This window comes from Exiguobacterium sp. s59, from assembly GCF_018617475.1.
Taxonomy (GTDB): domain Bacteria; phylum Bacillota; class Bacilli; order Exiguobacteriales; family Exiguobacteriaceae; genus Exiguobacterium; species Exiguobacterium aestuarii.
In genome coordinates, this window is record NZ_JACSKG010000005.1 from 229,178 (window position 1) to 286,848 (window position 57,671).

General features: G+C 48.0%; 57 protein-coding genes (2 of these 57 running past the window's edge). 27 read left to right on the forward strand and 30 right to left on the reverse strand.

What is annotated here, in order from left to right; genetic code table 11:
• Together KNO91_RS11615 and guaC are read left to right on the forward strand one after the other, a co-directional pair.
• On the forward strand, positions 1-335 hold the end of the coding sequence (locus KNO91_RS11615) for a PAS domain S-box protein (protein ID WP_214818060.1). Its footprint begins 1,726 nt before the window's first position; the window shows 335 of its 2,061 coding nt (coding positions 1,727-2,061); the start codon falls outside the window, past its left edge; the stop codon is at positions 333-335.
• Between the two features lie 200 nt (positions 336-535).
• Complete coding sequence (gene guaC / locus KNO91_RS11620; protein WP_214795910.1) at positions 536-1,519, forward strand: GMP reductase; 984 nt, start codon at positions 536-538, stop codon at positions 1,517-1,519.
• Positions 1,520-1,560: 41 nt separating this feature from the next.
• On the opposite strand, the gene KNO91_RS11625 is transcribed toward guaC, so the two are convergent.
• Positions 1,561-1,998, reverse strand: a complete 438-nt coding sequence (locus tag KNO91_RS11625) for a MerR family transcriptional regulator (RefSeq protein ID WP_214818062.1) — start codon at positions 1,996-1,998, stop codon at positions 1,561-1,563.
• Between the two features lie 81 nt (positions 1,999-2,079).
• Between KNO91_RS11625 and KNO91_RS11630 the strand changes: the two genes are divergently transcribed.
• The gene (locus KNO91_RS11630; RefSeq protein ID WP_214818065.1) at positions 2,080-2,829 is read left to right on the forward strand and encodes an SDR family NAD(P)-dependent oxidoreductase; all 750 of its coding nucleotides are present in this window, start codon (positions 2,080-2,082) and stop codon (positions 2,827-2,829) included.
• Positions 2,830-2,911: 82 nt separating this feature from the next.
• Here the strand turns inward: KNO91_RS11630 and KNO91_RS11635 are convergent, their stop codons facing one another.
• The 4 genes from KNO91_RS11635 to KNO91_RS11650 form a co-directional block, all read right to left on the reverse strand.
• Positions 2,912-3,769, reverse strand: coding sequence for an MBL fold metallo-hydrolase (locus KNO91_RS11635; RefSeq protein ID WP_214818068.1), 858 nt, complete (start codon positions 3,767-3,769; stop codon positions 2,912-2,914).
• On the reverse strand, positions 3,757-4,512 hold the full coding sequence (locus KNO91_RS11640; protein ID WP_214818071.1) for a P-loop NTPase family protein: 756 nt from the start codon (positions 4,510-4,512) through the stop codon (positions 3,757-3,759). Before KNO91_RS11640 ends, KNO91_RS11635 begins: the two co-directional genes overlap by 13 nt.
• A gap of 2 nt (positions 4,513-4,514) precedes the next feature.
• Entirely contained in the window at positions 4,515-7,685 is a 3,171-nt protein-coding gene (locus KNO91_RS11645) for an EAL domain-containing protein (protein WP_214818073.1), read from the reverse strand.
• Between the two features lie 139 nt (positions 7,686-7,824).
• A complete protein-coding gene (locus tag KNO91_RS11650; protein WP_214795894.1) occupies positions 7,825-8,817 on the reverse strand; it encodes an LLM class flavin-dependent oxidoreductase in 993 nt (330 codons plus the stop codon).
• A 260-nt stretch (positions 8,818-9,077) separates the two neighbouring features.
• Between KNO91_RS11650 and KNO91_RS11655 the strand changes: the two genes are divergently transcribed.
• Positions 9,078-10,451: a YjiH family protein gene (locus KNO91_RS11655; protein ID WP_214795892.1), complete on the forward strand. Its 1,374-nt coding sequence runs from the start codon at positions 9,078-9,080 to the stop codon at positions 10,449-10,451.
• Positions 10,452-10,524: 73 nt separating this feature from the next.
• Positions 10,525-11,175, forward strand: a complete 651-nt coding sequence (locus KNO91_RS11660) for a C39 family peptidase (RefSeq protein ID WP_214818075.1) — start codon at positions 10,525-10,527, stop codon at positions 11,173-11,175.
• Here KNO91_RS11660 and KNO91_RS11665 read toward each other — a convergent pair.
• On the reverse strand, positions 11,123-11,965 hold the full coding sequence (locus tag KNO91_RS11665) for a hypothetical protein (protein WP_214818077.1): 843 nt from the start codon (positions 11,963-11,965) through the stop codon (positions 11,123-11,125). The two genes, KNO91_RS11660 and KNO91_RS11665, sit on opposite strands and share 53 nt — an antisense overlap.
• Before the next feature lie 92 nt (positions 11,966-12,057).
• Between KNO91_RS11665 and rluF the strand changes: the two genes are divergently transcribed.
• Positions 12,058-12,768 (forward strand): 23S rRNA pseudouridine(2604) synthase RluF, encoded by a 711-nt coding sequence (gene rluF, locus KNO91_RS11670; protein ID WP_015880301.1) that lies wholly within the window; start codon positions 12,058-12,060, stop codon positions 12,766-12,768.
• A 28-nt stretch (positions 12,769-12,796) separates the two neighbouring features.
• Here rluF and KNO91_RS11675 read toward each other — a convergent pair whose 3' ends face one another.
• On the reverse strand, positions 12,797-13,234 hold the full coding sequence (locus tag KNO91_RS11675; RefSeq protein ID WP_214818079.1) for a hypothetical protein: 438 nt from the start codon (positions 13,232-13,234) through the stop codon (positions 12,797-12,799).
• Positions 13,235-13,294: 60 nt separating this feature from the next.
• Positions 13,295-14,044, reverse strand: a complete 750-nt coding sequence (locus tag KNO91_RS11680) for an SDR family NAD(P)-dependent oxidoreductase (protein ID WP_214818081.1) — start codon at positions 14,042-14,044, stop codon at positions 13,295-13,297.
• A 117-nt stretch (positions 14,045-14,161) separates the two neighbouring features.
• On the opposite strand from KNO91_RS11680, the gene KNO91_RS11685 reads away from it, so the two are divergent.
• Positions 14,162-14,794: a TetR/AcrR family transcriptional regulator gene (locus KNO91_RS11685; protein WP_251126642.1), complete on the forward strand. Its 633-nt coding sequence runs from the start codon at positions 14,162-14,164 to the stop codon at positions 14,792-14,794.
• A gap of 302 nt (positions 14,795-15,096) precedes the next feature.
• Complete coding sequence (htpG, locus tag KNO91_RS11690; protein WP_214818086.1) at positions 15,097-16,965, forward strand: molecular chaperone HtpG; 1,869 nt, start codon at positions 15,097-15,099, stop codon at positions 16,963-16,965.
• 62 nt (positions 16,966-17,027) lie between these two features.
• On the opposite strand, the gene dcm is transcribed toward htpG, so the two are convergent.
• Positions 17,028-18,362 carry a DNA (cytosine-5-)-methyltransferase gene (dcm, locus tag KNO91_RS11695; protein WP_214818089.1) on the reverse strand — a complete coding sequence of 445 codons (1,335 nt, stop codon included), beginning with the start codon at positions 18,360-18,362 and terminating at the stop codon, positions 17,028-17,030.
• Positions 18,363-18,521: 159 nt separating this feature from the next.
• Between dcm and KNO91_RS11700 the strand changes: the two genes are divergently transcribed.
• From KNO91_RS11700 to ahpF, 5 genes are all read left to right on the forward strand, one after another.
• A complete protein-coding gene (locus tag KNO91_RS11700) occupies positions 18,522-19,892 on the forward strand; it encodes a Sau3AI family type II restriction endonuclease (RefSeq protein ID WP_214818092.1) in 1,371 nt (456 codons plus the stop codon).
• Positions 19,893-19,947: 55 nt separating this feature from the next.
• Positions 19,948-20,382: a very short patch repair endonuclease gene (locus tag KNO91_RS11705; protein WP_214818095.1), complete on the forward strand. Its 435-nt coding sequence runs from the start codon at positions 19,948-19,950 to the stop codon at positions 20,380-20,382.
• Complete coding sequence (locus tag KNO91_RS11710; protein WP_214818097.1) at positions 20,382-21,197, forward strand: BglII/BstYI family type II restriction endonuclease; 816 nt, start codon at positions 20,382-20,384, stop codon at positions 21,195-21,197. The genes KNO91_RS11705 and KNO91_RS11710 overlap by 1 nt, the downstream gene beginning before the upstream one ends.
• 311 nt (positions 21,198-21,508) lie before the next feature.
• Positions 21,509-22,072 (forward strand): alkyl hydroperoxide reductase subunit C, encoded by a 564-nt coding sequence (gene ahpC, locus KNO91_RS11715; protein WP_015880295.1) that lies wholly within the window; start codon positions 21,509-21,511, stop codon positions 22,070-22,072.
• 11 nt (positions 22,073-22,083) lie between these two features.
• Positions 22,084-23,607, forward strand: coding sequence for an alkyl hydroperoxide reductase subunit F (gene ahpF / locus KNO91_RS11720; protein ID WP_214818098.1), 1,524 nt, complete (start codon positions 22,084-22,086; stop codon positions 23,605-23,607).
• 38 nt (positions 23,608-23,645) lie between these two features.
• On the opposite strand, the gene KNO91_RS11725 is transcribed toward ahpF, so the two are convergent.
• Entirely contained in the window at positions 23,646-24,047 is a 402-nt protein-coding gene (locus KNO91_RS11725; RefSeq protein WP_214818099.1) for a hypothetical protein, read from the reverse strand.
• 138 nt (positions 24,048-24,185) lie between these two features.
• On the opposite strand from KNO91_RS11725, the gene KNO91_RS11730 reads away from it, so the two are divergent.
• The 3 genes from KNO91_RS11730 to KNO91_RS11740 all read left to right on the forward strand — a co-directional run bounded on the left by KNO91_RS11730 (position 24,186) and on the right by KNO91_RS11740 (position 26,397).
• The gene (locus tag KNO91_RS11730; RefSeq protein ID WP_214790047.1) at positions 24,186-24,533 is read left to right on the forward strand and encodes a PadR family transcriptional regulator; all 348 of its coding nucleotides are present in this window, start codon (positions 24,186-24,188) and stop codon (positions 24,531-24,533) included.
• Complete coding sequence (locus KNO91_RS11735) at positions 24,520-25,482, forward strand: HAAS signaling domain-containing protein (protein WP_214818100.1); 963 nt, start codon at positions 24,520-24,522, stop codon at positions 25,480-25,482. Before KNO91_RS11730 ends, KNO91_RS11735 begins: the two co-directional genes overlap by 14 nt.
• 78 nt (positions 25,483-25,560) lie before the next feature.
• Positions 25,561-26,397, forward strand: coding sequence for an aldo/keto reductase (locus KNO91_RS11740; RefSeq protein ID WP_214818101.1), 837 nt, complete (start codon positions 25,561-25,563; stop codon positions 26,395-26,397).
• A 31-nt stretch (positions 26,398-26,428) separates the two neighbouring features.
• Here KNO91_RS11740 and KNO91_RS11745 read toward each other — a convergent pair whose 3' ends face one another.
• From KNO91_RS11745 to KNO91_RS11760, 4 genes are all read right to left on the reverse strand, one after another.
• Positions 26,429-27,244, reverse strand: coding sequence for a MetQ/NlpA family ABC transporter substrate-binding protein (locus tag KNO91_RS11745; RefSeq protein WP_214818102.1), 816 nt, complete (start codon positions 27,242-27,244; stop codon positions 26,429-26,431).
• A gap of 20 nt (positions 27,245-27,264) precedes the next feature.
• Positions 27,265-27,927: a methionine ABC transporter permease gene (locus tag KNO91_RS11750; protein ID WP_214818103.1), complete on the reverse strand. Its 663-nt coding sequence runs from the start codon at positions 27,925-27,927 to the stop codon at positions 27,265-27,267.
• Positions 27,920-28,666 (reverse strand): methionine ABC transporter ATP-binding protein, encoded by a 747-nt coding sequence (locus tag KNO91_RS11755; protein ID WP_214818105.1) that lies wholly within the window; start codon positions 28,664-28,666, stop codon positions 27,920-27,922. Before KNO91_RS11755 ends, KNO91_RS11750 begins: the two co-directional genes overlap by 8 nt.
• A gap of 109 nt (positions 28,667-28,775) precedes the next feature.
• The gene (locus tag KNO91_RS11760) at positions 28,776-29,516 is read right to left on the reverse strand and encodes a hypothetical protein (protein ID WP_214818108.1); all 741 of its coding nucleotides are present in this window, start codon (positions 29,514-29,516) and stop codon (positions 28,776-28,778) included.
• 194 nt (positions 29,517-29,710) lie between these two features.
• On the opposite strand from KNO91_RS11760, the gene adhP reads away from it, so the two are divergent.
• From adhP to KNO91_RS11780, 4 genes are all read left to right on the forward strand, one after another.
• Positions 29,711-30,742, forward strand: coding sequence for an alcohol dehydrogenase AdhP (adhP, locus tag KNO91_RS11765; protein WP_214818111.1), 1,032 nt, complete (start codon positions 29,711-29,713; stop codon positions 30,740-30,742).
• Positions 30,743-30,854: 112 nt separating this feature from the next.
• Positions 30,855-31,280 carry a MarR family winged helix-turn-helix transcriptional regulator gene (locus KNO91_RS11770; protein ID WP_214818113.1) on the forward strand — a complete coding sequence of 142 codons (426 nt, stop codon included), beginning with the start codon at positions 30,855-30,857 and terminating at the stop codon, positions 31,278-31,280.
• 108 nt (positions 31,281-31,388) lie between these two features.
• Positions 31,389-31,916 carry a CarD family transcriptional regulator gene (locus KNO91_RS11775; protein ID WP_260569981.1) on the forward strand — a complete coding sequence of 176 codons (528 nt, stop codon included), beginning with the start codon at positions 31,389-31,391 and terminating at the stop codon, positions 31,914-31,916.
• 113 nt (positions 31,917-32,029) lie between these two features.
• Positions 32,030-32,944, forward strand: coding sequence for a methyl-accepting chemotaxis protein (locus tag KNO91_RS11780; protein WP_214818115.1), 915 nt, complete (start codon positions 32,030-32,032; stop codon positions 32,942-32,944).
• A gap of 71 nt (positions 32,945-33,015) precedes the next feature.
• Here the strand turns inward: KNO91_RS11780 and KNO91_RS11785 are convergent, their stop codons facing one another.
• Positions 33,016-34,515 (reverse strand): malate:quinone oxidoreductase, encoded by a 1,500-nt coding sequence (locus KNO91_RS11785; RefSeq protein ID WP_214818117.1) that lies wholly within the window; start codon positions 34,513-34,515, stop codon positions 33,016-33,018.
• A gap of 207 nt (positions 34,516-34,722) precedes the next feature.
• Between KNO91_RS11785 and KNO91_RS11790 the strand changes: the two genes are divergently transcribed.
• Positions 34,723-35,265, forward strand: a complete 543-nt coding sequence (locus tag KNO91_RS11790; RefSeq protein WP_214818120.1) for a histidine phosphatase family protein — start codon at positions 34,723-34,725, stop codon at positions 35,263-35,265.
• A 26-nt stretch (positions 35,266-35,291) separates the two neighbouring features.
• Here the strand turns inward: KNO91_RS11790 and KNO91_RS11795 are convergent, their stop codons facing one another.
• The 4 genes from KNO91_RS11795 to KNO91_RS11810 all read right to left on the reverse strand — a co-directional run bounded on the left by KNO91_RS11795 (position 35,292) and on the right by KNO91_RS11810 (position 38,178).
• Entirely contained in the window at positions 35,292-36,155 is an 864-nt protein-coding gene (locus tag KNO91_RS11795; protein ID WP_214818122.1) for a DegV family protein, read from the reverse strand.
• 115 nt (positions 36,156-36,270) lie between these two features.
• Positions 36,271-36,753: a methylated-DNA--[protein]-cysteine S-methyltransferase gene (locus KNO91_RS11800; RefSeq protein WP_214818124.1), complete on the reverse strand. Its 483-nt coding sequence runs from the start codon at positions 36,751-36,753 to the stop codon at positions 36,271-36,273.
• A complete protein-coding gene (locus tag KNO91_RS11805; protein WP_214818126.1) occupies positions 36,740-37,633 on the reverse strand; it encodes a DNA-3-methyladenine glycosylase family protein in 894 nt (297 codons plus the stop codon). Before KNO91_RS11805 ends, KNO91_RS11800 begins: the two co-directional genes overlap by 14 nt.
• Entirely contained in the window at positions 37,630-38,178 is a 549-nt protein-coding gene (locus tag KNO91_RS11810) for a bifunctional transcriptional activator/DNA repair enzyme AdaA (RefSeq protein WP_214818128.1), read from the reverse strand. The genes KNO91_RS11805 and KNO91_RS11810 overlap by 4 nt, the downstream gene beginning before the upstream one ends.
• A 171-nt stretch (positions 38,179-38,349) precedes the next feature.
• Between KNO91_RS11810 and mprF the strand changes: the two genes are divergently transcribed.
• Positions 38,350-40,842 carry a bifunctional lysylphosphatidylglycerol flippase/synthetase MprF gene (gene mprF, locus KNO91_RS11815; RefSeq protein WP_214818129.1) on the forward strand — a complete coding sequence of 831 codons (2,493 nt, stop codon included), beginning with the start codon at positions 38,350-38,352 and terminating at the stop codon, positions 40,840-40,842.
• Between the two features lie 47 nt (positions 40,843-40,889).
• Here mprF and KNO91_RS11820 read toward each other — a convergent pair whose 3' ends face one another.
• The 7 genes from KNO91_RS11820 to KNO91_RS11850 all read right to left on the reverse strand — a co-directional run bounded on the left by KNO91_RS11820 (position 40,890) and on the right by KNO91_RS11850 (position 50,703).
• Complete coding sequence (locus KNO91_RS11820) at positions 40,890-43,280, reverse strand: carbohydrate binding domain-containing protein (RefSeq protein WP_214818130.1); 2,391 nt, start codon at positions 43,278-43,280, stop codon at positions 40,890-40,892.
• A gap of 182 nt (positions 43,281-43,462) precedes the next feature.
• Complete coding sequence (locus KNO91_RS11825; RefSeq protein ID WP_214795840.1) at positions 43,463-44,005, reverse strand: NUDIX hydrolase; 543 nt, start codon at positions 44,003-44,005, stop codon at positions 43,463-43,465.
• Positions 44,006-44,018: 13 nt separating this feature from the next.
• On the reverse strand, positions 44,019-44,513 hold the full coding sequence (locus KNO91_RS11830) for an LURP-one-related/scramblase family protein (protein ID WP_214795838.1): 495 nt from the start codon (positions 44,511-44,513) through the stop codon (positions 44,019-44,021).
• Positions 44,514-44,574: 61 nt separating this feature from the next.
• On the reverse strand, positions 44,575-45,240 hold the full coding sequence (locus KNO91_RS11835) for an HAD family hydrolase (RefSeq protein WP_214818132.1): 666 nt from the start codon (positions 45,238-45,240) through the stop codon (positions 44,575-44,577).
• A gap of 108 nt (positions 45,241-45,348) precedes the next feature.
• Positions 45,349-46,719: an alkaline phosphatase gene (locus KNO91_RS11840; protein ID WP_214818133.1), complete on the reverse strand. Its 1,371-nt coding sequence runs from the start codon at positions 46,717-46,719 to the stop codon at positions 45,349-45,351.
• 136 nt (positions 46,720-46,855) lie between these two features.
• Complete coding sequence (locus KNO91_RS11845; RefSeq protein WP_214818134.1) at positions 46,856-49,630, reverse strand: glycoside hydrolase family 3 C-terminal domain-containing protein; 2,775 nt, start codon at positions 49,628-49,630, stop codon at positions 46,856-46,858.
• Positions 49,627-50,703: an alpha/beta hydrolase gene (locus KNO91_RS11850; RefSeq protein WP_214818135.1), complete on the reverse strand. Its 1,077-nt coding sequence runs from the start codon at positions 50,701-50,703 to the stop codon at positions 49,627-49,629. Before KNO91_RS11850 ends, KNO91_RS11845 begins: the two co-directional genes overlap by 4 nt.
• Positions 50,704-50,822: 119 nt before the next feature.
• Here KNO91_RS11850 and KNO91_RS11855 point away from each other — a divergent pair, with 119 nt between their 5' ends.
• Complete coding sequence (locus tag KNO91_RS11855) at positions 50,823-51,194, forward strand: hypothetical protein (RefSeq protein ID WP_214818137.1); 372 nt, start codon at positions 50,823-50,825, stop codon at positions 51,192-51,194.
• Positions 51,195-51,303: 109 nt separating this feature from the next.
• The gene (locus KNO91_RS11860) at positions 51,304-52,749 is read left to right on the forward strand and encodes a DEAD/DEAH box helicase (protein ID WP_214795822.1); all 1,446 of its coding nucleotides are present in this window, start codon (positions 51,304-51,306) and stop codon (positions 52,747-52,749) included.
• A 54-nt stretch (positions 52,750-52,803) separates the two neighbouring features.
• On the opposite strand, the gene KNO91_RS11865 is transcribed toward KNO91_RS11860, so the two are convergent.
• From KNO91_RS11865 to KNO91_RS11875, 3 genes are all read right to left on the reverse strand, one after another.
• Positions 52,804-53,886 carry a prenyltransferase/squalene oxidase repeat-containing protein gene (locus KNO91_RS11865; protein WP_214795820.1) on the reverse strand — a complete coding sequence of 361 codons (1,083 nt, stop codon included), beginning with the start codon at positions 53,884-53,886 and terminating at the stop codon, positions 52,804-52,806.
• A 181-nt stretch (positions 53,887-54,067) separates the two neighbouring features.
• On the reverse strand, positions 54,068-54,496 hold the full coding sequence (locus tag KNO91_RS11870; protein ID WP_214818139.1) for a hypothetical protein: 429 nt from the start codon (positions 54,494-54,496) through the stop codon (positions 54,068-54,070).
• 14 nt (positions 54,497-54,510) lie between these two features.
• Positions 54,511-55,704: a DUF4317 domain-containing protein gene (locus KNO91_RS11875; RefSeq protein ID WP_214795816.1), complete on the reverse strand. Its 1,194-nt coding sequence runs from the start codon at positions 55,702-55,704 to the stop codon at positions 54,511-54,513.
• A gap of 281 nt (positions 55,705-55,985) precedes the next feature.
• On the opposite strand from KNO91_RS11875, the gene KNO91_RS11880 reads away from it, so the two are divergent.
• Both KNO91_RS11880 and KNO91_RS11885 read left to right on the forward strand, forming a co-directional pair.
• Positions 55,986-56,618, forward strand: coding sequence for an HNH endonuclease family protein (locus tag KNO91_RS11880; RefSeq protein WP_214818141.1), 633 nt, complete (start codon positions 55,986-55,988; stop codon positions 56,616-56,618).
• A gap of 20 nt (positions 56,619-56,638) precedes the next feature.
• A complete protein-coding gene (locus tag KNO91_RS11885; protein WP_214795813.1) occupies positions 56,639-56,881 on the forward strand; it encodes a hypothetical protein in 243 nt (80 codons plus the stop codon).
• A gap of 19 nt (positions 56,882-56,900) precedes the next feature.
• Here KNO91_RS11885 and KNO91_RS11890 read toward each other — a convergent pair whose 3' ends face one another.
• Positions 56,901-57,395, reverse strand: a complete 495-nt coding sequence (locus KNO91_RS11890) for a peptide-methionine (S)-S-oxide reductase (protein WP_214796183.1) — start codon at positions 57,393-57,395, stop codon at positions 56,901-56,903.
• A 172-nt stretch (positions 57,396-57,567) separates the two neighbouring features.
• Between KNO91_RS11890 and KNO91_RS11895 the strand changes: the two genes are divergently transcribed.
• On the forward strand, positions 57,568-57,671 hold the 5' portion of the coding sequence (locus KNO91_RS11895) for a hypothetical protein (RefSeq protein WP_214818144.1). 55 nt of this gene lie beyond the right edge of the window; the window shows 104 of its 159 coding nt (coding positions 1-104); it begins with the start codon at positions 57,568-57,570; its stop codon lies off the right edge, out of view.

The following is a 57,671-nucleotide window of genomic DNA, read 5'->3' on the forward strand; positions in this document are numbered from 1 at the left end:
TCGGTGACGAACTCTTGCGACAATTAGCGCGTCGTTTGACGTCGGTTCTTCGAAAACAAGATATGATCGCGCGACTCGGCGGTGATGAGTTTGCTGTTCTTATTCGCTACAACGACGCATCTGCTCTCCATCGCGTCGCAGAAAAAATCATCAAGGCGCTACAACGCCCTTGGGAAATCGATCATCATACGTTCATCACCACTTCGAGTGTCGGGGGTGCCCGATATGTCAAAGGATTATCCACTAAACAATTGTTAAAACGCGCCGATCTCGCCCTATATGAGGCGAAAGCTGGCGGAAGAAATCAATATGCCCTTTCCAAGGATCACCTTTGAGTGATCCTTTTTTCACGTGAAACATCAGTAAATCACAGATAAAACCGAACATTAAACATATCGAAAGATAAATTTATTCATTTTTAGATGTTTATTATCCATTTTACCTTTGACTTCGAGAGCTATTCGCGTTATATTACCGAATGGGCGAAGTTTTTTATTGTTAAAGACATTAATGTTCGTAAATAGGGGTGTGACATATGGATAAAGTGTTTGATTATGAAGATATTCAATTAATTCCTGCAAAATGTATTGTCGATAGTCGTTCGGAATGTGATCCGACCATCGAGCTCGGTGGCTTCACGTTTCGCTTACCAGTCGTTCCTGCTAACATGCAAACAATCATTGATGAAAAAGTAGCACTCATGTTGGCCGAAAAAGGATACTTTTACATTATGCATCGCTTCAATCCTGAGACGCGTCTCGCGTTTATCCAAGACATGCATGAGAAGGGGCTTTATGCCTCCATCAGCGTTGGGGTGAAGGATGAGGAGTATGCGTTTATCGAGATGCTTCAATCGACTGGCCATACGCCAGAATTCATCACAATCGATATCGCACATGGACACTCGAATGCAGTCATTCGAATGATTCAACATATTAAGCACCACCTTCCGGGTTCATTCGTCATCGCGGGGAACGTTGGGACGCCAGAGGCTGTTCGCGAATTAGAACATGCCGGTGCGGATGCTACGAAAGTCGGAATCGGGCCAGGGAAAGTATGTATTACGAAAATCAAAACGGGGTTCGGCACGGGCGGCTGGCAATTGGCTGCACTTCGTTGGTGTGCCAAGGCGGCAACAAAACCAATCATTGCGGATGGGGGAATCCGTACACATGGCGACATCGCCAAATCGATTCGTTTCGGCGCTTCGATGGTCATGATTGGATCCTTGTTCGCTGGTCATGACGAATCTCCAGGGGAAACGTTTGAGCAAGACGGCAAACAATTAAAAGAGTATTTCGGTTCGGCTTCTGAGTTCCAAAAAGGGGAGCGAAAAAACGTCGAGGGGAAAAAGATGTTTGTCGAACACAAGGGGGCACTACAAGACACATTGACCGAGATGGAGCAAGACCTCCAGTCGGCGATTTCTTACGCGGGTGGCGACAGTCTCGAAGCATTGCGCACGGTAGACTATGTCATGGTGAAAAACTCAATCTTCAATGGGGATAAAGTATATTAAGAATGGCAATCGTACAACCTGAGTCTGGTATTCAACCAAACTCAGGTTTTTTTGTCGCTTTTGGATATGCTGTTGGTTATCGTATGGATCGAAGAAGATTCAAGACTGTCTTGATTGGGAACCGTAGGATAGAGGCGGCGATACGTATCGACTTTTTCTGAAATCATCCGCTCTGTTTCCTGGAGAGCCTCTAATTGCGCCACCACATTCGCATGATGGGCTTCAAGCAATGCAAGGCGCTCCTGTGTCGTATCTTGTTCTTCCTGAGCAAGAAACAATGAAACGTACGATCGAATCTGATCAATCGGCATATGCGTCTCACGCAATCGAAGTACGAACCGAAACCATGTCACATCCTGGTCGTCGTATCGTCGGTGACCATTTTTTCGTTTCGGAAACAGAAGTCCTTCTTTTTCGTAATAGCGAATGGTATGGGCACTCGTCGCGGTCAGTCGACTGAATTCAGAAATTGTATACATGTAACTCACCTTTCTGCTTGACTTAGAGTTCACTCTAAGAATTAGACTTTCACTATACCAAATTGCAAAGGAGCATGCTACATGAAATACACCGTGATTACAGGAGCTAGTTCAGGAATTGGATATGAGACTGCCAAATTACTCGCAGGAAAAGGAAAATCACTCGTTCTTGTCGCACGCCGGACGTCAGAACTTGAAAAACTTCGAGATGAGGTCAAAAATCTTTCTCCACAGAGCGATGTCATCCTCAAGTCGGTCGATCTCACCGACAACCAAAATGTTCACGATTTATACTCTGACCTTAGAGGTCTTGAAATCGAAACGTGGATCAACAATGCAGGGTTTGGTGATTTTGACCTCGTCCAAGACATCGACCTCGGAAAAATTGAAAAGATGCTTCGCTTAAACATCGAAGCGTTGACACTCCTATCTAGTTTATATGTCCGTGATCATCATGATGTCGAAGGGACGACACTCGTCAATATCTCATCTGCTGGTGGATACCGCATCGTCCCAACCGCCGTCACATACTGCGCAACTAAGTTTTATGTCAGTGCGTACACGGAAGGTCTTGCACAGGAACTACAAAGCGGTGGCGCGAAACTACGTGCGAAAGTTCTCGCTCCGGCTGCGACAGAGACGGAATTCGCTGATCGTTCTCGTGGCGAATCCGGATTCGACTACAGTAAAAACGTCAAGAAATACCATACGGCTGCTGAAATGGCAGGCTTCTTACATCAGTTGATTGAAAGTGACGAAATCGTCGGCATCGTCGATGGGGAGACGTATGAATTCAAATTACGTGGTCCATTGTTCAATTATGCCGGGTGAAATGAGTAAGAATGAATCAATACAAAGTCCCTCTTCTCAATTTGAAAAGAGGGACTTTGTTTATAGCCAAAATTGAGTTGCTTCATGTCTTCTTTGTCCCATTCACGAAAAACGTAATCAGCTCCTGCTCTTCCTCATTCACCTCACGATTGACAAGTGTAGCATATGAACGAGTGATTTCCTCAGTATTTCCCGGGAAATCATTTGAAATCGTGGCGATTCTTCTCAATGCAAGGCAATCTTCTGCGAACGCTTCACGACTCACCATCTCACCGTGTGACCAAACAATGAACTGTGCATCGAATGTTTCCAATATGTCTAACAATCGAAGTGTCGCTTCAGGCGTCATCCGCCATGTCGGAGCATACAAGTTCGCATAGAGCGCATCTCCTAAAAATAAAACACGTTCTTCTACGATATAGAGGACGATTGAATCTTTCGAATGGTCACCACCGACATACTTCAATACGACGTGAACCCCACCGAGGTCGAGCGTCAGCGATTCCTGAAATGTCAGTGTCGGCAAAACGATTTGAATGTCTCGCGAATCACCGTATTCTTCGCGGATTGCCTCCGCGCAAAACTCGATTTCAATCCCTTCAGCAACTCGTTCATTCAACGATGCGTCATCCCAAGCGTACGGAATGAGTTTTTTCATCTCATGCTTCGTTGCCTCACTCGCAATCGAGACAACCCCTTCTAGGGCAGGTAGACCGAAGATATGGTCCCAATGCCAATGTGTCAATGCGACCATCGATGGCGCACAGAGACCACGCTCTTGAAGCTGTATTAAAAAGGTTGAGGCATGCGCCACGGAGTTTCCTGCGTCAATGAGTAACGTATGGGTGTCACCAATAACGGCACCAAGAATCGGACGGTCCGTATGCGCAACCGGCGTCATATACCAAAAACGTTCCGAATGTTTGATTAAAGTTTGCATGAACGGCTCGACTCCTCTTCTATCAATTTGGTTAGTTCTTCAAATGAAGAACGCTCATCATTTTGGATTCGGACATGACGAAGTGGTAGCCGATCAAGTAAATCGAGCTCGTGTCGCTGCCTCTCTTCCAATACCGTAACCGTTCCCGATACATCGGTAAGGTTACGTTTCAACGCATAGACCCCAGTCGTATAATATTCGACGAATCCATGTTGCCATGCAATCGGTCGGTCGTCATAGATGATTGGAAATATGCGTACGACGTCGTTCAACTCTAAATAAACAACTGTCGGTTCAATAGGTTTTAAAATAGATGCAATCGCTTGAACGTACGCGTCAATCGCCTCTAAAGAAACGTCCTGTGCGACCATCCCGATTGTAAACGGATTTTGAAGCAACGCACATTCAAAGACGACGTCACTTTCTTCCTGCTCGAAACGCTTCACATAACGACGCCATCGTTCGCACATGATTCGAGTATGGAGCGGGAACGGCAACTCATAGACATCCGTCCCGATGCGCTCCTCCCCTTCCTCATAACAGACGAGCCATCCACCTTCGATTTCCTCGAGAATCGTACCGTGTGAAGGTCGTTCATTCACCCAATACACATCATGTACTTCAACAGGGTGAGCGGCGTCCACTTCCGAATAAAAGACACCTTGTTTCATCGCGCATAACTTTTCGGCAAATGTGGACTTTCCACTTCCCGGTAACCCTTCGATCAACCATAATCTCCCCATGCTCAAAACTCCTCATCATCTGAATATCCATCGTATTGAAACCACTGGTCTCCGCCATTGTTCTTCGCAATGTACATGGCCGCATCGGCTTGTTGGAGGATCGAGTCGATGGTGGATGCAGGTTGTACCGTAGCCACGCCCACACTCACGGTGAGACGAACTTCCTCACCATTTGAAGCGACTATTCCCCGGGAAATAGTGTCATTTATCTCGTTTAACCCGATCGGACTCTCCTCTTGCACGACAACGAATTCATCAGCTGAAAATCGATACACCTGACCTCCGAACGTTTCAACGAATTCATTTAACCGTTGCGCGATTTCGATTAACATTTCATCCCCAATGAGATAGCCAAATTGATCATTGATCCGCTTGAAATCATCTACGTCGATGAACAGTAAAGCGACTACTTTTGAGCGCTGCATCTGTTTATATAAATCGGTCATGAGTGTGTAACGATTGCACAATTTCGTCAGTTGGTCTTGTGTTGCAATTTGAATCATCTCACGCTGTTTCCGTTCTTTTCGAATTCCGTTCTCTAGCCACCTCGCGAGTAACCGGATCGTGTCCGTCAATTCTTGAAGGGTTTCTTCGTCGAGTTGATCGTTTAAATTCCCTTGCTCCGCCAATAAGACGATCCATCCGAACACTTGATGTTTATGTGTCAGTGGAAAACTGACGAGCGTTGTGAATTCGATGCCATCTACGATCAATTCACCCTCTTGAAGGGTTTGTGAACCGACAGTTGTCAGTTGATGGAGCGAACGAAGTTCTTCTTCCCCCCATGTCAGACGTGACACCCCATTCTCCACTAAGAGACGATGCGAGGATTCGATCGAGAAAATCACCGCATGCGAATAGCCGACCCATTCTAATAAGATTTCTTGGACACGTGCCAGTTGGTCTTGGAACGGCATTCGAAGTGCGGTCGCTTCATATAATGACTCCACGACTTGTTGGCGTTTGATTTGTCGCCGTGACACTTCTGTATGCTCAATCTCTGTCATGACCCAGTGCGTGAACGACTCGAGTGCATGTAGGTTTTCTTCCGTGAACGTTCTCGCCTGAGTATCGACCACGCAAAGTGTACCGATGACATGACCTTGCTTTGTCCGGAGCGGCACCCCGGCATAGAATCCGACTTGTTCGAGCCATGGACTGTCACTCTCAAACTCTTCAGCCGCCACATCCTCGATTACCATCGAACGTTCCGATGTGACGACCCGATTACATAACGTCCGCTCCCGCTTGAGATGAGAAGACCCGAGTTCGATGCCGACACAAGATTTGAACCATTGCTGGTCAGTTGTCATGATGGAAATGAAGGCGACCGGCATCTGCAACGTTTGGGCGACCAAACGAGAAATTCGATCAAACCGTTCTTCTTGGGGCGTGTTCAAAATCTCCAATCGTAAGATGGCCTTTAGCCGTTTCATTTCCCGTTCGTCGAGTGCAGGATGCAGTAAGTGTGACGGTTGTTCAATTTTCGATAAGACCGTTTGGTGAGAATATAAAATTTCAAGCGCCTCACCTAGGTCTTCGAGCGCCATCGGACGGCTAAAGAAATAGCCTTGAATCTCATCACAACCGAGTTGACGCAAAATCCGATACTGTTCTTCCGTCTCAACACCTTCAGCTGTCACTTCGAGGTCTAACTTTTTGGCGAGTGACACAATCAGTTTGACGATTTCATACTCTTTCAGTCCATTTTCCTGGTCGAGTTGCGCAACAAATGACCGGTCAATCTTAATCCCGTCGATCTCGAATAGCTTCAAGTAATTTAAAGAAGAATAACTCACCCCAAAATCATCAATCACCAATCGGAATCCTTGTTGCTTCAACGATTCGACCGTTTTGATGGCAGCGACCGGTTCATGCATGAGCGTGTGTTCCGTCACTTCAAATTCGAATTGCTCTGGTTGTAAGTCGTAAGACGCAACGATTGTCACTAACTCATTCATATGATGCTCATGAAACAAGTTCGGAGACACATTCACAGCGACACGACGCCCTTCAAACTGTTCGGGATGAGTTGATACATCCTGGCACACTCGCTTCATCACAAACTGTGTCACGTCCTCAATGAGGAGTGACTGTTCCGCCACACGAATGAACGTTTCAGGTGAAACGAATCCGAGTACAGGACTATTCCAACGAATGAGCGCCTCAAAATGAATCGATCCGTCCATCGACACTTTTGGTTGATACACCATATACAGTTCATCTTGTTTGATCGCCTTCACCAGTTCCGTCTCAATCATGATTTCATCGATGTAACGCTGCACATACTCATCGTGCTCATACAAACGAATCGTTTGATTGCCAGTCTGACGCGCCTCGAGTAAAGCGGTCGAAGCGTTCATGATCACGCGATCGGCGTCAGACGTTCCCGAACCGATACCGATACAACTCGATAACGGAAACTCCGCATCAGCCACTCGGTAAGAATGACCCGCAATCACATCGAGTAGATGTTCGGCATACATATAAGCCATCTTAATCGGAACATGTGGCAAGACCGCTACAAAATCTTCCCCGTCCACCCGACCAATGATGGAGCCTTTAGGAAGCGTATTTGCCAGTTGACGCGTGATGTCTTTTATCAATTCGTTCGATCGTTCCACCCCTTGGAGAGACATCATCATCTTGAAACGATTGATGTGTAGACGCATCACACTTGTCTCTTCCGTGCTCTGTTGCTCGAACAATTGATCGAGATCCAATTTGACTTTCATCAAATTCGGCATACCCGTCAAATAGTCCATATGCTCGATGCTTCGTAACAATTTGATCTCCGCTTCTTCTGATAAATCCGTCGTCAAACTGAGCACATAGCGTACGACACCCGATTCATCTTCGATTGGTACGAGCATGGAGGAAGCGAACCGGGCTGTATTGGAGTCGATGTTCATTTTTGACATGAAATAGACCGGGTCCCCCGTCTCGACGACCGCGTCATAATGTTCGATTAATTCATTCGCCACTTCTGAGCGGTACATCTCATGTAAATAACGACCTTCCACATCATTCGGAAGTGAGGAGGCCAGTTTGCCCTGTTCACTCACTTGCACATATCGATATCCCACATCTGTCACTTCCATGAGGAATACCATCCGATATAAACGTGTGAACAGTTCGAATAAATAATGCGGATCCCCTTTCATCCGTTTCATCGTATACCTCCACCTGATCCTTTTTCTTATAGTGTAGTTGGTTTCGCTGCTTCTATGGAGAAAACCTTTGAAAAAAGGGGAAAACGTTTTTCGTTCCAATTCAAAACACCTCCTCAATTCCGAGAAGGTGTTCATCGAATCAAAGCAATTCGTTCGCCAACAGGCGATAAACGTTCAAACGATCCTCTTGTTTATGCTGAATGCTACAAATCATCGCCTCATCGAAGCCATATCGCTCCGACTCATCGCGTAACTGTTCCGCGATTTGTTTCGGCGTCCCCACAAGGTGAATGGCCCGATTGTTGGCGATATGGATCTTGTCGACTTCTGTGAGCGGATACTCATGCGCCGCTTCCGGACTCAACAGCTGTCTCAACTGCCCACGCATCAAGAAGAGACGCGACAAGTCAGATGGTCGAGCCAAATATTCCGCCTCTTCTTCCGTCTCTGCCGTCGTCACTAAATACGTGACACTGATATCCGGCTTCTCCATAAAGTCAGACGGTGTAAAGTGGTGACGATACGTGTCGAGCGTGTCGGCACTCAGTTCGCCATTGAAAAATTGAGCAAACGAATAACCGAGACCCATGCGCCCGGCTTGAACCGCACTGTTCCCGCTCGATCCGAGTAACCACGCTTCCGGCAACGTGACGCCTGTCGGTGCAGCCGGTGTATTCTTGTACCACCGTTCTTCTGGCGTCTCGTCTTTAATCAGCTGAAGCGTTGTATCGAGCTTCTCATAAAGTCCATCCATCATCGGTTTTTGACCTTGTGACATCGCATAGATGGCATTCGCGTCACCACCTGGCGCACGTCCGACACCGAAATCGATGCGTCCTGGTGCAAGGGCACTGAGCGTCTTGAATACTTCCGCCATCTTCAGTGGCGAATAGTGCATCATCATGATGCCACCGGAACCGAGACGAATCTTGCTCGTCTTCGCTGCTAGATAGGCCGCGATGACTTCTGGAGCCGAACTCGCGAACGACATGCCACCATGGTGCTCGGCCATCCACATGCGGTAATATCCTAACTCTTCTGCGACTTGCGCGAGCTCGACCGCACTCTCTAGCGCATGCTCGCCTGTATGACCGGACGTGACCGGTGCCTGATCTAACACACTCAATCTCATGATGTATTCTCCTATCTCTATAATGAAGTTTCTAAATATCTTGAATTTGTTGGACTCGCCGTCATCATACTAAATGCCTCTATGGAATACGAATGATTTGCCTAGTGTACTACAACTATTTTTCTGAAAATTTACGCATTATGTTGATAGCACCTGGTCATATTTTTTATACTGATAAAGAAATACGTTTTAATATGGGCTGGATGTGTAATGGGGATACATAGACAGCACAAACACTTCGGGGAAATGGGGAATGCATCATGAATGGTTCATCAACACCAGACAAAAAGAATAATGCTTTTTCGGGTCGGGACTTTTTTAAGTTTTTGGTCCCATCGCTCATCGGGATTATGTTTTTCATCGTTCCAATCTCATCCGAGGAAGGCTTTACGATTCCAGTCGCCTTCTTATCCAATCTATTGATTGAATGGATTGGCGAGTTCGTTCCGACACTTGCCGTCATCATGATGGGGATTTCAATCGCTGGATCTTTGTTATTGTTTACGGCACGTCCTGCTTTTATGGTCGAACGACCGTCCATCAACGCACTCTTTAGCGTGACACCGTTTTGGTTTATCATGCGTATCATCGGTTTTATCGCCGGCGTCATGACGCTACTCACTCTCGGACCAGAGATGATCACCTCGGAATTTACGGGTGGTTTGCTCCTCTTTGATTTGATTCCAATCTTGTTCGCGACGTTCTTCTTTGCCGGTATGTTATTACCTTTATTGCTGAACTTCGGACTTCTCGAGTTCGTCGGGACATTCTTGATGAAAATCATGCGCCCGCTCTTCCGCCTGCCGGGGCGCGCCTCGCTCGACTCGCTCGCTTCATGGGTCGGAGATGCGACGATCGGGATCCTACTGACGACAAAACAGTATGAGGAAGGCTATTACACGAAACGGGAAGCGTCAATCATCGCGACGACATTCTCCGTCGTCTCGATCACTTTCACCATCGTCGTCTTACAGTATGTCGAGCTCGATCAATACTTCTTACCGTACTACGGGGCGATTGTTTTATCAGGACTAGTTGCAGCGCTCATCATGCCACGGATTTATCCATTATCTAAAAAGGCAGACACGGCTTATGAGAAGACAGAACTTAAACCGGAAGAAGAGGTGCCGGCGAACGTGTCACTCAGCAAGTGGGCATTGACGCAAGCGCTACAAAAATCAAGTTCGAGTAAGAGCTTCCTAGAAACACTGAAAGACGGCTTCAAGAACGTCCTTGATATGTGGATCGGTGTCCTTCCTGTCGTCATGGCGGTCGGAACGATTGCGGTCGTCATCGCAGAATACACGCCGTTCTTCACCATCATCGGAAAGCCGTTCGAACCGATTCTGATGCTCTTGCAAGTCCCTGAGGCATCGGAAGCTGCTCAGACAATGGTCGTCGGTTTTGCCGATATGTTCTTGCCGGCCGTACTCGGTAGCGGCATCGAGAGCGAGTTGACGCGTTTCGTCATCGCTACATTATCGGTTACCCAACTCATCTATATGTCAGAAGTCGGGGGCTTGTTGCTCGGTTCAAAACTGCCGATCTCATTCCTCGATCTCGTCTTGATTTTCTTGTTACGTACATTCATCACGCTTCCGATTATCGTCGGCATCGCGCATCTTGTGTTTTAACGAAAACGACGCCCTTTCTCTTTTATGAGATGGGGCGTTCTTTGTATACTAAAAGAAAAGGAGGTGGACCTAGATGGAGCACCCATTCGCAGGTCAACTCGAGGTCGCGAACAACGGCTATGCCGGCATCATCGACCCGGAACTTTATGTGAACGATCGTTATCACGGACGCTGGACATTAACGCGCTCTGTACAGATTGAAGGCGTGCCCGTCTTGCTCCAACGACAGTTCGAGAACGGAAAGAACAATTGTACGTTGACGTCCATCACCGCCATCTTCCGTTTCTATCGAGACCATGGTTATACGAATATCCCAGATGATGTGACGCAGATTCAAGAGGATGTGCGCGAGATTGCCTTCATGCATCATTTCAAAGACGAGAAAGGGACACCTCCGACTCAAATCGCCACCATCATCACGAAACTGTGGAAGCGATACGGATACGTTGGTCGAGGCAGTTCCCGCTATCTATGGAAATGGTCGACGTTCGAGCGTGAGCTGAAAGCAGGTCGCCCGTTTGTATTGAACATGGCGAACGGCTTTTATAAAAATCATTCCGTCACGGGAGTCGGCTACTTGCAGTTTGAAAAACGGGGGTTCCCGGACGTCATCTTGTTAGCCGTGCTCGATAATCGTTCGAAGGACGTGCGCTACATCGACTTCAACGAATTCAACTTTTGGGGAAGCATCGCACGCGTCCATCCGCCAGCCACTCGTCCATAATCGTGTCAATCGCTTCTCCGATTTTTAAAAGGTGCTCACGCTTCGCGTACGACCCGTAATGTAGCCCGTTTGAATCACGGCCATTGCCGAGCCCGACGAACACTTCTGACGGCTTCATGTGGAGGCCGATCATCGGGATACCCGATTCATGACGTCCAATTTCATAAGTGACGGCAGGATACGTCGAGAGTCGTCCTGTCGTAGAGAAGCCGGTGAAGGCACGACAGTTATCCCGTCCGAGCACAATCAATCGGGTCGGTTTAATATATGTAATCGTGCGTTCCAATAACTCAATCGAAGTCGGATGCTCCATCCAGTCGCGCCCAGTCTTCATCTTCCCCATCTGTTCATATGTGGCGAACTTGAAAAAATCGACGTGGATGACAGCGGCCGGATGATCATAAAACGACCGTCCCATCCCGTTGAGGAGCGCCTCAAGTTTGGCACCATCCGGTTTCCCGAACCAGCTCGTCGTCGCGCGACCTGACTCGAAATAGACCGATGCCCGTTCAATCGTTTGTTGCAACGCTTCTTCATTTCCAAGGTAATCTTCAAACGAAAGTGTATCCCGCCAATAGAACTTTTGGTGTTGCCCCGTTCTCGGTGTCCCGTCACGATGTAAAAACTCGCCGCGAGACGGATTCGTCCCGATGGTCAGCCATTGATCCGGACCAGGTCGACCGTACCAAAGGACAGGTGATGCCTCTTGAATCAATTCTTTCCCGAACGTTGTGTCGCACAGTGCTTGTTGAAATCGGATTGCGTCTTGTAACAATCGTACTGCCTCCATGTCATCCCTCCTCTCCCGTTCGTTTCCCGCTTTCAGCGGTTTGTAAAATGCGTTATAGTGAGAGGACGAAGCCAAACAAAGGACGTGTATACATGCGCATCAATAAATTTATCAGTGAATCAGGCAAGGCGTCCCGTCGCCAAGCCGACCGTCTCGTCGAAGAGGGACGCGTCACCATCAACGGGAAAAAAGCAAAAATCGGCGACCAGGTCAAACCGGGGGATGAAGTCCTCGTCAACGGTTCGGTCGCTCGGGTCGCACGAAACAACGTCTACATCGCCGTCCATAAGCCGGTCGGGATCACGAGTACGACAGAGAAGAAAGTAAAAGGGAACTTGGTCGACATGGTCAACCACCCGCTCCGCATCTTCAACATCGGTCGTCTCGATAAAGACTCGGAAGGTCTCATCTTGATGACGAACGACGGTGATATCGTCAACGAGATTCTCCGTGCAGAAGGCGAGCACGAGAAAGAATACATCGTCTCGGTCGATAAGCCGATCACACCAGAGTTCGTCGAGCAGATGGAAGCTGGCGTCAAAATCCTTGGACAGAAGACGCTACCGTGTAAAGTCCGTCCGCTCTCGAAGTTCGACTTCAACATCACGCTAACGCAAGGACTCAACCGTCAAATCCGCCGCATGTGTGAGGCGCTCGGATACGAAGTGTTCCGCCTCCAACGCGTGCGTGTCATGAACATCACGCTCGGGAAACTCCCGCCTGGGCAGTGGCGCGACCTTTCGAAAAAAGAGCGGGAGCAGCTGTTCCGCGAATTGAATTACGAACCGAAAGAATGGTACTAAAAAGCAGCCTGAGTCGTCTCAGGCTGCTTTATTCTGGTCGAAGTGATAAGACATGGTCGGTCTCACGACGAATGAAACGTTTGAGTTGAGCGCTCAAGTCATCGAGCTGTCCCATTGTCGTCTTCATTCTACATTTCATATGAACATGGTCAAATGAGTCAAACTGCCATTCATCATGAATGAAAGTATCGATTTGGATGGTCCCAATCCGGTCAATCAACGTGAAAGTTAGATTGACTTGCAAATCATCCGAATCCTCTTCTTCATCGAGCAGTCTCCATGTGATTGGTTCTTTGCCCCACGCTTGATTGAATTGATCGATCTTTTGATGAAGATCCTCAAGACTCGCATCATCTAAATAAATCAACTGATTACTGGTGCAGGCAGAAGACCGAAGTTGAAGCTGAACTTGATAAAACAGCTCCGTTTCATCCATCCATACTCGTTCCATCTCAAACTGAATCATGACTTCACCTCTTTTTCTTAATATAACACGAGGTATCATCACGTCAGGATGCTCTCTCGATTATTTTGCCGTCACGCCACCATCTACCGGAAGTTCGATCCCGCTGATATGATTCGCTTCGTCTGACGCAAGGAACAGGACGGCTGCCGCCACCTCATCCGCTTGTCCGAGATTCGGCAAAGCGATTTGATTCAAGAAATGTTGTTTATAGTCCGGATGTTCCATATGTGGCGCACTCATCGGTGTCACGATGTACCCTGGATGCACCGAGTTGACCCGAATGTTTTGCTTCCCGTAATCGACGGCCGCTGCTTTCGTGAGTGAACGGACCGCTCCTTTTGAGGCCGTGTATGCCCCGGCACCTGCCATACCGGTCAATGCAGAGATGGAGGAGATGTTGACGATGGATCCGCCCCCATTCTCTGTCATGAGCGGAATCGCATACTGTGTCCCTAACATGACCCCATCGATGTTGATGCGATATGTGCGTGCCCAGTCCTCTTCTGTTTGTTCCAAGAAAGGTTTTGCAAGTGCGATTCCAGCGTTATTGACGAGAATATCTAATTTGCCACACGTCGCTTCCACTTCCGCGAATACATCCTCCCAGCCCGATCGTGATGTCACGTCATGTTTCACCGCGATGGCTTCCCCACCTTGTGCACGAATCGACTCGACTACATTGTTTACTCCTTGTTCATTGATGTCTGTCGCGACGACCGTCGCCCCTTCTTTGGCAAATAGACGTGCCGTTGACTCTCCCATACCGCTTCCTGCCCCTGTGATGACCGCTACTTTCCCCTGTAAACGCATTGTCCCAGCTCCATTCATTAAATTATGATAGTCTAACTATCATAATCATAATTGGATGTGACATTAATCTCAACGAAACTGCTCGAAGACGATATACTAAGGACAGACAATGAGGTGATGGAATTGAGTAAACGACAACAAAACAAAGAAGAACGAGTTCAACTGATTATCCAAGAGGCAGAACGCTTATTTATAGAGAATGGCTTTGAGAAGGTTCAGATGCAGGACATCGCGGACGCGGCAGGGATTGGGGTGGCGACACTGTTTCGCTACTTCCCGAAGAAGGATCAATTGATCGTCGCGGCAGCCGTCAAGAATCTACAGCCGACACTCGAGAAATTTGAACAGTTCATGCATGGGGAAGGCAACGCATATGAGCGGCTCGAGGCCATCTTGAATCACTTTTTCGAGATGCAGTTGGAGCGGACGAACCACGCCCGTTTCCGAGAGGCGTTCGAGAGCTATGCATCGTTCGTCGCCTCACCGCTTCCTGGGATCGAGACATACATCGACGTTCAACGACAGATCATGCGGACACTCGAACCGTTGATTGAAGATGGGAAACGAGACGGTTCATTCCGCTCGGATATCGATGTGAAGGTGACCGTCGTCACGATTATCAATACGTTCGGGACGTTCGGCAACAACATCCTATTGAAGTCTCACATCAGTTATTTAGAAGACGATATCGAACCGGCCGTACAATTACGTGCTTTAAAAGAGATGTTCCTCGCATCCATTCGGGCATAAGAAAAGCCTCCCTTCGTTTGAAGGGAGGCTAGTTGTATACATAAAAAATGAGCACCTCTCACTAGAGGTGCTCTCGAAAGTCTACCGCGACGGACCACGCTCCACAACGTGCTCCTCAAGGGAATGTCCGCCGTCTTACATAGACCAGCTCATCGCATGTACTCAACTATATGCGAAACCTACGTCCTCGTCAATCTTTTCTTCAATCTCGGTTGACATCTTCCTAAAAATTAGGATAATCAATAGTGTTAGCACTCCTATATAAAGAGTGCCAAAATATAGACATCAAAAGGAGAACGATCATGACAAAGAAACAGTTTCAAACGGAATCGAAACGAATTTTAGAGTTGATGGTCCACTCAATTTATACACATAAGGACATCTTCCTGCGTGAGCTCATCTCGAACGCGAGTGATGCCATCGACAAGATGTATTATCGTGCCCTCTCAGACGAAAGCATCGAGTTCAACAAAGACGATTACTTCATCAAAATTGAACTCGACAAAGAAGCACGGACGATCACGATTCGCGATACAGGGATTGGGATGACAGAAGAAGAACTCGAAACAAACCTCGGAATCATCGCCAAGAGCGGTTCACTCGCCATGAAACAGGCAACGAAGATGGAAGAAGACCATAGCCTCATCGGACAATTCGGGGTCGGATTCTATTCCGCGTTCATGGTCGCTGACCGTGTGACCGTGCGGACTCGCTCGATTGACAGTGATCAAGGATACGTATGGGAGTCAGAAGGCACAGACGGCTATTCGATCGAGCCGACAGACAAAGCGGACATCGGTACAGAAATCACGCTCCACTTGAAGGCAGACACGGAAGATGATGCGTACTCGTCATTCCTTGAAGAGTATGAGATTCGCTCGCTCATCAAGAAACACTCGGACTTCATCCGTTACCCAATCAAACTCGATGTGACGAAACATCGTCAAAAAGAGGACTCGGAAGAGTATGAGGACTACAAGGAAGAAGAGACCGTCAACAGCATGGTGCCGATTTGGCGGAAGCGGAAGAGCGAACTCAAAGACGAGGATTATAAGGCGTTCTATCACGAGAAGCGCTACGGCTTTGATGAGCCGCTCAAGCACCTTCACTTGAACGTCGACGGGACGATTCGCTATCAATCAATTCTCTATATTCCGTCAACGGTTCCGTTCGACTATTACACGAAAGAATTTGAGAAAGGTCTAGAGCTCTACTCGAACGGCGTCTTGATCATGGAGAAGTCACCGGACCTCTTGCCGGATTACTTCGGCTTCGTCAAAGGGATGGTCGACTCAGAAGACCTCTCCCTCAACATTTCCCGTGAAATGTTGCAGCAGGACCGCCAACTTCGCGTGATCGCCAAAAACGTGAAGTCGAAAATCAAAGGCATGCTCGAGAAGATGCTCCAAAACGAACGTGAGGACTACGAGAAGTTCTACGAGTCGTTCGGTCGTCAATTGAAGTTTGGTGTGTATGACCAGTTCGGCGCAGCAAAAGATGAATTGAAAGACTTGATTCTCTTCCATTCTTCTCATGAGAAGAAACTCGTCTCGCTTAAAGAGTACGTCGAGCGGATGAAAGAAGACCAGAAGTACATCTATTACGCGACAGGTGAATCGATTCATCGCATCGACCTCTTGCCACAAGCGGAGCGTTTGAAAGAAGAAGGATACGAGATCCTCTACTTCACAGAAGAGATCGACGAGTTTGCGATCAAGATGCTTCAGTCGTATGACGACAAAGAATTCAAGTCGATTGCGAGTGGCGACCTCGGTCTCGATGACGCGGAAGCGAAATCGCTCAACGAAGACAACCAAGACTTGTTCACCTTCATGAAAGAAGAGCTCGGGGACCGGGTCAAAGAAGTGCGTGCCTCGACACGCCTCAAGTCGCACCCTGTCTGTCTGACGGTCGCAGGCGACGTCTCGATTGAGATGGAGAAGATTCTGAACGCGATGCCAAACGGCGGCGGCATGAAAGCGGAGAAAGTGCTCGAAGTGAATGCTGACCACGCCATCTTCCAGACACTCCAACGTGTATATAAAGAAGATGAAGCGAAAGCGAAACAATATACAGACCTCTTGTATCAACAAGCCCTCCTCATTGAAGGGTTACCGATTGAAGATCCGGTAGCGTATTCGAATGCGGTGTGTGCGTTGATGGCGGAGTGACCCTAAATAGAAAATGCCCTCATTTGAATGAAGATGTCATTCTGAATGAGGGCATTTTTAAATTATTTAAAGTTATTGTACGTCCCTAACAACTGCATCTGTTTCACTTCGTGCAACAAGTTCTTCTCGTCCTCTTGCTCGTGAATCTCCGCAATTCGATGGCCCATCCGCTCAATCAAACCGACGACGAGCGCATTCCCCATCGTGAAGTATCGCTTGCGATCTGTCATAGTCGCGGTCCATCCGTATGGGAAGCCATTTAATCCTTCGCATTCTTCTGGACGCAAATAGCGCAATTTTTTTGTATGCGGATCTTCGATGACATGGCTTGAACGGTTGCACGTCCCTTCGCTTGTCAACATCGTTCTACCTGGAAGGTCTAGCGAATCCGGATAGGACATGCCTCCTTCAGCATAGACATAGACGTGACCGCTCGCAGAAGTACGTTCAATTTTTTTCGGCCCTTTCATGTAAGCCAATTCCTCTTTTTCCGTACGCCCAGATTTTTTAACCTTCTCTGTATCCAGGTAATAGTGTTCCGGGGCAGGACCAAACTGCTCATAGACCTCTTGAACGACTTCTCCGAGCGTCTTAGCCTTCTCGCGAATCGGGAGCGTCTCAAGCGTCGTCACTTGCCCCCCCGTCATGACACCCGCATTTCGATAAGTCGCAGAGAATGCGTCCGAGATTTCAACGATGTCTTCCGGCAACTCGAACGTCGAACCTGGATGCTTCTCGCTTGTCATCTCCATAACCGGGAAAGTCGGTGCAAAGAATCCATCTTTCAACAACCACTGCTCAGGATTTGCTTTCCCCGCTCGGGTTGAATGCTTTAAATCCGCTCGCGTCGCAAAAATAAAGATACGACGGCGGCGTTGGGCAAACCCATAGTCTGCCGCATTGATGACCCGCCACTCGACCGTATATCCTTGATCGGCAAACGCACGAAGCATGACGCTGAAGTCACGCCCTCTTTGTTTCGCAGGTGACTTCATGAGGCGATCGACGTTCTCGAGTAAGACGTAAGGCGGCTTTTCCTGCTCGATGATGTTCATGATTTCCCAGAACAAGACACCCTTCTTCCCTTGAATCCCTTGCTCGTTCTTTAAGCTACGCGACACACTGTAGTCTTGGCACGGGAAGCCCCCTACGAGCAAATGGTGCGGTCCTGCTTCCATCCATGACAGCGCGATATCCTCATTTACGTGTTGGCCACGTCCTTTAAAACGTTCAGCATAGCAATCAAAGGCCGGTTGTACCTTCGTCGCCGGCTCCCACTGATTGCCCCAAACCACATCGAATTTGTCAAATGTAGGCTCGGCATTCACATCTTTGATTCCTTCAAGCGCGATGCGGAAACCTCCTACACCGGCAAATAACTCAACTACTTTAATCAATGGGAACACCCTTTCGTATTTTCTATCTTAAATTTACGCTATTTTAGGTCCTATCACAACCGAACTAGCTCGATGAAATTAGTTTAACAGAAAAGGTGAATGGGATCAACAACTACGTTATACTCATCTTACATATGTAAATTTATAGGAGGTATTCGATTGCGTTACGAAACGATTCAAGAACTAATGGATAAGGCAAGAGAGGCTGAGGGAAAGACATTCGGCGAGATTGACACGACCGGACGGATTAAAAATGTACGTTCCAAGGGATCACTCGGTCACATTATTGAAGAGAGTCACTTCGGATACCCAATCAATTCAGATGCCCGACCAGATTTTGAGGATCTTGGTATCGAGTTAAAGGTCACCCCTTTCAAGAAAAATAAGAATGGTACATATTCTTCGAAGGAACGACTCGTCTTGAATATGATTGATTACCATAGCGAGCATCGATACTCGTTCGAAACTTCAAGCTTTTTATCGAAAGCCACAAGTATGCTCATCATGCTCTATCAATATGAGCCCGAGATCCCAATAGATGACTATCGTATCTATAAGGCATTCTTAAACGAATTCTCGGAGGAAGATTTAGCCGTGATGCGACAAGACTGGGAAACAATCGTTACCAAAATCAAGAATGGAGAGGCTCATCTCATTTCGGAGGCAGATACGATGTATCTGTCCGCCTGTACAAAAGGGGCGAACGGTTCGATTGTGCGTACTCAACCCTTCTCAGATGAACCCGCCAAACCGCGTGCTTTCTCTTTGAAAGCATCCTATATGTCTGGATTGGTTCGTAAATATTTAACACCGGAACTACTAGAATCCATCGCGAACCAAGGTGAGTTAAACGAAATGTCTATCGAGGAACTTCTCGAAAACCGACTCTCACCACACTATGGTAAGACACTGATTGATTTATGTGAAGAAACGAAAGTTCTATACAACCCTAGAAACAAGGCGATGATTCCTCACGTCATGGCCAAACTGTTAGGAGTGCAAAAGACAGACCTTTCCGGTATCGAAGAATTTGCGAAGGCAAACATCAAGTTCAAAACGGTCGCACGCGAACCTGACGGAAAGATTCGCGAACATATGTCGTTCGGCAAGGTCGATTTTGAAAACCTATGCCAAAGCGACTGGGAAGACTCAGACCTATATGACACATTCGCAGAACAGAAATATCTTTTCTTAGAATTTCAATATGACGAAGAATACGTCCCTAAGAAAAAGCGAATCCCTCGCTTTGTAGGCATTCGACTCTGGAACATGCCACTCGAGACAATCGATGGCGAACTATATGAGATGTGGTCCGAGGCTCGAAAGATCGTCAGAGAAGGGGTTGAGCTGATACCTATGAAAAATAGAGTAAAGAATAACCTGCCCGGGCCGAAATTCAACCGAGTCGCACATGTACGTTCAAAAGGTGCGGATGGAGATGACAAAGTCCGCCTCCCCGATGGACAATGGATCACAAAGCAGGCGTTTTGGTTAGATCGAAACTACATTCAGCAGATTCTAGACGCTTAACATGAGTATCTCTCCCTCTACAGTGGAATCTTCCTAGTAGAGGGAGGTGAGGGGTATGGCCAGAAACGTACCGAAAGCATCGAGTCCAGCCGTGTTCAAGACGATGAGCGGAAACCGCGGGAAAGATACGAAGATGGAAGTCAAAGTCAGAAAAGCGCTGTGGGCGGCCGGATATCGGTACCGCAAGAACAATCGCAAACTTTACGGGACGCCCGACATCTCGTTTCCTGGATTACGCGTCGTCGTATTTCTGGACTCTTGCTATTGGCACGGCTGTCCCCTCCACTTCAAACTACCGAAGACAAATGTCGATTTTTGGCGTCAAAAGATTGGACGTAACATCGAGCGTGATGCCGACGTCACAAAACATTATGTAGAGGAAGGGTGGATCATCCTTCGATTTTGGGAACATCAAGTAAACAGGGACTTTGAACATGTAATTTTTACAATTACTCATTTTATAGAAATGGCTAAGGTTAGGAGAAAGTAATGAGTGAACTAAATAATGCACCTCAACGCAATTGGATAAAAGACAAAAATAATGATGTAAAGTGGATAAATCAAAAAGAATTTACACTTTTTATTTCTGAGAGTTTTCATTATAGAAATTCAAAAAACTTTTTAAAAGTTTTCCCGAAATATGAAAACGATATTCACAATTTATTTCAAACTCCCTTTGTAGATTTAAAGCCTACTCACGGATCTGAAAAAGGAAAATTCTATCGGAAAATATCTACTATCGATATTAACAAATCATTGAGAGCGCGATTAAAAAGAATTTCTGAGATTCATCTCGAAGTCAGCTTCATGAATCATTACTTTCAAGACAATGATAATAAAACTAAAGGATTTGATTTTGCATATTATGACGAAAAACATAATGCCGGTCTTCTTTACGAATATTGTTTTGGAGAACGTTCAGTCACAAATGGAGAAGAACTATGGTCAGAGTTTTTGAATCAACAAGAAAAATATAGTTACCTCTCTTCCCACGTATTAGAAAATAGTAATTTAGGATACTACAACCAAGGCGAGAATCTCTCACCAACAGTAATCGGAGAAATTCAATTTGCTAATTGGGCGTTAGCGTATTACGACCTATTTAAAGTATTACATCTTGATAATTTAACAGGTATAGATTTACTGATTTATATTACGCCCACAGGTAACTTAGAAAAATCATTAAGCAGTAATATCGTTACTTTTAAAAATATGAAATCAATAATCGAATCCTATTCAAGTGTTTTGAAAGTCCCTATTTGGTTAATAGGTATCGACATCGCAGAAGAATCATTCAATTTTTAATTTGATATAGATTCAAATGATAATACCTTGTTTTTTTCGAGAATATCATTTAATTATTTGCAAAAAGTCATCATTCCTATGATGACTTTTATTTTTTAGAATAAGGTAAATTAAAATAATAATAACTAATTATGTAATCGTTTTCTTTTCTTTAATTAAGCCAAATTCGGATAATCCATTGATATTCCTAATCCTTCAACAGCATGCAAACGCCTTGACAATTCTAGCTCGTTATATGAAGTTAGTATTACATTATAATTATTCTAGTCGAGATAGAAACGCTAGAGTAAAAAACAAGGAGGACATAACCCATGTCATTAATCGGCAAAGAAGTACTACCATTCAAAGCACAAGCATTCCAAACAGGTGAATTCCTCGAAGTTACAGAGAACGACCTCAAAGGCAAATGGAGCGTTGTTTGCTTCTACCCAGCTGACTTCACATTCGTCTGCCCAACTGAACTCGAAGACCTTCAAAACGAGTACGCTACACTTAAAAACCTCGGTGTAGAAGTATACTCTGTCTCAACAGACACACACTTCACACATAAAGCTTGGCACGAAACATCTGAGAAAATCGGAAAAATCGAGTACATCATGATCGGTGACCCATCACACGTCATCTCACGCAACTTCGACGTCTTGAACGAAGAAGATGGCCTCGCAGACCGTGGTACGTTCATCATCGACCCAGACGGTGTCATCCAAACTGTCGAAATCAACGCTGGCGGCATCGGCCGTGACGCGAGCACGCTCGTCAATAAAGTCAAAGCAGCACAATACGTACGCAACAATCCAGGCGAAGTCTGCCCAGCGAAATGGGAAGAGGGTTCTGAAACACTCCGCCCAAGCCTTGACCTCGTCGGTAAATTGTAAGGAGCGATTGCATGTTAGAAGCAGCGATTAAACAACAGCTCGACCAATATCTCCAGCTCATGGAGGGCGATGTCGTCCTCCGTGTGAGCGCTGGGGAAGACAAAGTCTCAAACGAGATGCTCGAGCTCGTCAACGAACTCGCCAGCATGTCATCACGTATCTCGGTCGAACGCGCGACACTCGAGCGTACACCGAGCTTCAGCGTGAATCGTCCAGCTGAAGAGACAGGAATCGTCTTCGCGGGGATTCCACTCGGACATGAGTTCACATCACTCGTCCTCGCCCTCCTCCAAGTGAGCGGGCGCGCACCGAAAGTCGATGCGGACACGATCAAACAGATTCAAAACATCGAAGGTACGTATCACTTCGAGTCATACATCAGCCTCAGCTGCCACAACTGCCCTGACGTCGTGCAAGCGCTAAACGTCATGAGCGTCCTCAACCCGAACATCACCCACACGATGATCGACGGAGCCGCGTTCAAGGATGAAGTGGAAGCGAAAGAGATCATGGCTGTCCCGACTGTCTTCTTAAACGGAGAATCGTTCGGTAACGGTCGGATGTCACTCGAAGAGATTTTGGCGAAACTTGGTACAGGTCCTGACGCCTCTGCGTTCTCGGACAAAGACCCGTACGACGTCCTCGTCGTCGGTGGCGGTCCAGCTGGTGCGAGTGCGGCCGTATACGCGGCTCGTAAAGGAATCCGTACCGGAATCATCGCGGAGCGCTTCGGTGGCCAAGTGATGGACACGATGGGGATCGAAAACTTCATCGGTACCGCTTATACAGAAGGTCCAAAACTCGTCGCAAGCCTAGAAGAGCACGTCAAAGAGTACGGCATCGACGTCATGAACCTCCAACGCGCGAAGCGTCTTGAGAAAAATGACCTCGTCGAGATCGAACTCGAGAACGGCGCTGTCTTGAAGAGTAAGAGTGTCATCCTCTCGACCGGTGCACGCTGGCGTAACGTCAACGTCCCAGGTGAGGCGGAGTTCAAAAATAAAGGGGTCGCTTACTGCCCGCACTGTGACGGTCCTCTCTTCGAAGGGAAACGTGTCGCGGTCATCGGCGGCGGTAACTCTGGAATCGAAGCGGCCATCGACCTCGCTGGTATCGTCAAACACGTGACGGTCCTCGAGTTCGCTTCTGAGCTCAAGGCCGACCAAGTGCTTCAAGACCGACTTCACAGCCTCCCGAACGTGACTGTCATCACGAACGCTCAGACGACAGAAATCACGGGTACGGACAAAGTGAACGGGATCTCGTATGTGTCTCGTGAGACAAACGAGTCACATCATGTCGAACTTGAAGGCGTCTTCGTCCAAATCGGTCTCGTCCCGAACACGGACTGGCTCGACTCGGTCGAACGCAACAACTTCGGGGAAATCGTCGTCGACCGTCATGGCGCGACGAACGTCCCAGGTGTGTTCGCTGCAGGAGACTGCACGAACAGCGCCTACAAACAAATCATCATCTCGATGGGTTCTGGTGCGACAGCCGCACTCGGCGCCTTCGACTACATGATTCGCAACTAACACAAAGACTCGCACTCATCATAGAGAGCGAGTCTTTTTTACAGTTCAAATGTTTTCCCCGAGTCCGGGATGAATAAGATCGATTCCCCTCTCCTCGTATCAAACCGATAGCCTACTCGAGGCGTGAATGGGTTCCATTCTGCCCCGGTCGTCGGAACGCTCTCCATGTACGCCACGTCATTGTACGTTTTGCTCAACACCTCTTCTGCCTCGGCTAACGAGTAGCTCGGAATCGAAAGCAAAATCGCCGCCCCTACACTCATCACTCCGACCGACGCCGCCCAAAGAGTCGATGTCGGCTTTCGAAACTGTGCCAAGATCAAGATTGTGATCATCCATCCGATCGGCACTCCAAATGTCGCCGCATTCCCATACCACTGCTCATTGATGATCAACAAACTGACCATCACCACACCGCCAACCATCCACCACCACTTCATGAATATCACCTCTTCTTTATTATCCTAAAATCAGGAAATGACTCAACTTCTTTTTCATATGATTGACTACATTGATGTATGATAACTTATAGTGTATGATATACAGTATAAAGAAGAACGAATGAAGGAGGCGAAGAAATGTCCGATGTAAAAGCCTCGTTAGTGACAGAATTGCGGCGCGGCACGTTGACGATTGCAGTGCTCAGTCAGTTGAAGACGCCACAGTATGGCTACTCGCTCGTCCAGGCGTTACTTGATGCCGAGATCAACATCGATCAGAGTACGCTCTATCCGCTCTTGCGTCGACTTGAAAAGCAAGGACTCGTCACGAGTTCCTGGGATACGACGGAGAGTCGACCACGCAAGTACTATGTGCTCAGTAGGGACGGAATGGATATTTTGAATGAGTTGTATGTGGAATGGATGAACATGTCGAAGACGTTAACCCGTTTAATCGAAGGAGGAAATGATCATGAATCTTCGTGATGTGTATATCGATGAAGTCACCTCTCGAATACCAGAGTCGATGCGTCAAGACGTCGCACTGGAATTGGAGTCGACCATCGATGACATGACCGGAAATGACCCGTCTGAAACGGCTTTATTTGAAGCGTTGCGCCAGCTCGGCGACCCTCATGTTCTCGCTGCTCGCTATGCGAACCGACCGCTCTATCTCATCGGCCCCGCCCTCTTCACACAGTATGTGAACATCATCAAGATCGTTTTACCGATTGCCGTCACGGTCATCACGATTCTCTCGATTATCGGTTATTTGACCAACCCAATTGATGATACGTCTTGGAGTCAATTCTTGATTCAAGCATTCCTTCAAATCGTAGCCGCCATCTTCAACGTCGTTGTCCAGACGCTATTTTGGATCACCCTCACATTCTTCATCATCGAACGCGCCGTACCTGAGGGCGAAGTCCCCTTCTCTAGTTGGAAACCTGAGCAACTCAAGAAAGTGAAACCCCGTTCGACCTCAATCTCTTTTGGTTCGATCCTGTTTGATGTTGTCGCCACCGTTTTGATGGTCGTATTATACGTCAACGCCGAAAAGTTGATTCGTGTCGTCACGGATAGTGGATCCTATCCGCTACTCAATGCGTCGGTATTGGATCAATTCTTCCCGTTTGTCATCGCCTTGGCCGCCTTTGGCATCGCCATTGCCATTTACAAATGGATCGTTCGACATTGGACAAAGCCGCTCGCCTTGTGGAACGCGCTCTTCAATATCGTATGGATTGTCGTCACGGCGCTCATTTTACTGCAACCTGATTTAATTTCTTCTAATGCCCTCTCGTTGATTGCTGAGCAAATCAACGTCGACCTCGAAACAATCAGTCGTTGGGGCGTCTGGGGTGTCTTACTCACCATCATCATCGTGTGTATCCTCGATTTGGCAGAAGGTTTGATCAAAGCGTTTCGACGTTGACCTCACATTCAAACGTTTCATTTCCGATGAAAGTGGAATAGCGGAGAAGAGAACGGATTTTGAATGGGGAGGCATTTGATGGGTATTCCAACAATCAAGTTACATGACGGTTATGAGATTCCGGCCATCGGACTCGGGACGGTTTATTTGAAAGGTGAAGCAGGGGTCGACGCCATCACATGCGCCATCCGGAACGGATATCGACTCATCGATTCGGCGATTCGCTACGATAATGAAGGCGCGGTCGGTGAAGCGGTTCGCCAATCCGGCATCCCGCGTGAGCAGCTTTTCTTAACATCGAAACTGCGCGCGCAATATTATGACTACGACCAGGCGCTCGAGATGATTCGAGAGTCTCTGTATCGAGCAAACCTCGATTATTGGGATTTGTTCCTCTTGCATTGGCCAAACCCGAAACAAGACAAGTACGTCGAGGCATGGCGTGCCTTGATTCAAGCGAAGAAAAACGGATGGATCCGCTCTATCGGGGTATCGAACTTCATGCCGGAGCACCTTGACCGCTTGATTGAAGAAACGGGAGAAAAACCGGTCATTAACCAAATCGAGTTACACCCGTACTTCTCGCAAGTCGAACAGCGGAAAGCCGATAAAGAACGCGGCATCATCACAGAAGCGTGGAGCCCGCTCAGTCGCGCCCGCACGGTCATCCATGACGAGAAGATCACAGAGCTCGCGAAACAAAAAGGAAAGAGCGTGTCTCAAGTCATCTTGCGTTGGCACGTGCAACTTGGTGTCATCCCGCTCGCCCGCTCGTCTAGCGAGTTGCACCAAAAAGAGAATCTCGACGTCTTCAACTTCGAATTGTCCGAGGAAGAGATGGAGACACTCAATTCGTTGACGAAACCGGATGGTCGCATCGATGACCAGGACCCGCGAGAATACGAAGAATACTAAAAAAGATTGAGCCGACGAGGCTCAATCTTTTTTATTCAAACGCTGGAATCGCTGTTTCTGCATAGTTTTCTTCTAAGAATGCACGGACTTCGTCACTCGTGAGCGCCTCACCGAGTTTTTGGATGGCTTCGTCGTCCTGGTTGTCCTCACGTGCGACGAGCGTGATCGCGAAGTCGTTCTCGACACCTTCTGTTAGAAGTGCGTCACTCTTCGGCGTCAAATCGAGCGGTGCCGCGTAAGCTGGTGTCATCAAGACGGCGTCGACATCATCGTACGCACGAGCGAGCATCAAGAGGTCGACCTCTTCAAACTTGTAGTTTTTCGGATTCGATGTGATATCCGCTTGTGTGTAGTACGTGCCTTCTTTCTTCCCGAGCTCGATCACGTCATGCTGTGCGAGAAGCGAGAGCGAACGGTCAATGTTCGATACGTCGTTAGCGATAGCGATTGTCGCGCCTTCCGGGATGTCTTCCATGTTGTCGTAGTTTTTCGCGTATACACCGTAGTTCGCGAAGTAAATTGGTTCGATCGGAACGAGATTCGCATCGTTGCTACGATTGAACTCTTCCATGTACGGAACGTGTTGGAAGAAGTTCGCATCGACTTCTTTCGCCGCAAGTGCCGAGTTCGGTTGGACATTGTCTCCGAGGACAACGATTTCGAGTTCGATGTTTTCTTCTGCGAGCTGTTCTTTTGCGATTTCAAGCATATCTGTCATCGGTGGGATGAGTGATGCGACTTTTAATGTCTGTGGTTCGTTCGATTGCTCCGTTTGTGTTTCTGTATCGTTCCCGCATGCTGCGAGGACGAGTGTGAGTGAGGCAAAAAGCGCCATCAATTTTTTCATATTCATTTCCTACTTTCTGTTTAGCGTTTGTCGATGATTCGTGCCACGGTCGTGCCCGTGAATTGGATCAACTGCACGAAGACGAGCATGATGAGAATCATATAGAGCATGAGTTCTGTCTGAAATTGCTGATACCCGTAACGGATGGCAAAGTCACCGATGCCACCGCCCCCGACGACCCCCATGATTGTCGAGTACGAGATAAAGCTGATGATGGATGTCGTCAATCCGAGGACGAGACCGGATCTGGCTTCGACGTAAAGAAACTTGAAGATGATGTCTTTCACCGATGCCCCCATCGAGAGCGCCGCTTCAACGACACCGCGCGGAACATCAATCAATGACTGTTCGACGAGGCGCGCATAATGCGCGATGGCAATGATGGAGAGCGGTACGGTCGCTGCCGCTGTACCGATGGCCGTCCCGATGATCAGCCGTGTAAATGGAATCAAAAACACGACGAGTAACAAGAACGGGAATGACCGGACGATATTCACAACCAAGTTGAGGACGGAGAAGACGATTTGGTTCTCTAACAGCTGTCCTTTACGTGAGAGGTAAAGCCACGTACCTAATGGCAGTCCGACCAAGATGGCGGCGAGGATGGATACCCCGACCATCATGAACGTCTCAGCGATGGACTGCCAAATTTCAGACTGATAGCGTAACAAGATCTCAGGCATCCGGTTCGCCCTCCTTCCGTAGCTGTTCGACGAACCAACTTGGATTCTGATCGATGGCAACTACGCCTGTCGGTTCCTGTTCAATCGTCTCATGAACGGCTCCGTCTGCCATGACGGTGACACGATGACAGATTTGACGAATGACATCCATCTCGTGCGTGACGAGGACGATGGTGACACCGAGTTGTTCGTTGACCGATTGCAAGACGCGAAGCACTTCTGCCGTCGTATTCGGGTCGAGGGAGGACGTCGGTTCATCGCAGAGAAGGACATTCGGCTCACTTGCGAGTGCCCGAGCGATGGCGACACGTTGCTTCTGTCCCCCACTTAATTGCGCAGGATATTTATCTCGATACGCTTCAAGTCCGACAAACCGGAGACATTCCATCACACGTGCCTCCCATGACGCCTTCGGTCGTTTCGCGAGCTTCAATGAGTCGAGGACGTTATCAAAAACGGTCTTGTTGGCGACAAGATTAAATTGTTGAAAAATCATACCGATCCGATGTCGCTTCTTGCGTAGTTCCCGATTGGAGAGTTCGGTCAACTGGTCGCCATCGACTGTGACACTTCCACTATCGGGTCGTTCTAATACATTCATCAATCGAAGAAGCGTTGACTTGCCGGCACCACTTGCGCCGATGATGCCATAAATCTCACCTTTTCGAATGTGAAGCGATACATCGCGAACGGCCATCTCTTGTCCATAACGCTTATGGACGGACGACAATGTGATCATGGCGGACATCCTTTCTACATCTCGTGAGTGAGTCAACCGTTTACCATTTTAGCGAAGTAAAGAGTCGCTGTCAGGTCATGTGCTCACATGAAAAGAACCGCACTGCGGTTCAGAGTGGATGTCGCTTGAAATGTTCGGCGATGTGTCGTTTCATGGCATCTCGATTTTCGGCGAAGATGCGATGACGATGACCATTTCCACCAGAGGGGTGTGGGAACCCGCTCACAACGCGATCCTGATTCAAGAGACCGCGCTCTACCAACAATTCCACGGCTCGCCTCACATTTACGCCCATCGGTAAAATAAGTGCGTCTTGAAGATGTGCCATCTCTTCAGCGAAGGTTCCTTCCACATACGGTCGAAACAGGTCCGTTCGAATCATATCCGGGCTCGACCCGTTATAGTTCTTCCCTTTATAAAAGACCGGATAAGGAAGTACCGCCGTATTTTGTACGAGATGGTTCGCTGATCCGAACAAATCAAGGGAGGACTCGATTCCTAAATGACGATGCAAATCTAAATCATCCAGCATCGTCACCAAGTTCTTTCGAATTGGACCGGAAAAACTGCCACGTTGTTTGACGGCTCGAAGCGCCTCTTCGTCTGTCGCATCCTTCAAGTCGCGAATCGCCTCGAACGACTGACGCATCTGATACAAGCCTGGCGTGATACCCGCGATGACGACTTTCGCATCCGGGTTGATGTATTCGAACGGTGCGTAATAGATGTCGAGTTGTTTCTTTTCATCACGGTCTAACAAAAATGCTTCACTTTTTAACGTCTCTTCCTCCAAATCAGATAACTGCAAAATTTTCGATTTATATGTGTGGAATAACTCTGTTCGCGTCATATAAATGTGACTCCTTTCATTTGCTTCTTCCATTTCTATTTCCCTAAATCTTCATGTGACAAAAGTTCATCTCGTAGACACATGCTATACAAAAATAAAGCGCTTTCATTCCATTTTTTGTGATATTCTGACGGTGTGATTCAGAGTGCTGTTTCGGCAGAATCGCTAAATTCTCACAAGGAGTGTGTTCAAACATGAAAGCAGTCGTTGTCAATTCAACAAGCAAAGCCAACATCGAAGTCGTTGAAAAGGAAATTCGTCCATTACAGGCGGGTGAGGCGCTTGTCGATGTCGAGTACTGTGGCGTGTGTCACACGGACCTTCACGTCGCGGCTGGTGACTTCGGGGATGTGCAAGGACGCGTGCTCGGTCATGAAGGGATCGGGATTGTGTCTCAAATCGCGGACGATGTCACGAGCCTAAAAGTCGGGGACCGTGTCAGCATCGCATGGATGTATCATGCATGTGGTCGCTGTGAATATTGTACGACGGGACGCGAGACGTTCTGCCGAAACGTTCAAAATGCCGGCTATAGTGTGGACGGAGGCATGGCCGAACAAAGTATCGTCGTAGCCGATTATGCCGTCAAAGTGCCGGAGGGCTTGGATCCTGCACAAGCATCGAGCATCACGTGTGCCGGTGTCACGACGTATAAGGCGATCAAAGTGGCAGACGTGAAGCCTGGAGAGACAGTCGTCATCTACGGATGTGGTGGTCTCGGGAACTTGGCCATTCAATATGCGAAACATGTCTTCAACGCGCACGTCATCGCCGTCGATTTGAACGATGATAAGCTTGAACTCGCCAAAGAGAGTGGTGCCGATCTAACCATCAATCCATCGACCGAGGGAGATGCGTCCGACATTGTTCAAGAGAAGTTTGGTGGAGCACACGCCGCGGTCGTCACAGCTGTCTCAAAAGTCGCCTTCAACTCAGCCGTCAACGCGGTACGTGCTTGCGGGAAAGTGGTCGCGGTTGGTCTTCCTTCCGAAACGATGGACTTGAACATCCCTCGTCTCGTTCTTGATGGAATCGAAGTCGTCGGCTCGCTTGTTGGGACACGAAAAGATTTAGAGGAGGCTTTCCAATTCGGGGCCGAGGGACTCGTCGTCCCAGTCGTCCATAAACGCTGCCTTCACGAGGTTCAAGACGTGTTCGAAGAAATGGAGCAAGGGAAAATTCAAGGGCGGATGGTCATCGATTTCAAAAATAAAGACTGTCAGTAAAAAACGAGGCCACGTGCCTCGTTTTGTTCTAGATTGACGTTGACGGGGTATAGTTGCTTTTGTATAGTTAGGAACGTCTAAAAACCTGGAAACGAAAGAGGAGTGACTTGATTTGACTCCATCAACGTCAACCCGTCTACTTGATTTACTCACAGAACGAAACGATCAAGTTCGACGCATGAGTGAACAATCCTGGAATGAGCAGAGTGACATCCACATCTCAAACTCGGAATGGTACATTCTCTCTACACTTTATCAATCAAAAACGACCATCGCCGAGGTCACGCGAAGTATCCACATCTCTCGGCAAGCGATTCATAAACTGATTAAGAACTTGGAAGGAAAAGCGCTCGTTCTTGTGACGGACCATCCGCAAAATCGAAAGGACAAATGTATCGAGTTGACCCCACTCGGCCATACTTGTTATGAACAGAACGAGACGCTCAAAGCGCAACTCGAGCAACGGATTCAAGAAGGCATCGGACAAGAGGCGTTCGATCAACTGAAAACCATTCTACGGATGGACTGGAAACTATAATCGCGTCGGGTTAAACTCGCCGCGATTTTTATATGCATACATTTCACTAAACGTCAACCTAGTTGACATTTCACCTTCTGAATGACTATGCTTATAGATAAGGAAGAGGTGATCGACTTGTTTAAAGCTGGAGACTTAATCATCTACTCGACCCATGGCGTATGTCGGATCGACGACATTTCGGACAAAACGGTCGCAGGAGAAACGAAATCGTACTATACGCTTCACCCGATCAACAACTCACAGAAATTACAGATCAGTATTCCGGTCGATAATGACAATGTGATGATGTTGACGTTGCTCGAAGCAGACGAAGCATTAGAAATTTTAGAGTCGTTCCGTTCGCCTGGCGTTGAATGGAATCCACATTCGAACAACCGGAATCGGGAATTTTTAAATGTCGTCCATTCAGGAAATCGTCACGACATCGCTCAAGTTGTCAATACACTGAGCCGTCGACACATCGAAGCGCTCCACGCCAATAAGAAGCTATACGAACAAGATCGTAAGATTCTAGAAAATGCCAAAACCATTTTGGTGAAAGAAATCTCACTTGCTCTCAATCGTTCAGAAAGCGACATTGAGCGCAACATATCTGAATACTTACATGAAAGCATGGCGACACTCACACCTTGACCCCTTCCCCGCGGAAGCGGTCTTTTTTTGTTCTGTCACAATAATATACTTATTTTTACAATTATGGGGTATCCTAATAAAAATAACTCAAATGATATAGGGAGGATGTTAGGATGCAACTGCACTCTAGTACGACCCATGTCACCGATACGCATGTTGTCCGGGCCATCGAAAATAATTTAGCCATCATTCGTTTTGATGAAAATCGCCGCGTCGCCTACGTCAATGAGATTTTCGCAAGAACGATGGGCTACGAAGTCAATGAACTGATAGGACGCCCCCATCGCGATCTTTGCTTGCCTGAGTTTGCGAACAGTCCCCAGTACGAACTGTTTTGGCGGAAACTGATGCAAGGGTTAAGCTATCACGACAAAATCGAACGACGTGCCGCCGATGGCCATAGTATTTGGCTAGAGGCGACTTATATGCCGATTTTCGATGACACGAACCAGCGTGTCATCGGTGTATCTAAGATTGCGGCCGATATCACGTCTCGTCAACAGGATGTCCTCCACATGGCAAATGACCTTCAAGAAACATCGGAGTATTTATCCGCTCAGTCTAAGCTAGGAAAGCAGGACGGGGAACATGTGCTAGAGAACGTTAAACAAATCGAAGCCGAATCGATTCAAAACCGAGAGCACTTGCTTGCACTCCAACAAGAGGCAAAGACGATTACAGACATCGTCCGGACGATTCGCGAAATTGCTGCTCAAACCAACCTGCTCGCTCTCAATGCAGCCATCGAGGCGGCACGCGCAGGTGAACATGGACGGGGGTTCAATGTCGTCGCGACGGAAGTACGCAACCTGTCGAATAAAGTATCCCTCTCCATTACGGAAGTGAATACCAACATCGAAGGAATCGTCAAACGCATCGATGACGTGTCGACGAGCATTGGGCGCATCTCTCATAAAGTCCAAGACAGCTCCGGACAACTCGAGCAGACGGTGCGGGAATTCGAAAAATTAGCCGATTCAGCCGCCACGCTCGAACAACAGGCGAAGACGTTTCTTAAAATGGTGTAAGCGACCGAATAATGGTCGCTTTTTTCTATTCAAAAAAGCGAGCATACGATTGTATACTCGCCTCATCCTCTTCAGTTGTGGACCATATCTTTTTCTTCTAAACCGAGTGTGACCGCTGTCGATTCATGAATCGTCTTGAATAGGTCAGGATGTTCCGAAAGCTTCAAGCCATAAGACGGAACCATCTCTTTGATTTTCTCTTCCCATTCCGGTAACTGTTGCGGGAAGCACTGTTCGAGTACTTTCAACATGACGTGAACGGCAGTCGATGCACCTGGAGAAGCACCGAGAAGTGCCGCGACCGATCCATCTTCCGCGCTGACGACTTCTGTACCGAATTGAAGCGTCCCTTTGCCTTGCGGTGTATCTTTAATGACCTGAACCCGTTGTCCGGCCACGACAATCTCCCAATCTTCATTCTTAGCATTCGGAATGAATTCACGAAGTTCATCCATGCGCTTGTCGTGTGACAAGAGTACCTGCTCGATCAAGTATTTCGTGAGTGGCATCTCTTTTGCCCCTGCCGCAAGCATCGTGATGACGTTGTTCGGTTTGACTGAACGAATCAAATCTAAATTCGAACCTGTTTTCAAGAATTTCGGTGTAAAGCCGGCGAACGGTCCAAACAACAACTCTTTTCGTCCATCGATAAAGCGCGTATCGAGGTGCGGTACCGACATCGGTGGTGCCCCAACTTTCGCCTTCCCGTAGACTTTCGCATGATGTTGCTCGATGACCTCACGATTTTTACAGACGAGGAAGAGCCCACTGACCGGGAACCCACCGATTTGTTTCGACTCCGGGATTCCTGTTTTCTGTAAGAGTGGCAAACTTCCTCCTCCTCCTCCGATGAAGAGGAATGGTGCCGTATGCGTCTCAATTTTGTTCGCAGACAAGTCTTTCACTTTCACTTCCCAAAGACCGTTGTTGAGACGCTTGACGTCCTCGACGCTATGGCCGTAGTTGACCTCGACCCCGTTCGATGTGAGATGGTCAAACAACATACGTGTCAACGCACCAAAGTTCACATCCGTCCCCGAATCAATCTTCGTCGCGGCAATCGGTTCGTCCGATGTCCGTCCGTCCATGATGAGCGGGAACCATTCCCGTAACTGACTCGGATCGTCCGACAAGATCATGCCTTCAAACAGCGGATTCGTTGTGAGCGCTTCCAAACGGCGTTTCAAGAAGTCGACATTCTTCTCCCCTTGGACCATACTCATATGTGGAATCGAGCGAATGAAGGCACCTGGATTTTCAATCAATCCTTGTTTAACGAGATGCGCCCAAAATTGACGCGAGATTTGGAACTGTTCGTTGACGTTGACCGCTTTGGAAATGTCGATTGTCCCATCCGCGTTCTCCGTTGTATAGTTTAATTCGCACAGTGCGGCATGACCCGTACCTGCGTTATTCCATTCGTTTGAACTTTCTTCCCCTGCTGCATCGAGTTTTTCGAACACTTTGATGTTCCACTCTGGTACGAGCTCTTTAAAGAGTGAACCGAGCGTCGCGCTCATGATGCCTGCCCCAATCAAAATGACGTCTGTTCTCGTTTGCGTACTGCTCATGAAAACCCCATCCTTATCCCCTGAATTTTTTTGTTATACAACCGGAGAATCCCCATTCTTCAATCGTATATTTTATAATCGTTATACCGATTATAACTCTTTTGTGATGAATGATAAGGGTTATGTACAATTTTTTATATTGAAACTTGCAGGTTTGTTCATAACATAAGATACAATGATTTTTTACACAGCAAAGGAGAACCCACCATGCCTACGCTCTATCTGATTCGCCACTGCTCCGCAACCGGTCAAGAACCCGCTGCATCTCTGACGGAAGCGGGACACGAGCAAGCACTCCTGCTCCGTGACTTCTTTCGTGAGGTTCCAATTGACCGAATCATCTCCAGCGATTACACGCGAGCGGTCGCTTCGGTAACGCCACTCGCCGATGCGCATCAGCTCTCAATCGAACGTGAACCGTTGTTACGAGAACGGATTCTGACTCATGAACCGCTCGAAGACTGGCTGGCACCGCTACGTCAGTCGTTCATCGACCCGACGTTCAAGCTGCCTGGTGCTGAATCTAGTGAGGAAGCGACTCATCGAATCATACAAGTAATCGAGCGTGTCCAGTCTCAACATGCCGCGACATTACTCGTGACACACGGTAATCTGCTTGCGCTCCTGTTACAAAGGCTTGACCCACACTATGACTTTGAAACATGGCGTACGATGCGTAACCCAGACGTCTATCGCCTCGATTTCAACGACAGTACACCCGTCATCGAGCATATTTGGCCACATAAATAAGCCGTCTCGACATGAGACGGCTTTTGTTATTTCTCCACGAAGAACATCGAGATTGCTCCGAGACCAACGTGCGTCCCGACCGAGACTCCCATCTGCATGAGGTAGATCTCGCCTGTGAAATCTGTTTCTGCTTCAATCTTCGCTTTTAAGTTTTCGGCAATTCGTTGATCTGATGTGTATCCGATGATCACGAAATTCGTGATGTCTGGATTCACGCGCTTCACGAACTCGTCCGTATAATGCTTCAACACTTTACGTGTGCCGCGTTCCTTCGCAACAATCGCACCTTTGCCGTCCTTCATGCTCATAATCGGCTTCACCATGAGTAGCTTTCCGATGATAGCACTCGTGTTCGAGATACGTCCGCTCTTGATCAAGTGGTCTAAGTCATCCACGGACAAGAAGTGTTTCACTTTCGTCTTATACGTCTCATTGAAATCGACGAGCTGTTCGAACGTCGCACCCGTTTCACGCATCTGCGCACTCTTCAGCAACAACCAGCCACTACCGTGACTCATCGAACGAGAATCGACGACATGAATCTTTACAGTCGATTCAGGATGCGCTTCTTCAAAGTACTCTTTTCCAATCACGGCTGACTGATAAGAGCCGCTCGTGCCGCTCGACATACAGATGCATAAAATCTCTTCGTGACCAGAAGCGACCGCATCTTCCATCAACTTCAAGAACGTCGCCGGGCTCGGCATCGCCGTCGTCGGGAATTCCGGGAGCGCTTCCAACATTCCGTAAAAATCATCCGGCTGGATATCCACCCGGTCCTGGTAAGACATATTGTTCATCGTAATGATCAACGGCGCGACCCCGATGTTGTACTGTTCAAGCACTGCATCTGATAAGTCACACGTTGAATCTGCTAGTAATTTAATCATACATTCCTCCAAAACCTTCTCCATAAGTGACGGGAATCATCCTATAACTTCGTCGATTCCGACGTCACGATAGGACCTCCTTTAGTGTAGCAGATTTGGAGGGGGAAATGTTTTTTTACTGGGTTTGATGTGCGACTTGTTTCTCGTGGTGCAAAAGCCATTCTTTTCGCCATAATCCGCCGGCATACCCCGTTAATTTCCCATTCGACCCGATGACACGATGACATGGAACAACAATGCTCAGCTTGTTGCGACCGTTCGTCGCCCCGACCGCCCGGACAGCCGCAGGTCGTTCTACGCGTTCGGCGAGTTCGCGATAGGAAGCCGTCTCCGCATAAGGGATCGTTTGTAACGCTTTCCATACGTCATGCTGAAACGTTGTACCGGTTTGTTCAGTCGGAAACGTGAACGTCATTCGATCGCCATGAAAATAGGCAGCGAGTTCCTCCTTACACTGTCGCAATACATTTGGGATACCTGATTCAGGCGATTGCGCCTCTTCTCGTTCGACGAATAGAATCGATTGAATGACCGTTTCTGTCCCAACGATTTCGATCACGCCAATCGGTGTCTTCATGTCTAATTTATACGTCTCCATATAATGACCTCCACAGATAGAATGTCGCATATCCTTCCCAACCTTGCCAGCGCTCCCCGTATCGCTTCACTTCTTCAATCGTCGGCTTTTCAGGCGTACCTAATTGATGTTGAATCGCTTGATGCAATCCGACATCCGCGATGGGAAAGGCTGATGCGTCCTGAAAACACTTCATCAATACATAGTCTGCCGTCCAGGCTCCGACGCCACGTATGGAAAGTAACCGTTGACGAATGTCAGCTGAAGATTGTGATTGTAGCAACGCTTTCGATAGCGTTCCGTTAGTTATTTCCCGTGCAATATCAATGACATACTCGGATTTTCTTCGACTAAACTGAAGCTCGCGCAACGCTTCCGGCTCAAGCAAAGCGATTCGTTCTGCACGCGGGAACGTCCAGTACACCTGATCTCCGATGACTCGCTGATCTCCATATCGTTCGACGAATCGACGTTTGACTGTATAGGCGAAGGATAACGTGATTTGTTGCCCGATGATGGCCCATGTGAGTGCCTCGAACAAATCTGGAAATCCAATCATCCGCAACCCGCGATGCGCTTCGATTAATGGTGCCAACAATTCATCCTTTGCACCCATCGCCTCAAAGGGTGTTAAATCACGGTCAAGGTCTAACCAGTCACGTACCTCACGTTCCACGCATTCTTTTTCCGTATCTGAAACGTCATCGACCGGGAACACCACGCGAATGTGGTCTTGCTCTTCTAAAAGTTCGACGAGGATGGGACGCTCCCCGATCCGCATTAACTTTTGAATTGCCTCGTCCGTCGTGACATGTAGCACCTCTTGCTCGGACCGATTTAAAAAGACGAGACATTCATGAAAATCAAACGGTTGCGGAACGTCTAGTAGCAAATCGTTCATACGTCCCCTCCTTTTCGATACATATTCGGTGTACAACCTTTCACTCGGCGAAAGACTCGGTAAAAGTTCGACGGCGTTTGAAACCCGACCTCATAGCAGACCGTCAAATTGCTCATGGAAGTCGTTCGCAATAAATAAGCCGCCTTGTCGATGCGTAGTCGTTCCAACAGCTGCCTTGGTGTTTCTCCTGTCGCTTGGGTGAACGTTCGCTCCAAATGGAACGGACTCAGCTGGACATGCTCAGCAATCTGTTCAAGACGAATCGGTTGCTTGTAATGTTCCATCAGATATACCGTCACCTGTTTGACGAGCGCGCGGTGTGGGGCATGCTCGACTTCTGGCTGGCAACGCTTGCACGGTCGAAACCCGTTCGCTTCCACCTCTTGTCTTGTCATATAAAAATCGACATTCTCTTTTTTCGGTTTGCGGGAACGACACGATGGTCGACAATAAATTCCCGTCGTCTTCACGGCCGTATAAAATAATCCATCATACGTCGCGTCACAAGCGAGCACTTTCGCCCATTTTTCTTCAAATGTCAGCATCTCCACACCCCTTTCTTCTTTCACTGTAGCAAAGATAAAAACAATATTTCGTCCTTTTTCTTGCGCTTACAATCCCCTCATTTGAAACGTTTTACAGATTTCAATCGTATCCTATAGTACGATTTAGTTAGAAGACGCTGTCAGTCATATGACAGATAAGGAGAAAACCTCATGCGCACTCGTTTTTCATGGAAACAATTAAAATGGCTCATCCCTATAGCGTTAATCGGATTGATTTTATTCCAGAGCGGACAAGAGTTGAAAGACCTCTCGCTCGCGACCGCCTTCACGACACTGAAACAATTGACCGGTTGGGAACAGTTCACACTCATCCTACTCGGTGGATTCGCCGTCTTGACGATGACCGGATACGATTACTTTTTGCTCCGCTCGTTACACATCCAATTACCGAAGCGAAAAGTCGTCCAAACGGCATGGATCACGAACTCAATGAATGGGATGCTCGGATTCGGTGGAGTGATTGGGATTGCCCTTCGGACATCTCTCTATCGCCCATATACGGACACAAAACGCTTGCTCCGTGCGATCGGTTGGATGACCCCGACACTCATCAGTGGTCTTTCCATCCTTTCCATCGGTGTGCTCTTCGGTATCTTCCCAGCAGGCGGGCTCGTCGGGACGAAACCGTGGATTTGGCCGGTGTTACTCGCGGTGAGTGCGATGCTCCCGTTCTATCTATTCGTCACGTCACGACGATCAAACGTGGGTTGGTCCACCTTGATTGGTTACACGATGACTTCACTTGCTGAGTGGGTCACGGCAGGACTCGTCGCCGTCTATGCGCTATCGTTACTCGACGGGTCAGCTTCGTTCACGCAACTCTTTGGAGTCTTTATCGTCGCCACGGTCGTCGGTGTCGTCTCCCTCGTCCCGGGGGGTGCCGGTACGTTCGATTTACTGTATCTGATTGGGATGACACAGCTGGGAATTCATCAAGACATCGTTCTCTCATCTTTAATGATCTATCGGTTCGTCTATTTCGTCGTTCCTTTTTTGATTGGTCTCTTTTTGGCTGCCATCGCGTTCGGAGACCAGGTCGTCAAACAAATCGAATATCGGCCAATCATTGGGTCCTCTTATGAAATCGGGACCGTCGTCTGGCGTATCGTTTCACGGACGCTCGCAAAGATCGGGCGCTTAACAGGTAGCCTCATTGCCTTGATGAGCAGTTTGTTGATTTGGTTCCAGACACTTCTCCCGAGTGTGACACCACTCTATGAAGTGAATCGTTGGTTCGAGTGGATCGGGACGCTGTTCTTATTGAGCGCCGGACTTCTCATGTTCCTATCTGTCTATGGCATGTATGTGCGGACGAAGCGAACGCTCTGGTTACTCAACACGGCATTCATCTGGGCTTCAATCGGCGTCATCGCTCGTGGTTTGAACTTATTTGAGACATTCGTCGTCATCGGTTTCGCGACATTCGTCTGGTTGACGCGTAAACGACACGTCCGATATCGCTCCATTTTAACGACTGGTCGTCTCATTCGAAATTTGTTCTATGTCCTGCTATACGTCGGCTCACACGCCCTGTTGCTACAGTCGTTCGCCGGCACCGATGACTTATTTTTCACATCCCATCAGGCTGGCTGGTTGACGGTGTTACTTCTCCTCTTCACGTCACTCGTGGCAAGTGCACTTCTGCTTCTGTTCGACCGTTGGAAACGCCCGGCGCTCGGAGAAGCATACGATGAAGATCGCATCAGACAGTTCCAAGCAACACAGCACACATCGAGTAGCTTTGACTTGGCCCATATGGCAGATAAACGATTTTATATCAATGAAGCTGGAAACGCATGTCTCTTGTTTGCGACAGCGCGGAACCACGCGATCGTCCTTGGTGACATTCAAGGGGAACGACAGGCCGCGACTGCGTTATTGACACGTTTCATCGAGGATGCGGACCGAATTGGATATATTCCTTTATTTTATCAAATCACACCGAATTGGATGCCACGCCTTCATGATGCCGGCTTCACGTTCTTCAAGCTAGGGGAAGAGGCGACGATTGACGTGTCGACCTTCTCGTTGTCGGGTAAGAAGCGTGCGAATATGCGCTCCCTTTACAATCAATTCGAAAAGAAGGGAATCACGTTCGAGATCGTCTGTGAGCCAAGCCTCCTGTTATTAGAGGAGTTAAAAGAGATTTCAGATGAGTGGATTGGAAATCGGAACGAGAAAGGATTCTCTCTCGGTTTCTTCGACTACGAAACGTTGACACGTTATCCAATCGCTCTGTTACGAGATGCGGATGGTGTCGTCGTCGCCTTCATTTCGTTGCTCAGAGGGAATGGAGCCATTTCAATCGATTTGATGCGTTCGAAAAATGATGCGCCGTCCGGAGCAATCGAAGTGCTGATTCTCCATATCATCGAATGGGCACGTGCGGAAGGCTATGAACATGTCGGACTCGGCGTGGCACCACTTGCCGCCGTCGGCGAGCAGACATTCTCCCATTGGCCAGAGCGCGTCGCCGCCGATATTTTCGAAAACATCAGTTACATTTATCCGTTCAGCGGCCTGAGACAGTTTAAACAAAAGTTCAAACCGTCCTGGGAAGGACGTTATCTCGCATTCCGTCAACGTCGTAAATTGTTGCCGTCGATTTTACGAACGGCGCGATTGATTAGTCGGAAACGCTAAAAAACAGGAATTTCTCATCGTGAGAAATTCCTGTTTTGCGTATCATCTTATTTCAACGTCACACTCACGTTATCAATTGTGATGTCATGCGCACCAAGTGGTGACCCTTCTGTGCGTCCCATCAAGAACTTCAATCCTGTCATATCCGTCACCGGCATCGTCACTTCAAACGTATACGTGTTCGTTTTCGGTGTGACCGAAACGACTTCGCTCAAGTAGCGATAGTACCCGGCATTCTCTAACGTCACTTCGAATGAACGAGCGACTGTAGAAGATGCATCGAATTGAACGACGTACGTTTGGTCTTGTTGTAACTCAAGACCACCTTGTTCCATAAGGACACTCCACGCTTCGTTTCCTTCTTGCGTAATCGAGATACGTGCCGCCTCATTCACCGCTTCGACAGCAGCCTGTGCGTCAAAGTGTACATAGGAGCCCCAGTTTGTGAGACCTTCTGTGAATGATCCATTTTTAAGTGGAGATGGGTCGATATAAACCGGCGTGACATCACGCAATTCGACATCATCGATCTCAATCACACCTTTTTCAGAACCGAGAATGAACTGAAGCTGACTCATGAGGTCCGTTCCGGCTTCCATCGTGAACGGAATTTCATACGTATCGAACGCTTCTGATAGAGCGACACGCTGAAGCGGGAGATAAGCATCCCCATTCGCTCCGTCCAATCCTACTTGAAGACCGTCTACACGCTCTGCACGTGCTTTGAAGCGGAGAACGTATTCATGTCCTTCTTGCAATTGAATTCCTTGTTGCACCAATGTTGCCGGTGCTCCTTTTTTCTTGTTCGTTTCGAAACGGAAGAGACGCTCTACTGGATCCACTGTTCCTGTCCCTTTCGTGACACCTGGGTCGAACGTCCAATACGTCATGCGATCCATCGCACCTTGATCGAACGTACCGTTATATACATGGTTTCCGTCTCCAAGCTTCGGTTTTGTCGCATTCGGGTCGAACGCCTCACGAGGTGTCTGCTCGACAAGGACGTTCCCGATTTGGACACCAGACGTGCTGAGTCCAACGTTGAACTCAAGACGTGCCGCAAGGTCAGTCTCTTCGGTCATATCAAATGTCATCGAGTACGTTTGAACGTCTGTCGTCAAATCGAATGACCCTTCATCTGAATATTTTGCATAGCCTCGATCCGGTCCACCGCCAACTTTAACGGCGATCGAACGCGCCGCGTCCGCCTTGGCGTCAAACGTCACTTTATAGTGTCCGCCTTGTCCGAGCGATACGTTTTGAATCAATTGATGCGAGTACGGCTGGCTTCCCGCCTGATCAATCGAAATGTCGGCGAATCGTGACCCTGCCAAATCAATCACATCGACTGAGCCGACACCACCAAAGTCAGGAAGCGCCACATAGTTCCAATACGTCGGGTTGAGGGCCTGTGCGCCGTTCATCACTGTTGTAATCGGTTCTGCATAGTCTTCATCATAGACAAGGTTCCCGTCTTCTAAAGGTTGTTTCGCCCCTTCTGGTAACACGACTTCTTCATCCGAGTATGTCGGTTCGACAGCATCGCGATACTTTCCGTTCTTCAAGTCAAAGACGCGGACGTAATCGACTTCCATCTCTGCCGGGAACGGTGTCGTCTCGTCAACGTCCCCATCGAACCATCCACCGACTGCCAAGTTCATAATCAAATAGAAATCTTGGTCGAATGGAGCAGGATAGCTATATTTTGAAGCCTTGTTCGCTTCTTTCGCATACCAGTCGTTTTGCGTCTGATACAATTGTCCGTCTACATACCAACGAATCTCGCCAGGCTCCCACTCGACCGCATATGTATGCCACTTGTCGATGCCGTCACCCTCTGCGAAGTGATAGTCTTTCCCCGTGTATTTGTTGTTTGGCCATGTTTCCCCGTAGTGAATCGTGCCAGCGACTTTATCTGGCTGACTGCCCCATGATTCCATGATGTCAATTTCACCAGATGCGGCCCAACCACCGTAGCGGTCTTCTTCTGGAAGCATCCAAAATGCAGGCCAAAGCCCTTTTCCTGTCGGAAGTTTGGCTCTCATCTCATAACGACCATACGTCTTACTGAACGTCCCCTTTGTCGTCAACTTCGCCGATGTGTAATCATATGTGCCGAATTGATCCGATGCTTGCTCTTTTTTCGCACGAATGACAAGCTTCCCGTCTTTTACGAAAGCGTTTTCGTTTTTGTCCGTATAAAATTGCTTCTCATTGTTACCCCAACCGGCAGCGACTGGATTTCCGTCTTTGTCGACAATCCAGTTCCCCGTTTCAAAGTTCCATTTCGAATGATCGATTTCCGCCTTACTAAACTCATCTGACCAGACAAGTTTCCACTTGGCGTCATCGGCTTTTGAGCTCTTTTCAGCCGGCACCTCTTGTGGCAATGACAGGACAAGACCTGTCCCGAGTGCGAGTGCAACCCATTTCTTCATCATGTGTCCTCCTTCAGGATAAGTGATGGTTATATATCAGCCGTTCTTTTGAAAGCGATTTCCGAAAGCGCTTTCGTTAATATCATTATAAAATTTTATCCATTCCAACTTCAACCACTTTTCGGAAGTGAAATCAAAATGACATAAAAAAAAGCACCGACTCACGTCGATGCTTCCCACATTTAAGAATCCACTTTCACTGCAGCTTTATGATTGATTCCTCCCCATTGCCCTCGCATCGCAAACAGCAACGGAATCATCGGTTCATGGTATGGAATGAACTCATGCTGTCGAATCATTTGAAGAATTGTCGCCTCATCCGCCCATTTCACAGCCTGCACTTCAGATTCCTGTAGCGTCAACTCATTCAAATCCACTTCCGCTTCAACGAGGTAAATATCGTCAAATCCTTCGTCAAAATTGACCGTCAGATGCGGTCGTGTCTGAGATAGATCAAGCTTGAGCCCAATCTCTTCTTCGAGCTCACGCATCGCGGCTTGCTGACTTGTATCCCCTACAGTCGCACTTCCTCCGACCGTGATATCCCACATGTTGGCCCAACCATCCTTGAACGGTTGGCGCTGTTGAATCAGCATTTCGCCCTTCTGGTTAAAGATACATACGTGGATGACAAGATGATACTCGTTTTCTGGCAATCGACTTCCTCGTTGCCATGTGCGGCCCGTCTTTTCACGGTCGACCGTATAAACATCCCAAAATTCCATTAGATACTCTCCCTTATGTTGCTGCACTTGATGCCGCTGCTTGATCGGCTTTCGCGCAATCGATGGCTACGACGATGGAGATGAGCAAATGTTCCATCTCCGGTTCTTCGACACGAATCTCGTAACTGTCTCCCCACGAGAACCATTTCTTCTGCACACTTCCGATGGATTGTCCGTTCTTCGTCACGTCAAAATCCATGTCCCACCAATCCCCTTGGACATCAATCCTGGCCGCATCGATCGAATATTTCGGTTTAAAGAATGAAAATTCTTTCGAGATGGTCATCATATCTGTGCCATCCACTTCCACAAAAAACTTTGGCAAGAAACTGAACGTCTTTTTCGTGATTGTTGTGACCGTCTGATCGTTCGTATCTTTGATTTCAAATGACTTTGGAAACTTCATAAAGCTACCTTCGATGAAATATTTGTCATGTCCGTCCGCATCCTTGATGGTAAAGCGCCCGCGTAAGCTTAACACTTTTTGTTTCATGTAGAGCGTATGCATGATGATCCCTCCGATTTTTTGTAGTCCTTTACGTACGAGTCCAACTTCGAAATCGATTCACTTATCGCGAAACTGTCTCCTTTGATACAAGTTTAAGTACATCCGACAAGTGATTCGCAATATAGTCCGCTTCTTTTAATTCCGCTTCTTGTGCAAAATCAAAACGACAGCCGATCGACGTCAGTCCGTTCACTCGTGCAGCCATGATATCCGATAATCGGTCACCTACCACGAAGCCGTTCTGTAGTTTATACTTCTTCACGATTTCAGCCACCAAATCGCCCTTATCCAACGTATCGATTTGTTGAATGCTATATGTTTCTGTGATCCAACGATCCAATTCATAGTGCGTGACGATGGCTTGCAAATAGTCCACCAAACCATTGCTGGCAATGAAAATCGGATGTCCCATCTGCTTCAATTGTTCAAACAGCTCGAGTACCCCCGGATATAATGCTCCATTCCCGTTTTCAATGTTTTCGATGAGTCGTCGTAAGAAATAGACGTCCGTCTCCTCTCTAACCTGTACCCCGTGTTGCGGAAGCAGTGTCTCCCATACGACGGGTAACGGTACGCCCATGATGTTCCGATATTGATCAATCGGTGTCGGCCCATCCCATTCGCCATTTTTTCGTAGATACTCAAACGTTTCATCCAACGCCAACTCTAAAATCAAATCTGTCCGAAACAATGTTCCGTCCATGTCAAAAATCACTGCGTGTTTCATCTGTTTCCCCCTCGTTGATTGAATCATCGCTTGTCTGTCTATCATACGACTGTTTCGTAAAAAAAGACTACGCGGGAAATCCCACGTAGTCTTAGCGTATATTCTTACTTATTTAATCTTCCCTTTATTCTTCAACAAGTTGAAGATCCGTTTCGCCTGATCCGTGTTGTCGCTCATACCGGCGAACTTTTCTTGTTGTGGCCCGAACGCATATACCGGTACGTCGTCACCTGTGTGACCGTCCGTCGTCCAGCCCGTGCCTGAACGCTGATCGAAGATTTTCTCGATGGCGTTGTCGATTTCCGTCACATCATTCGTCTCAGCCGCTTTCTTCACAGAAGCAATCTCTTCAGATGTTAATTCCAAGTCAATGTTCTCACGTAAGACAGCTTCCACATCCGCTCCACCTTCAATTTCTTTCGCCATGAAGTCTGGTGTACGTTTCGCTGCTTGAATCGGTGTCGGATCCCAGTTGTAGTTCCCATCCGCTCCGATAGAAATACCGCCCGTCGAGTGGTCCGCTGTCACGACGACCAACGTCTCACCGTTCTCTTTGGCGAAGTCACGAACGACCTCGAACGCCTGCTCAAAATCCTTCATTTCACTCATCGCACCGACGACGTCGTTGTCATGTCCAGCCCAGTCGATTTGGCTTCCTTCTACCATGAGGAAGAAACCATCGTCGTTCCCTTTCAAACGGTTAAGCGCTGATGTCGTCATGTCCGCAAGACTCGGTTGCTCCTCGTCACGATCAATCATCTTATCCATGCCAACTTCTGCGAAGAGACCAAGCACTTGCTCGTTATTGTCTTGCTTCATTTCTTCTGCAGACGTGACGTAACTGTAGCCGTCTTCTTGGAACTGCTTGGTGATATTCCGGTCTGCGCGTTCGAAGAATTTCGTTCCGCCTCCAAGCATGACGTCTACTTTATGTTCTCCATTAATCAAGTCATCATAATAATCATTAGCGATGGCATTTTCACTCTTACGCTGCTCTTCGTGTGCCCCGTAAGATGCCGGTGTCGCATGCGTGATTTCTGACGTGGCGACAAGTCCTGTCGACATGCCGTTCTCTTTGGCTTGTTCGAGTACCGTTTTCACGTCTGTTTTGTCGTTATCGACGGCAATCGCGTTGTTGTATGTCTTGACGCCAGAACTCATCGCCGTCGCTGCTGCTGCCGAGTCTGTTACGTTTTCCTCTTCGTCCTCAGGATATGTCGATTGCATGCCCACCAAATGTGAATCGAAGGCTGTCGGCTCCATCTCCACCGTCTCTTCATTGTCGTTCATGTAACGAAGCGCTGTCGTGTAAGGCACGCCCATCCCGTCCCCGATCATAAAGATGACGTTTTTCGCCTTATGATTCTTTGAATCTTTCGCGGCTTCTGCTTCATTTTGTTGCTGAACTCCAACGATTCCCCCAAGTGCAAGCGTCGAAACGACCGCGAGTGGAACGAACTTCTTCATTGTCTTTTTCATCTGTAAACCCTCCCGAATGTTTGCTACTTCTGTAGCGTAACGGACGATTGTAAAGATATATTTTCAGAACGAATACAGGTCTGTATGGTTTTTGTAAATAGAGAAAGGACGCCTCATTGAGACGTCCTTGAATCGATCAGCCGTTCTTCATACTAAATTCATCTGCAAGGGTGAAGGACACGTACTTTACTTCTAGTCCGCTCAATGCGAAATAGAGTTGGAGATAGTTATGCTGGTTCAAGAAGAAGACCTGCTTCGTCTGCGTCACCCATTCTCCGTCCGTCCCGTTAAACGTGAACGTCGCACCCGGGATATTGTTCGCAAACAACGTCACCGGCATCTGCGCCAACTCTCCCGCGTTCGAACGAGCAGTCAACGTGATGTCATACGTTCCGGTCTGGTCGACCGAGATGGCGAAGACGTGCGTGCTGCCTGTCGATGTGTCGATTCCTGACAAATCGACGCGCTCCCCGTTCTCGAGATGTTGATAGTCCAACTCGAATGTGTCTTGTTGATTCGTCTCATCTTCAAATCCGAGCACCTCGACCGAACCATCATGAATTCCGAGAAGACGCTCCATCGCCGGTGATTTCAAGATGAATAAACAAATGTTCCGCGCGCTCCGCAACAACTCACCCCGTGTGACGATTCCCTCTTCGAGCGATGCCATGGTATTGTCCTCGAATGAGTTGAGGTCCGGACGGTCGACGACCATGTACAAGTCGTTTTGCGAGCGAACCATCGCTGCCGTATTTTGACGGTTGGCCGACTCATCCTCACGGAAGTTCACTTTTGCCCACCAGTCTGTCATGACGATGCCTTCAAAGCCCCACTCGTCACGTAAGATACGCGTGTTTTGGTCGTATAATCCTGCCGTCCAGATCCCGTTGACCGCACCATATGTCGTCATGATGGACGATGCGCGTCCTTCTTTCACCGCCATCTCGAACCCTTTCAAATAAATCTCGCGTAACGCCCGCTCCGAGACGACCGAATCGATATCGTGACGATGCGCCTCTTGGTTATTGGCACTGAAGTGCTTGAGTGTTCCCGTCACCCCGACACGATGCATGCCGTTCAGTTGAGCGACCGCCATCTTTCCAGTCAAATGCGGATCTTCTGAGAAATACTCGAAGTTTCGACCATTCAACGGGTTACGGTGAATGTTCATCCCTGGTCCGAGCAACGTATCGACCCGGTTTTTACGCATCTCAAGCCCAGTCATCTCAAACAAGTCTTCGACGAGGTCGACGTTAAACGTGGAAGCCAAAAGCGTCCCATTCGGAAGCGCGAACGCCTTTGTCCCGATATCCATACGGATGCCTGACGGACCGTCGGCACAACATGCCGCTGGAATCTCGAGTTCGTTCAATCGATCGGATACGCCACCAAACGCAGCTGCCGTCCCCGGTGTGACACGTGGTGAGTTCATCCCTTGTCCGCGGACAATCGTAGCCAAATCCTCATCCGTCAATTGATCCAAGAATGTGTCGAGAGACGCCTTTCCATGGTACACATCACTCAATTTGATGCCTTGGTCATCTGTGAACGGTCGCGTCTCAGGACGTTCTTCCAAATAACGTGTCTCAACATCAACGGCACGAAGCGGTGTCGATTCGTAGCCCACTTCAATTCCTTGTTCTCCTTGAATCGGTCTCATCCGTTCAAACGGGAGGACAGGCGCCATGTTTTCACTTAACGTCTCGAGGACACGTTGCTCCCGTTGCTCGACTTCGAGAGCGAGTGAAGCCGAACGCACATCCGTTCCGACGTATAACCGATACGTTCCTGCCTCTAGGACGAAGCTCGATTCATGACCCGTCACGCCTGAGTCGTCATAGCTCGCAAAGTCAGTCATGTGAACGTTGAAAGAAAGGGTTTGGCGCTCGCCGGGTTCAAGGAGCAATGTTTTCTCAAACGCCACCAATGACCGGAGCGGGTTCCCAAGCTTCCCTTGCGGTTTCTCGACATAGAGCTGAACGACTTCTTTCCCGTCACAGTCACCCGTGTTCGTCACCTCCACATCAACCGTTAGGATGCCATCGACTTCTTGAGTCTGTTTGACCTCCGTTTTGAACGTCGTGTAAGACAGACCGAAACCGAATGGGTATAAAACATCATCCTTCGCGAACGTCTCGAAGTAGCGATAACCGACATAGATGTCTTCTTGATAAATGCCTTTGTCTGCATGACCGAAGTTCTTTGTCGACGGATAATCCTCAATCGAGCGAGCAATCGTATCCGTCAGTTTCCCGGAAGGACTCACATCTCCGACGAGCACGTCGACAAGTCCTTTTCCACCTTCCATCCCACCTTGCCATGCATAGAGGATCGCACTCGGCTCATTTGCCCATTTCATGTCGATGATGTTCCCGACATTCAACACGACAACTGTCTTTTGGAAGCGTTTCGTGACGCGCTCGATCATCGCGTGTTCGATATCCGTCAATAAGTAACTGCCTGGGTCGGCCGTGTTGTCACGATCTTCTCCTGCCGTGCGTCCAATCATGATGAGCGCAATATCCGATTCTTGTGCCGTCTGTTCAACGAGTTCGTCCGTTACGTCCATCTCCTGTTGCGACCACGGTTCACCTGCCCAACCGACACCTTGGTCGAACGGATTCTCTTTCACCCATGCCTCATACGTCGAATAGAGCGATTCATTGATATGAATGTCCGTGCGTTCACGTAACGCCTCGAGCGGCGTCGTAACGTGACCGACGTTTACCATCCCACCCGAGCCCGTACCGCTCTTATAGTAATGGAACTGGCTACGTCCAAATACGGCGAGCTTCGTTTCAGGCTGCAGCGGGAGAGTCTTCTGTTCGTTTTTGACTAACACGACGCCTTCCGCGACCGCTTGACGTGCCAATTCCTCATAACGTTTCCAATCCAATGTATACTGTTTCATTTCGTCAGCTCCTTTAATCCTATTGCGATTTCATTCATACAATCTTCTGCTTGTGGATAATCGCCCAATTTATCCATGAAGGCATGATCCATACCCCGATATTGAATGAGGCGTGTCGGGACACCCGCTCCTGATAGCTTTCGCGCATACGCTTCCCCTTCAAGTCGTAAGTAATCGTACTCAGCCGTCACAATCAAGGCTGGCGGTAAAGTCGCGACGTCCTCTGCCAACAACGGCGAGACGAGCGGGTGTGTGACATCCGCCTTTCCTTGAAGATAGAGGTCATTGAAAAATGAGTCCGCGTCGGCGAGCGCGAGCACGACACCTCGAATCAAGTCGTGATGATGTGAAATATCATACGCATCGAGCGTCCATTCAAAATCATCTGTCGGAATCGACCCCAGATTGACGACCGGATAGACGAGTGCTTGATAACAAATGCGCTCTCCCCCTCGCTCTTGCTCCATCAGACAGCAAGCGGTCGCCAAGTTGCCACCGGCACTGTCACCGGCGACGCCGATTCGATCTTTCAGGATGTTCAACTCACTCGCATTGTCATACACCCATTCAAAGGCGTGATAACAATCGTTCAATCCGGCCGGGAATGGATGCTCCGGGGCGAGACGATAATCGACGGAGATGACGACCGCGTTCGCCCGTTCCGCCAGCAACTTACATGGATTCTCGACCGTCTCGAGCGTCCCTCCGAAAAAACCGCCCCCGTGAAAGAAGAGAATCGCCGGGACTGGTTCGGTATGATGCGGGCGATACAGACGGGCCGGGATGTCTCCATCTTCACTTGAAATCTTTATATATTCGGTTTCAATATCGGTCGTCGTCTGATCCCGGTTCGGCCACCCCATGCTGGCACGTGCCGCCTCGAGATTAAATTCGCCATCCGGTTCGTCATCTGAAGCATGATTCGTGGTCAGTGTCGCGAACACGCGTGGATCGAGGTCGCCAGTACGGTCTGAATCTGGAATGGATTTGATGATGGTTTCGAGATGATTTGCACTCGTATGTTGTTGATATTTACTTAGAGAATGTATGAGATGTTCATAGCTATGTCCCACTATGTAAGCTCCTTTCAATCAATAACTCAAACCTATGAAAATATTGTTTATGGATAAAGTTGTACATCAGCTCATCGCGTGATACGTTGTTGGAACAGATCACTAAAGGAGTGTTATTGATGTATAACTGCGTCAGCTGCAACAAATCATTGAACGAACATGAAGTCATCCATACAGATGAACTCGGTCATTTCGGTGATCCCATCAAGCATTATTGCGATGCTTGTTTCATCGAGGGAGCAAAAATCGGGTTTCACAACACGGAAATTGGTTGCTGCACGGCATGCCAACAACCGTTAGTTTTACAATATGATGCCGCAGAGACCGCTAGCCTGGCTCGCGAAGATGGAACGGTCCATTACATATGCCCTCAATTGCTTAAAGCGTATCAACAACAAAATGAAGAGCTGATCGAACAGCTAGAAGATGTTCATGACCAGTTTATTTTTTATGTGATTCAACCCGATCCGACGCTGCCTGACTTCGGATAATGGATTCTCATTCGCTTTCCTACCGCCTTTCGGTCTATAATGGACTGTATTGCAAATAGACATTGAAATTTTCTGAAGCAGAAGTTTTCACGAAAGAATGAGGTTACCCATGAACAAACAGCAATTTACTGATTATCGCCTGAGCGACGAGATTACTCGTGCGTTAGGCATTATGAAATACGAATCACCGACCGAAGTACAACAACAGGTCATCCCACGTGCGCTCGAGCGCGAAGACTTAATCGTCAAAGCACAGACGGGAAGCGGAAAGACAGCTGCTTTCGGGATTCCGGTCATCGAGCTCATCGACTGGGCCGAAAACAAACCGCAAGTGCTCGTCTTGACGCCGACACGCGAACTCGCTGTTCAAGTCCGAGAAGACATGACGAACATCGGACGTTTCAAGCGAATCAAAGCGACTGCCGTCTACGGGAAAGAGCCGTTCTCGAAACAGCGTGAAGAGTTGAAACAAAAGACACATATCGTTGTCGGTACACCTGGACGGGTCATGGACCACATCGAGCGCGAGACCCTCTCACTCGACCGAATCGAATACTTGATCATCGATGAGGCGGACGAGATGCTCAACCGCGGATTCCTCGCTGACGTCGAGAAGATTCTTCAACAGTTGCCAAATGAGCGCGTGACGATGGTCTTCTCAGCGACATTCCCACAAGATATCGAACGTCTCTGCCAAAAGCATATGAATGCTCCTGCACGTGTTGCCATCGAGTCGACTGGCATGACGGCCTCTACGATTGAACACCGCCTCCTCCCAGTTCACCGGAACGAGAAACTTGCTGTCCTTCAAGACATCACGGTCGTCGAGAACCCGGACAGCTGTATGATTTTCTGCCGGACGAAAGAGAACGTCGATACAGTGTACGCCGAGCTCGACAAAGCAGGCTATTCGGCTGAACGACTCCACGGCGGACTCGAACAAGAGGACCGTTTCGCCGTCATGAACGGCTTCAAAATGGGTAACTTCCGCTACCTCGTTGCGACAGACGTCGCAGCGCGCGGAATCGATGTCGATAACGTCGAACTCGTCATCAACTATGATGTTCCCGTCGAAAAAGAAAGCTACGTGCACCGTACGGGTCGTACAGGACGTGCCGGTAAACAAGGAACGGCGATTACGCTCATGACTCGTCAGGAAGAACGCCTCATCGGAGCCATCGAATCATACGTTCAATTCGAGATCCCGATGATCGATGCTCCGACTGAAGCAGAAGTCGCGGCGAACCAGGATGCCTTTGAGCAAAAGTTGAGCGGACGACGCGTCGTTCGAAACAACAAGACGGCTCGCATCAACCAGGACATCATGAAGCTCCACTTCAGTGGCGGGAAGAAGAAAAAACTTCGTGCTGTCGACTTCGTTGGAACGATTGCCAAAATTCCTGGCGTATCCGCTGACGACATCGGCATCATCACAATCAATGACCAGATGACGTATGTCGATATCCTCAACGGAAAAGGCTCAATCGTCCTTCAAGCGATGGAGACAACGCCTGTCAAAGGGAAGAAATTAAAAGTGAGCAAAGCTCGTAAATAATCATGTGTAAGGACCTTAAAGTCGATATGACTCCAAGGTCCTTTTCTTATGTCCTTATGGTTGGAAAGGATTGAATCCTTCAATCGCATAAATTAACCAACCTGTTCCTGATACAGACTCCACACTTTTCATTGTCCAATATCCATTATTCGTACCAAGAAGCGAATACGGAACGCCACCTGTTCCGTAGAAATCCTGAATCTTGATGATCTCATTTAGGAAATAGTCAGCGTCAGCAGTTCTTCCTGCCATTTTAAATGAAACGACCATCTGTCCTTGACCTTCAAACCAAACATCGTTTTTATCGCCGTTAAAATCAAAACCATTGATGGTGATTGAGCTACCTTTTACACGCTTCGTTTGTGTGTTGCGATGTTGATTCATTACATAGTCCAACCCACGATCGTATTGATGTGTACCAGTTGTTCCAAGCGCTTGAACACCCCAAGCATTCGTGTCCATTGGATTGTTCGGATCATTTCGACCTGCCCAGAAGAATCCTTCTGCCTCTTGCCATACTTTCGTGTCTAAAAACGATTTAACGTTTGTAGCTTCTTGCGTGTAGCCATAGTGCTTGAGCATAGCGTAAGCATCTTGGTTATGCTCAGTTGAAGCCCATGTCAATACACTACCTGTTGTGTCGAGCCCACCATTGATTCCACCATCTGCTTGTTGGAACTGAAGTGACCAATCAATGGCACGAATGGCCATATCACGATAGGTCACCGTATCCCCTGTATCTACTTCATACTTGGCAATCGCCATCACGACCCATAAAACAGGACCGACATGTTGATTGAATTCTTGGACAGACAAGTTATTGCAGTAGTATGCCGTATACCATGAACCTTGAGCAGTCTGTAAATTCTTCAATGTATCTAAGACCGATTTAGCGCTCGCGGTATCTCCTTTCACTAAGAAAGCGATAGCTGCTACCGCTTGATCATATGTATAAGAGATTTGTTGAGCATCTGAGAAACTGTCGACTAAACCAGTTGTACATTGTTGACTCTTTAACCAGTTATACGCCTTATTTGAAGCAGTTGATGTATCTGTTACCGCTAACGATGACGACGGGGCTGAAAAAATCACGATGAAACTCAGTAAAACAAGTAATGCATTCTTCATTTTCAACATAGATAAGCCTCCTTATATCATTATCGAAAGCGCTTTCGTTGAATCGTAAAAAAAATACACGTTTTCAAAGATATATTTTAACTTATAGAAAACGCTTTCACATGCATCATACCCATTACACTTATAAATTTCAACCTTCCTCACTCGATTGTCAAAAAAGAGCCCAATCTGTCGTTTGGGCTCAGTCTTCCAAGTGGAGAAAATCAAATTTTGAGTCGATGGTTGAACTGTGGCTCGTTTGATGTATTGATTCATCACTGCTCACGAGATAAGTGTACTCAGCATCCGGTTCACTAGAGAAGGTCACGAACAACGTACGAGGGTTCATACTCTCAAAACCGTCCTTCCCATAAGGAATCGAGCGGACGGTGATGGTTTCGGTCGGATATCGATTCTTGAGATACGCTTCGAGCACTATTTTTTCTTCCTGCACCTGATGATTCACCCAGTAGGGACGAACTGCATAGAATATTCCGTACGCCAATACACAACATACCGTCACAATCCGTATACGCCTTCGCCATTTCCCATGAAATTGAAACGACAGCAAAGCCAATACAATCACGATGGCGAACACAACTAACAGGTCAATCAACTCGAGCGGATGCATCAATTTTCCTCCAGTCAGTCTAGCGACTCTTCAGAGATGAGTTTGAAGCCTTCAATCTCCGTCTCTTCTTCCACTTCAATCAACAAACATGGTTTCCCTTTATAGTTCACTTGCTTCACGTATTTTAAATCTTGTGGACTGACAGAAATATTGGCGACTTTCGTATTGATTTTAATCGATTTCGACGTATATTTCGGAACGACGCTCGTCGCTTTCATCTCATATTTCGTGTCATCGACGACTTGCTTGAACGCCTGCTCGACTTTCTCTGTCGTCACATCTTCCACGCCGCTCGCTCGTAAGACGACTTCGACGGCACGGGAATCGAGCATCGCTACCCTCTCTTCTTCCTGTTCATTCTCTTCTTCCGCGACAATGATTTGATTGATCTCATCGTAAACGGTCGCAAGCGTCCGAGAATTGACCTCTTCCCCGATGACCGCTTTGACCACTTCTTCAAAGACCGCCTTCTCTTCCACTGCTGTAACGATTTCCGAACCGTTCAGCACTTTCTCGATGAACGTCATATCCGGTTGATGCGCTTTTTGCGCCGAATAGAGGACATGATTCACATCGGCTGCGTTATCCGTGAAGCATGGGAACAAGAAGCCGCCGATTGGAGCCTCGAGTTTGATGATTGGATTCACAATCAGACTGGCTTTAAATTCACGCTCGACGAAGTCGAAGACGAGTGATTTTTTCGGAAGTTCTGTCGGGCTGATGCTGCCGAGGATGAATTTCGTCGTATACACTTCATCGTTCGCGTGAATCTCAGACTCTTCCGAATATCGGTTCGTCGGCTTATTGTAATTCCCTCGGATGAACGTCACGACCATGTCTTTTTCAAATGGCGTGTCTTTCACCATCTTCAACGCGATGCGCTGCATGTAGTCCGTCCATACGTCGGTCTCTTCCGTACGAAGTCCTTCATATAGCAATCCTTGCGTATGGTCGACCTGACCTTCCTCGGGATATTGGAACTTCACTTCGAACAGTTTTTCATCGAGTTTTCCACCGAGCACTTTTTTGAAGTTCGTCAAAAACAGCTCCTGCTGCTCTTCTTCTAAGAACGGGAACGGACGCAACTCTTCATAATAAATCTCATTCGTTTCCTGTCGGATGTAAATCGTATATAAGTCAGCAATCTTTAATTTGGTCGCATTCACTTTAAACTGTCGACGAATCGCCGCAATCTCTTTCTTGTTCATTGCATCCACCTCTTCTTTTCTCTCAATCCATGTCATTCATTATACCAGTCCTGATCGCTCACTAGTTCCAAAGAAATAACACCGAATTATCCATTAATGCTAGAGAAGGATTTGCGATAGTCTTTCTAATCATTTTGCAGATTTTCACACTTTTTCAAAATCGTCCTGTGTATGATCAAGTTGAATTTATTGCGTGATGTTTGTCTCACTTTTTGGTTGATGAAAGGTTGCCCACTTGCTTCGACAAGTGTTCATTCCAAATACATAGTAGGAGGCTTTATATGTTGAAGAAACTCATGTCTGTCGCACTCGTCACATTGCTTGTTTGGGTGGCCGCGTCATTTGACGCCACACCGGTATCTGCTTTCCCGCCGAACATTCCATCGAAAGCGGATGCGCTCACGAAACTGAATGCACTTACTGTCAAAAATGAAGGGTCAATGACGGGGTATAGTCGTGACCTCTTCCCGCACTGGTCGAGTCAAGGAAGCGGTTGTAACACGCGTCACATCGTCTTGAAACGGGACGCTGACTCGGTCGTCGATGAATGTCCGGTAACGACCGGCTCATGGTACAGTTACTATGACGGGATCACGTTCACGTCAGCATCTGACCTCGATATCGATCACGTCGTCCCGCTCGCCGAAGCGTGGCGTTCTGGTGCAAGCAGCTGGACGACGACAAAACGTCAAAGCTTTGCGAACGACTTGAACGGTCCTCAATTGATTGCGGTGTCTGCTTCATCGAACCGCTCAAAAGGAGACCAAGATCCATCGACATGGCAACCCCCTCGCACGGGTGCTCGCTGTGCGTATGCGAAGATGTGGGTCGAGACGAAGAGTCGTTGGGGCTTGAGCCTTCAATCTTCAGAGAAGTCAGCACTCACGACAGCCATCAACGCTTGTATTTATTAAGTTAGAAAAGGAGTCTTCCAATGAACGAAATCACTTCAATTTTTAAGGCAACCCACGGTGTTATGACGGAAGAAGTCGGTGTCATCAGTGGTGACTTGGAATTGACGACGGCGTGTCAGGAAGATGGTTCCTTGACACTCCACATCACATATGTCGGAGCGAAAGATGTGTATACGCTCCCGGGGAGTCCATATCAACTGCATGACCCGAACGATCATGACGTCATCCATCAGATGCTCGTGAACATTCTCGAGCGGACGTAAAAACATCGCCAACTCCGAATCAAGGGGTTGGCGATGTTTCGTCTTTCCGATATTTCATTAACAAGTCTTTCGGGATGTGACAATAATCATCCGGACAACGCGTCAATCGGTCCTGATGCTCGTCCGCACTCCGCACATAGTTGGTGAGCGGTTTTACTTCAACGGCAATCCGTTCCGCATCCGAGCGTCGATCGATAAACGCTTGTGCCTCCATCAAGTGCCGTGACTCCTCACTGTATACGCCCGTACGATACTTCTCCCCGACATCGATTCCTTGTTGATTGACGCTATATGGGTCGATGATTTCAAATAAATAGTGCATCAATTCATCTACCTTCACACACTCTGGATCAAACGTTGTTTTGACACATTCGACGTATCCGTCATACTCTCCGTCTAACGTATCGGTCGTTCCGTTCGCGCGTCCCGCTTCGGTTGAGAAAACGCCAGGTAACGTCTTCACGAATTCCTGGACACCCCATAGGCATCCGCCGGCTAAATAGATCGTTTCGATGTGAATCACTCCCCGTCTATTTGAATCTTTTCTAAAAGCATACACGTAATGATGAGAGAAGGGAGAGATTCGATTGAATAAACAACGTTTTCTCACCACATTGACCAGCTCCATCATCCTCTTTGTTGCCATGACCTTTATTTTTCGCAACGACTTTTCTCTATTCGCTGAAATGGCAATCATCTTTTTAGCGGTCGTTGTAGGTCAAACCATCCTCGAACGACTATTTCGACGCTTTGCGGAGCAACGGGTATCGAATAAGACGGTATTCGTCTC

Bases quoted from the DNA above. Each gene is read 5' to 3' on its own strand.
- guaC (WP_214795910.1), top strand. From the start codon at position 536: ATGGATAAAGTGTTTGATTATGAAGATATTCAATTAATTCCTGCAAAA.
- KNO91_RS11625 (WP_214818062.1), bottom strand. From the start codon at position 1,998: ATGTATACAATTTCTGAATTCAGTCGACTGACCGCGACGAGTGCCCAT.
- KNO91_RS11630 (WP_214818065.1), top strand. From the start codon at position 2,080: ATGAAATACACCGTGATTACAGGAGCTAGTTCAGGAATTGGATATGAG.
- KNO91_RS11635 (WP_214818068.1), bottom strand. From the start codon at position 3,769: ATGCAAACTTTAATCAAACATTCGGAACGTTTTTGGTATATGACGCCG.
- KNO91_RS11640 (WP_214818071.1), bottom strand. From the start codon at position 4,512: ATGGGGAGATTATGGTTGATCGAAGGGTTACCGGGAAGTGGAAAGTCC.
- KNO91_RS11645 (WP_214818073.1), bottom strand. From the start codon at position 7,685: ATGAAACGGATGAAAGGGGATCCGCATTATTTATTCGAACTGTTCACA.
- KNO91_RS11650 (WP_214795894.1), bottom strand. From the start codon at position 8,817: ATGAGATTGAGTGTGTTAGATCAGGCACCGGTCACGTCCGGTCATACA.
- KNO91_RS11655 (WP_214795892.1), top strand. From the start codon at position 9,078: ATGAATGGTTCATCAACACCAGACAAAAAGAATAATGCTTTTTCGGGT.
- KNO91_RS11660 (WP_214818075.1), top strand. From the start codon at position 10,525: ATGGAGCACCCATTCGCAGGTCAACTCGAGGTCGCGAACAACGGCTAT.
- KNO91_RS11665 (WP_214818077.1), bottom strand. From the start codon at position 11,965: ATGGAGGCAGTACGATTGTTACAAGACGCAATCCGATTTCAACAAGCA.
- rluF (WP_015880301.1), top strand. From the start codon at position 12,058: ATGCGCATCAATAAATTTATCAGTGAATCAGGCAAGGCGTCCCGTCGC.
- KNO91_RS11675 (WP_214818079.1), bottom strand. From the start codon at position 13,234: ATGATTCAGTTTGAGATGGAACGAGTATGGATGGATGAAACGGAGCTG.
- KNO91_RS11680 (WP_214818081.1), bottom strand. From the start codon at position 14,044: ATGCGTTTACAGGGGAAAGTAGCGGTCATCACAGGGGCAGGAAGCGGT.
- KNO91_RS11685 (WP_251126642.1), top strand. From the start codon at position 14,162: ATGGAATTGAGTAAACGACAACAAAACAAAGAAGAACGAGTTCAACTG.
- htpG (WP_214818086.1), top strand. From the start codon at position 15,097: ATGACAAAGAAACAGTTTCAAACGGAATCGAAACGAATTTTAGAGTTG.
- KNO91_RS11705 (WP_214818095.1), top strand. From the start codon at position 19,948: ATGGCCAGAAACGTACCGAAAGCATCGAGTCCAGCCGTGTTCAAGACG.
- KNO91_RS11710 (WP_214818097.1), top strand. From the start codon at position 20,382: ATGAGTGAACTAAATAATGCACCTCAACGCAATTGGATAAAAGACAAA.
- ahpC (WP_015880295.1), top strand. From the start codon at position 21,509: ATGTCATTAATCGGCAAAGAAGTACTACCATTCAAAGCACAAGCATTC.
- ahpF (WP_214818098.1), top strand. From the start codon at position 22,084: ATGTTAGAAGCAGCGATTAAACAACAGCTCGACCAATATCTCCAGCTC.
- KNO91_RS11725 (WP_214818099.1), bottom strand. From the start codon at position 24,047: ATGAAGTGGTGGTGGATGGTTGGCGGTGTGGTGATGGTCAGTTTGTTG.
- KNO91_RS11730 (WP_214790047.1), top strand. From the start codon at position 24,186: ATGTCCGATGTAAAAGCCTCGTTAGTGACAGAATTGCGGCGCGGCACG.
- KNO91_RS11735 (WP_214818100.1), top strand. From the start codon at position 24,520: ATGAATCTTCGTGATGTGTATATCGATGAAGTCACCTCTCGAATACCA.
- KNO91_RS11740 (WP_214818101.1), top strand. From the start codon at position 25,561: ATGGGTATTCCAACAATCAAGTTACATGACGGTTATGAGATTCCGGCC.
- KNO91_RS11745 (WP_214818102.1), bottom strand. From the start codon at position 27,244: ATGAAAAAATTGATGGCGCTTTTTGCCTCACTCACACTCGTCCTCGCA.
- KNO91_RS11750 (WP_214818103.1), bottom strand. From the start codon at position 27,927: ATGCCTGAGATCTTGTTACGCTATCAGTCTGAAATTTGGCAGTCCATC.
- KNO91_RS11755 (WP_214818105.1), bottom strand. From the start codon at position 28,666: ATGATCACATTGTCGTCCGTCCATAAGCGTTATGGACAAGAGATGGCC.
- KNO91_RS11760 (WP_214818108.1), bottom strand. From the start codon at position 29,516: ATGACGCGAACAGAGTTATTCCACACATATAAATCGAAAATTTTGCAG.
- adhP (WP_214818111.1), top strand. From the start codon at position 29,711: ATGAAAGCAGTCGTTGTCAATTCAACAAGCAAAGCCAACATCGAAGTC.
- KNO91_RS11780 (WP_214818115.1), top strand. From the start codon at position 32,030: ATGCAACTGCACTCTAGTACGACCCATGTCACCGATACGCATGTTGTC.
- KNO91_RS11785 (WP_214818117.1), bottom strand. From the start codon at position 34,515: ATGAGCAGTACGCAAACGAGAACAGACGTCATTTTGATTGGGGCAGGC.
- KNO91_RS11790 (WP_214818120.1), top strand. From the start codon at position 34,723: ATGCCTACGCTCTATCTGATTCGCCACTGCTCCGCAACCGGTCAAGAA.
- KNO91_RS11795 (WP_214818122.1), bottom strand. From the start codon at position 36,155: ATGATTAAATTACTAGCAGATTCAACGTGTGACTTATCAGATGCAGTG.
- KNO91_RS11800 (WP_214818124.1), bottom strand. From the start codon at position 36,753: ATGGAGACGTATAAATTAGACATGAAGACACCGATTGGCGTGATCGAA.
- KNO91_RS11805 (WP_214818126.1), bottom strand. From the start codon at position 37,633: ATGAACGATTTGCTACTAGACGTTCCGCAACCGTTTGATTTTCATGAA.
- KNO91_RS11810 (WP_214818128.1), bottom strand. From the start codon at position 38,178: ATGCTGACATTTGAAGAAAAATGGGCGAAAGTGCTCGCTTGTGACGCG.
- mprF (WP_214818129.1), top strand. From the start codon at position 38,350: ATGCGCACTCGTTTTTCATGGAAACAATTAAAATGGCTCATCCCTATA.
- KNO91_RS11820 (WP_214818130.1), bottom strand. From the start codon at position 43,280: ATGAAGAAATGGGTTGCACTCGCACTCGGGACAGGTCTTGTCCTGTCA.
- KNO91_RS11825 (WP_214795840.1), bottom strand. From the start codon at position 44,005: ATGGAATTTTGGGATGTTTATACGGTCGACCGTGAAAAGACGGGCCGC.
- KNO91_RS11830 (WP_214795838.1), bottom strand. From the start codon at position 44,513: ATGCATACGCTCTACATGAAACAAAAAGTGTTAAGCTTACGCGGGCGC.
- KNO91_RS11835 (WP_214818132.1), bottom strand. From the start codon at position 45,240: ATGAAACACGCAGTGATTTTTGACATGGACGGAACATTGTTTCGGACA.
- KNO91_RS11840 (WP_214818133.1), bottom strand. From the start codon at position 46,719: ATGAAAAAGACAATGAAGAAGTTCGTTCCACTCGCGGTCGTTTCGACG.
- KNO91_RS11845 (WP_214818134.1), bottom strand. From the start codon at position 49,630: ATGAAACAGTATACATTGGATTGGAAACGTTATGAGGAATTGGCACGT.
- KNO91_RS11855 (WP_214818137.1), top strand. From the start codon at position 50,823: ATGTATAACTGCGTCAGCTGCAACAAATCATTGAACGAACATGAAGTC.
- KNO91_RS11860 (WP_214795822.1), top strand. From the start codon at position 51,304: ATGAACAAACAGCAATTTACTGATTATCGCCTGAGCGACGAGATTACT.
- KNO91_RS11865 (WP_214795820.1), bottom strand. From the start codon at position 53,886: ATGTTGAAAATGAAGAATGCATTACTTGTTTTACTGAGTTTCATCGTG.
- KNO91_RS11870 (WP_214818139.1), bottom strand. From the start codon at position 54,496: ATGCATCCGCTCGAGTTGATTGACCTGTTAGTTGTGTTCGCCATCGTG.
- KNO91_RS11875 (WP_214795816.1), bottom strand. From the start codon at position 55,704: ATGAACAAGAAAGAGATTGCGGCGATTCGTCGACAGTTTAAAGTGAAT.
- KNO91_RS11880 (WP_214818141.1), top strand. From the start codon at position 55,986: ATGTTGAAGAAACTCATGTCTGTCGCACTCGTCACATTGCTTGTTTGG.
- KNO91_RS11885 (WP_214795813.1), top strand. From the start codon at position 56,639: ATGAACGAAATCACTTCAATTTTTAAGGCAACCCACGGTGTTATGACG.